The sequence below is a fragment of the Mesorhizobium delmotii genome (assembly GCF_900149755.1).
Classification (GTDB): domain Bacteria; phylum Pseudomonadota; class Alphaproteobacteria; order Rhizobiales; family Rhizobiaceae; genus Mesorhizobium; species Mesorhizobium delmotii.
In genome coordinates, this window is sequence record NZ_FUIG01000024.1 from 66566 (window position 1) to 123214 (window position 56649).

The following is a 56649-nucleotide window of genomic DNA, read 5'->3' on the forward strand; positions in this document are numbered from 1 at the left end:
GTATATCGGCCTCGTTACCGAAGTGCCGATGACCATCGTCGGCCGCAAGGACCTCGAGCCGACCGATCTGAAGGGGCTGGTCGACTACGCCAAGGCCAACAAGGATACCGTCACCGTCGCCAATGCCGGCATAGGCGCGGCCTCGCATCTGTGCGGCATGCTGTTCATGAGCGCCATCGGCACGCCGCTGGTCACCGTGCCCTACAAGGGCACCGCCCCGGCCATGACCGACCTTCTCGGCGGTCAGGTCGACATCATGTGCGATCAGACGACCAATACCACCAAGCAGATCCAGGGCGGCACGATCAAAGCCTACGCCGTCACCTTGCCTGAACGCCTCGATGTTCTGCCGGACGTCCCGACGACGACGGAAGCCGGTCTTCCGGAGGTGCAGGTCGGCATCTGGCACGGCCTCTACGCGCCCAAGGGGACGCCGGCCGAGGTCACCGAGCGCCTGTCGAAGTCGCTTCAGGTCGCGCTGAAGGACCAGAATGTCGCCGCCCGCTTCGCCGAGCTCGGCACCAAGCCGTCGTCCGAAGCAGACGCGACTCCGGCCGCGCTAAAGGCCAAGCTGGAAGGCGAGATCGCGCGCTGGAAGCCGATCATCGAAGCCGCCGGCCAGTACGCCGACTGAGGTTTTGAACGGGGCGCCACCAGCGCCCCGTTTCGCTTTGGCCCTGTTTTCGCATTGCACCGGCGCGCCCGCGGCACGGGCCTGGGAGGACGTCATGAAACCTTTCACAATCGACACGACCAACGGCATATGCGCCGCGCTGTTCATCTTTCTCGGTGGATTTTTCGCGCTGCAGTCGCTCGACCTCGAAATCGGCACCGCCTTCCGCATGGGACCGGGCTATTTCCCCCTGGTCCTGGCAATCGTCCTGATCCTGCTTGGCGCCGTCATCCTCGTCGAAGCGGTGCGCTTCGAGAGCGAGCCGATCGGCCATGTAGCCTGGCGCGGCATGCTGTTCATCCTCCCTGCCCCGATCTTCTTTGGCCTGACCGTGCGCGGCCTCGGCTTCCTCCCCTCGATCTTCCTGACGGCGCTGATCGCATCCTTTGCCAGCGGCCGCATGAGGCCGCTGACCGCGCTCGTGCTCTCCGCATGCCTGACGCTGTTTGCGTTCCTCGTCTTCAGTTACGCGCTCGGCCTGCCGTTCCGGCGCTTCGGCCCGTGGCTGCAGTTTTGAGGAGATGAACATGGAACTCCTCGACAACCTCGCGCTCGGCTTTTCGACGGCCACGTCGCTGGCAAATCTCGGTTTCTGCCTGATCGGCGTTCTTCTCGGCACGCTGATCGGCGTCCTGCCCGGCATCGGCGCCACCGCCACCATCGCCATGCTGTTGCCGATCACTTTCCAGATCGGCGACCCGGTTTCCTCCCTCATCATGCTCGCCGGCATCTATTACGGCGCGCAATATGGCGGCTCGACCACCGCCATCCTCATCAACATGCCCGGCGAATCCTCGTCAGCCGTCACCGCAATCGACGGCTACCAGATGGCCAAGAACGGCCGCGCCGGGGCGGCACTCGCGATCGCGGCGATAGGCTCGTTCTTCGCCGGCACGGTGTCGACCTTCCTCGTCGCCATCTTTGCCCCGCCGCTGACGGCGATCGCGCTGCAATTCGGCGCTGCCGAGTATTTTTCGCTGATGATCGTCGGCCTTGTCTCGTCCGTCGCGCTCGCCCACGGCTCGATTGTCAAGGCGCTGGCGATGGTCGTGCTCGGCCTGCTGCTCGGCATTGTCGGCACCGACATCTACACCGGCACGCCGCGCTTCACGCTTGGCATCAGCGAATATGCCGACGGGCTGAATTTCGTCGCGGTGGCGGTCGGCGTCTTCGGCGTCGCCGAGATACTGCGCAACCTCGAAAACGAACACGAGCGCTCCGTGATGATCCGAAGGGTCTCCGGCCTTATGCCGACCCGCGAGGACTTTCGGCGCATGGCGGTGCCCATCGTACGCGGAACGATCATCGGTTCGGCGCTCGGCATCCTGCCGGGAGGCGGCGCGATCCTTGCAGCCTTTGCCTCCTACACGGTCGAAAAGCGCGTATCGAAAAACCCCGGGGAATTCGGCAAGGGCGCCGTCGAAGGCGTCGCCGGACCGGAATCGGCCAACAATGCCGGCGCGCAGACCTCCTTCATCCCGATGCTGACGCTCGGCATTCCGGCCAACCCGGTCATGGCGCTGATGATCGGCGCGATGATCATCCAGGGCATCGTGCCCGGCCCCAATGTCGCGATCGAACAGCCGGCGCTGTTTTGGGGCATCATAGCCTCGATGTGGATCGGCAATCTGATGCTGATCATCTTGAACCTGCCGCTGATCGGGCTTTGGGTAAAACTCCTGACGATCCCCTATTACGTGCTCTTCCCGATCATCATGGCGTTCTGCTCGATCGGCGTTTACAGCGTCAACACCAACATCTACGACCTCTACGCCGTCGCCTTCTTCGGCTTGCTTGGCTACCTCCTGACCAAGCTGCGCTGCGAACCCGCGCCGCTGCTGCTCGGCTTCGTGCTCGGGCCGCTGCTCGAGGAAAACCTGCGCCGCGCCATGATTCTCGCGCGCGGCGACCCGACCACCTTCGTGACGAGGCCGATCAGCGCCGGCCTGCTTTTCATCGCGTTCGCCGTCCTCGTCATCGTCTTCCTGCCGGCGGTCAAGAAGAAGCGCGAAGAGGTGTTTGTGGAGGAGAATTAGCGAAAGTCACGCGGCCGCCTGTCGACCGGCGCGGCCGCCGATGCGGGCCCCGGTTTCCGAATCGAACAGGAAGACGGCGGCGTCCTGGAAGGTGATGCCGATCGGCTCATCCATGTCGTAATGCGCCGATTTGTCGGCCTTGACGGTCACGGTGGCGCCACCGAACTGGCAGGTGATCAAGGTATGATCGCCGATCAGTTCCACAGCGTAGACCCGCGCCGCGATCTTGCCCTCCGATGGGCCGGTGACCCGGCAATCCTCGGGCCGGAGGCCGGCAGTGACCTTTTTCCGGCTTTCGGCGACGCTGGTCGCAAATCGTCCTTCCGCGCAGGCGAAGGTCCCCTCGAGCAGCTCGCCCTGGAGAAAATTCATCGGCGGCGAGCCGATGAAGCCGGCGACGAACAGGTTCGCCGGATCGTCGTAGATCTGTCGGGGCGTCGCGATCTGCTGCACGACGCCGCGGTTCATGATCGCAACACGGTGAGCCAGGGTCATGGCCTCGATCTGGTCGTGGGTGACGTAGATCGTCGTCACGCCCAGATCGGCCTGCAGGCGTTTCAGCTCCGAGCGCATGTGGCCGCGCAGCTTGGCGTCTAGATTGGAGAGCGGCTCGTCCATCAGGAAGACGCTCGGCCGCCGCACCATGGCGCGGGCGAGCGCGATGCGCTGCCGCTGACCGCCGGAAAGCTGCCGTGGATAGCGGTCGAGGAACTCCTCAAGGTGGACCTTGACGGCGGCGCTGCGGACGGAGGCGTCGCGCTCAGTGCGCGGCACGCCCCGCAGCTTCAGCGGATATGCGATGTTCTCCGCTACCGTCATGTGCGGATAGAGCGCGTAGGACTGGAATACCATCGCCACGTCGCGATATTTGGGCAGCACGTGGGTGACGTCGCGGTCGCCGATGAGGACGCGGCCGGAACTCACCGATTCAAGCCCGGCCACCATGCGCAGTGCCGTCGTCTTGCCGCAGCCCGAAGGGCCGAGCAGCACCAGGAACTCGCCGTCCTCTATCTCCAGGTCGAGCCCTTTGACCACCTCGACCGCGCCGAAGGACTTGTAGATATCGGACAGGGTGACCCGCATATCGACTAGCCCTTCACTGCGCCGACCAGCAGCCCGCGCGCGATGTGCTTCTGCAGGATGCTGGAGATGACGATCACGGGGGCGATCATTACGGTGATCAAGACCGACATGTTCCACCATTGCGGCCCGCGCGTCGTGTTCTGTGCCGATACCAGCACCGGCATGGTCTGCGCGTCGACATTGGAAAGGAAGAGGGCCAGCAGATACTCGTTCCAGGCAAGGATCAGCACCAGCAGGAAGGTCGCGACCAAGCCGGAACGCACCAGCGGCAGCGCGATGGTGAAGAATACGCGGAACTTGGAGGCCCCGTCTATCTGTGCGCTCTCCTCAAGGTCGAGCGGGATGCCGGCGAAGAAATCGCGAGTCAGCCACACGACGATCGGCAGGTTGATGGCGGTGTAGGTGGCGATCAGCGCCACCTGAGTGTCAAGCAGGCGCATCTGCTGGAACATCACATAGATCGGCAATACGGCGACGATCGGCGGCATGATGCGGTTCGAGATGATCCAGAACTCAATGTCGTTGTTGCCGATCGCAAGCTTCGTGCGTCCAACGAGCGTGAACAGCGCAATGATGAAGAGAGCTGCCGCCACCGCAACGGCGATCTCCCACTGCACGCCGAAAGTGGCCACCGCCACGATGATTGCGGTGAGCAGGATCAGGAAGATTGCGACGGCGGCGAGCTTCACCTGGAAGCGGATACGCACGAGCGCGTAGGCCGCCAGCGAGCCGATCAGGACTGCGAGGAGCGTGCTGGCCACCGCGACCACGACCGAATTCATATAAGGGCGCAGCGTGTAGTTCTGCACGAGCATGAAATCCCATGCCTGCAGCGAAGGGGCAAAGTCGACGAACGGGAGATAGAACGGCCCATTGTCGACCTCGCCAGGCCCCTTGAAGGAGGTGATCAACACCCAGTAGAGCGGAATCACCACAACCAGCGCCCACAGGAACAGCAGCGCATAGGTCACGACCCTGGCGACCGGCGCCTGGCTGTCGATCGAAGCCGGCTCGAACAGCCGGCGCGCCAGTGAGCGCGGCTCGGCGCTCATGCTTCGAACCGGCGCGCCGGCCGGACCACGAAGTTGAAGAACGAGACGCATACGATGGTCGAGATGAAGAGCAGCATGTAGCCGACAGCGGCCGAGCCGCCGAGATCCTGGGTGCGCCAGGAAATGAAGGAATGGAGCGTCATTGATTCCGTTGCCAGGCCAGGGCCGCCGCCGGTGAGCACGTTCGGCAGGTCGATGATCTTGAAAGCCTCGATAAGCCGGATCAGCACGACGGTAGCGGCAATCGGCGCGATCGCTGGCCAAGTAATGTCGCGAAAAATCTGGAAGCCGTTGGCTCCGTCGAGCCGCGCCGCCTCGACCTGATCGCGCGGCTGGTTCTCAATGGCCGCCAGCAGCACGATGAACATGAACGGCGTCCACTGCCAGGTGTCGCCGACCAACACCATGAGTCGTGCCGACCAGGCCTCTGTGGCCCACGACCACTCGCTGATGCCGAAAGCGCGCACGAGCGGGGCGAAGGGTCCCTTCTGCATGTCGGCGAGCATGCGAAACGTGTAGGCGATGCCGACCGGGGTTACCATCAGCGGGATGAAGAAGAGGACGCGAAAGAAATTCCGGCCGCGGATAGGTTGGCCGCAGAGGAGTGCGAGGCCCAGCCCCAGTGCAAACTGCACGGATACGCCGACGAACACGTAGAGAAGCGTGTTGACGACAGTCCCTGGCACCCCGCCCGGCGCCATGGTGGCCAGCGCAAGGATCGCCAGCCCCATTGCCATTGCCGTCGCGAGAAGGCGACCAACCGTGCCGACAATGGTCGGCCTGCCACGCCAGAGATAGCGGGCGAGAAGAAACAGCAGCCCTGCCGCGATCAACGCCAGCACTGCGGATTGGACAAAGCCGAACGTGCCGAATTTGCCGAGCAGGTGATACTGCTGCGAGCCGACCAGCAGCTTGCGGAAGTTCACAAGTCCGATGAATTTCAGCGTGAATCCGCCCGGCGCGAGCGCAAAGCGCGAAAGCGCGAGATAGGCCGAGATGATGAGCGGAAAAATCGCGAAGCAGAGAAGCACGACGACGGCTGGCAGCACCATGATCCTGCCCGAGTGACCGTCCAGCCATTCGGTCCAGCTGCGGCGGTCGGCAGCTTCTGGCATAGTGTCGGTTGCGGTCATCATAACCCGGGAAAGTGGGGCAGGCATGAGACCCGGCGCGGATCGATGCCACGCCGGGTCGATTGCTTGGCTGCCTATTTGGCGCCGATGGTCGCCTTGTAAAGTTCGAGCTGCTTGTCTTTGCCAATCTCTTCGTTCAGCTCATTCCAGCCTTCCTCGACCGCCGCGACGGTCGCTTCCTTGTCGATTTCGCCGGCGAGGAAGCGCGAGACCGCTTCGTCGAGCACGACCTGCTGGTATTTCTGATTTTGTGGGATGCGCAGGTCGAGGATCATGTTCGGGCTGCTCATGCTGTCATTGATCGCGCCCAGGTACACTTTAGCCTCATCCTCGCTCATATTGGCCTTCTTCCAAAGGTCGCTATAGCTGAGCTGTGAGATGCGATACGGGTTGAAGCCGGTGCCGCCGACGGTCACATCGGCGTTCGACTGTGCCGGCTGCGTCATGAACGAGAAATAGGCGTAGGCGGCGTCCTTTACCTTAGGATCGGCCGCCGCGTTGATGCCGCCGCCCCAGCCACCAAAGGCGGCGAATGGTGCATGGTTCACGCCGTCGATCGCGTGCGGGCAGTTTTCTGCCGTGCAGGCCTCGAGCTTGCCGGTGTCCCAGTTCAGGACCTCCTTGGATCCGGGCATGATCGCCGCGCCCCATTTGCCCATCACCTTGGACTGCTTCGGATCGATCGAGATCGTGCCGACATCACCCCAGTCGAGGTTCAGCGCGCAGCGGCCGGAAGCGAAGAGCGGCCTTGTATCGCTGACGTCGAGGTTCAGCTCGTCCGGCGGGCCGTACTTGGTCGATTCAGCCAGGAAGTCGAGCGCCTTGCGGAAGGCGTCGTTGTTGACGAGCGGCGTCATGTCCTTGGTGTTGAAGAAAGTGCCCTGGCTGGTTCCCTTGGACTGGGTCATCGAGCCGACCACATCGGTGACGAACCAATAGCTCTGCGCGTTGCGCTTCTTGGCGATGCACGAGCCGAAATCCGGCGTGCCATCGCCGCTCATGTCCTTGCCATGCGTGGCCTTGGCGACCTCGAGATATTCGTCCCAGGTTTTCGGCACCGCCAGGCCGGCCGCTTCCAGCACGTCCTTGCGGTAGTACATCATATGGAAGTCGCCATCGAGCGTGATCATGTAGGTCTTGCCGCTGTACTTCTCGGAGAAGTCCCGGAAGAACGCGCCCACATCCTCCTGCTGGATGTCCTTGTCGGCCTCGACCCGCGGCGTCAGGTCCTCGAGGTAGCCGCCGGCAATGTAGTCGACCATCCATTGCGGGGCGAACACGCCGGCGTCGACCGAGTTGGTGCCGCTCGCCCAGTCCGTGAGAATCTTTTGATAGAGATCCGAGAAGGGCACCGCGATGACATTGATCTTGGCGCCGGTGAGCGCTTCGAATTCGGGCGCGCGCCTCTGTAGCGGCTCCTGAATCGCACCGGTCTGCGTAATGACGTTCACGGTAACTCCCGCAAACGGCTTGTCCTGGGCAAAGGCAGGCGCGCCAACCAGTGCGGCAAAAGCCGAAAAGCCGGCCAGAAAGACCCCAATTCTCATCAGACTTCCTCCCGTGTTGACCGGGACTTGTTCCTGCGAAAACCAAGCCGCCGGTATCTCCCCGTCGGCTGCCGTCGCCAGAGTACGGCACCAACGCTCCTCAAGCACAATATCGGCATCGCGCAGCGAGTCCAGTGCCTTGCCGCTAGGGAAGCTGAGGTGCCCAGCGGGCTTTCCGGCTGATGCATGTCGCCCAAAGCACGCAGCGGTTTTAGCGCCACCGCATCGACAATCCCGTCACCGGTGCTCACCACCGTCGGCATGGGCGTCACTGCAAGTTGGTGTGGCGCTGCAACATCAGTCTGTGCGCGTCGGGGAGCTGCTTCGCCAGGCCGAGCACAACGCTGTCGAGCAGGATGAGGCAGGATTGCTCGAACAGGCTGCCGCCAAACTGTTTCGATTCCCCGACAGGGACATGCAGCGTGACGTCGGCAATGCCGGCCAGGGTCCCGGCCGGCTTGTGCGTCAGCGTAACGACCTTGGCGCCCTCCGCCTTGGCGATGCGGGCAAAGCCTGTGCTGACCGGCGTTTCCCCGGAGCCGGAGACGATCAGCAGCGCATCGCCCCTGCGGATCGATGGCGCCGATGCCTCACCGACGAAATGCACCGTTCGGCCAAGATGCATAAAGCGCATCGCACCCATTTGCGCGACAAGGCCGGAGCGTCCCTGCCCGGAAAAGAACCATCGCTGATCGGGGTCATCGAACGCCTGCACCAGCCTTGCGAAGGCGTCAGCGTCGATCCGGCCAAGGAGGTCGGCTATCTCCTGTCCCACGGCCAGCCACGGCCTGGATTGGGCAATCTGTCGCGAATCCATCGTGCTACCTCTTTCGGGCTTGCGGATTCTGTGATGGCGCTGCCAACCACGAGGATTTCGGGCTCGACCGCGATCACCGCTTCCAGCGTGTCGGGGCCGATCCCTCCGGCGAGCGAAACCAGAAAGCCGCGGTCGTGCATCTTCCTCACGGCGTCGATATGTGACGTGGAAATGGTGCCTGCCAGCCGCGCATCGGTTGGCGAGTGGACCGCGATGTAACCGAAGCTTTCGGGGAAGACAGCATTCAAGGGAAGCAATTCTGCCTTGTCCGCCTCGGTGATGGTGTCGACGATGACCGTCGCGCCGAAGACGGCGGCACGTCTTCCCACCGTCTCATGCGTGGCGGACGAAGCACACGACAGCACCGTCATGAACGCGGCACCGGCGCCGAATACCATATCAGCCTCAAGCTGGCCGCCGTCGACGGTTTTGGTATCAGCCAACACCATGACTTCAGGGCAGAGTTCGCGCGCCGTGGTGATGGCAGAGAGGCCGAGGCGTTTCAGCAACGGCGTGCCGATCTCGATAATGTCGGCAAATTCCTTCATCTGCGCGAGCAGAGCCAGGTGTTCAGGCTTGTCGAAGGCGACTTGGAGGAGCAAGGCGGTTCTCTCGGATTGCTTAAGACAGCGGATGCGGCATGACGATAACGGCCAACCTACTGTCGTGTGCTTCTGGGACCAGCTCACAGTAGATTTGACAGGTCGAGCCAATCAACAGCGAACGTCGACAATTCCGTTCAGTGGCAGACCGCAAAGCTCTAGGATTGGCCGAACCGCCCCTCGCTTCGACCGCAGCACGAGCTCGAAAAAACCCAGACGTAACCTCGGCTCTGGCAGTTAAATTCCCAGGCTGGTTTAATGACTGCTGCACTACTAGTCTCCCGTTTAGGGCGAAACTGCCAATGCTTAAATCCTTTTTCGACATTCCCAATTGTAAGTCCAGAATTAAGAGAATAATCTTTTTTCCACTTGCTTCCCCTACCTTGCCGACCGGCTCCTACGAAAACAGTACGCATTCATCCGGTTTTCTTGGATTTACCTTTATGAGCACAGTGTCTCCGACATGTTTATTGGTCGTCTTTTTTCCATAAAAATTCCTAGCTACTGAGTCGTATTTCTTGCCATCGAACAAGTAACTCACTTTTATATCATAAGTTACAGGATCAACAGCGGCAGTCAATCTATCTACAACTCTGGACTCAACCACCGGCCAAGCCATCGCCTTCGCTGCAAATCTATTCTCCTGAATAGTTGCAAGAACAAAAACAAAGACCACAATTCCAAAGCACACGAAGACAAAAATAAAACCAGCATGATAATTATCCATTCTTCCTCACGCCGACCTTTTCTAGAAGATATTAACATTACCTAGAAAGACGTTTATGAACATTCATCTTCTCATGATATCCTGCCCTGCGGCGCCCGCTGTCTCGTCCTGGTCCGGCAACCATGCCTCGGTTGCACGCCACAACGCCATCATTTCGGTGACTTGGAATTACGGTGACAGTGTACCATTTTCTTCTTCCGCCTGCCGCGCTTCCCTATTTCATGGCTTTCCGGTTTGCTCCGGAAGTTCTTCGCTGTCTTCCGGACCGCCTAGGTGCCGACATCGGCGACACTTACTGCAAGTCGAGCCATGCGCTCGATCTACACACAGCCACAGCCGGGCAAACATGGGAAAAAGTGCACTGTCACCGTAATCCCAGGGTAGGGAAGGGAGAACGTACCAACGCTGATCGAATAGCTCTTATCCATCTACTTTTCTCCAGCCCTCATGACCTTGCCCGAAACAAACGATATACCTGTCTGGTGGAAATCCATCCAATCTACGTTCTACACAACCAGAAAGATTGCCTCCATCAGATTTAGTTTTTATTTTTACATCGTGAGGCAATGTAAGTTCAATATTTTTTCTAGTAAAAATAGGAACCTCCAAATTTTTACGAAATTCGCAAACTTTATACTTTGAAAGGAAAGCCTTTAGCTCGGAAATGCTAAATATGAATTTACCGCCATTACCCTGTATCGCGCTCACTACTTCTTCGCCAGTGCAAGCCGAATCCTGACTGGAGACAGACTGCCCGCTACGTCCGCTGCCACAGGCTTGGATCGAGAGACATACGCCGAAAAGAAGAAGCCATGCATAGAAACCTACTCTCTTTGGCCGCATATGCGTGGAATCCAGTTTTCAGGAAAAATTAGGCGCACAGCGCCCCACTCCGGTGGAGGCCACAATATTACGCTGCAAAAACCGACAAAAAAGGAAATACGGTGACAGGAAATACGGTGACAGTGCACCATTTTTTCTTTCCGCCTGCCGGGTTTCCCAATTTCATGGCTTTTCCGGTTTGCTCGGCGCCTGGCCGGAAGTGCTTCGCTGTCCACCGGCCGCCCAGGTGCCGACATCGGCGATGCTTCCTGCAAGTCGAGCTATGCGCTCAATCTACACGCAGCCAAAGCCGGGCAAACATGGGAAAAAGTGCACTGTCACCGTAATCCTTTAACCCGGAGCTATAGCTCACGCATCCAAATCCAGGGACCCCAAAAACTGCCCCCGTCCCTATCTGAGTCTGTCCGTAGAACCGCCCAGTAAATTCATCTTCACCTCCCGTTTAGACAAACATCAATTGTGACAGCTACGCATAGAAGCGCAAGAAATATGGAAACAACAGCTTGAGCGCGTCGAATAGCATCTCGGGTCATAATATTATAGCCTAAGCTTGTGTATTTCGCATTTTGCCTGTCAACGTTGAGCATGGCGTGAAAGTTCGCCAAGGTCAAAAAGGCAGCAAGAAACAAGATAGCAATTACTGAGTCGCGTCCGCTCCCATATCTAGTTATATAACCATATATATATCTGTTCATATCGTACAATTCGCAAGAAACGAACAGAGTTAGAGCCGTAGAAAAACTAATAACACAAACTATTGCTGGTATCTTCACCCACAGATTTTTAAATAACCACTCCATTCAACGAGTCCTTCTGATGTTTTGGCCGCCGGCTGCGCTGCGCCTCCTGCGCATAACGCAAGATGCCGCTTTGAATGCTTTGTTTTCATTTTGTGGGTCGGAGATTGCCGCGCACTTCTTGACCAGACTACAACCTCGGAGACCAAGCGCAAGCTGCCCGCCGCCGCCCAAGACACAATATTTTTGCCGCAAAGTGCCTTGCTTTCAGAGCCTTCAATGGTGGCCGACTCATCGCTCATGGAACGCCTCATCCGTCATCTCCATCAGCGGGTCGAGGAGAAACTCGATCACGCGGCGGTTGCCGGTCCTGATCTCCGCCGTCACCGACATGCCGGGTGTCAGAACGACATCATTGCCCTCGACTCGGATCAAGGTTTCGCTGAGCGTAATGCGCACCGGAAACACCAGCGGCCCGGCTGCACTGCGCGCAGCTTCTTCCCTGCCCGTTGCTGCCTCCGGCGCGCCGGCCGGGATGGCGTCATTGGACACGGTCAGAACCTTGCCATTCAAAGTGCCGTATTTGGTGAAGGGGAAAGCTTCGAGCTTGACCCGCACATCCTGCCCTTCGTGCACAAAACCCTTGTCGCGGTTTAGCAGCATCGCCTCGATCTCGAGTGCCGTGCCATCCGGCACGATCACCATCAGCCGCTGGCCGGTCTGCACCACTTCGCCGAGCGTGTTGACCTCCAGTTGCTGCACGCGCCCCGCTACCGGCGATTTGAGCAGGCTGGCGCGCTCGAACAGTTCGGCCTTGGTCAGATCCTGCCGCAGCAGGCCGATCGAGCGGTCGATCTCGATCAGCTCGGTGCCGACCTTGTCGAGATAGGCCTCGCGGCGGGCGCGCTTCTGCGCGGCAAGCGTCCTCACGGTCGCGTCAAGCTCGGCTATATGGCCTTCGTCGGCCACCACCGCCATCACCTGGCTCTGCTCGCCCTGACGGGCGTCGATGGTGTTGGTCTTGATACCGACCTTCCGCTTTTCCAGTTCCTCAAAGACATCCAGCCGGTCGCCGGCCAGGCTGACCAGCTTACGGCGCTCGATCAGCGACTTGTTGCCGCTGGCGAAGGCTTGGCTATCTTGGCCTTAAGCTTCAGCCGTTTTGCCGCCCGCACAACATCAATGCGATCGGCGGTCCGTTCGCCCAAACCCAGGTCATGGCGAATGGCGTCGGGATCAGCCGGCTGGCGCAAATACTGCGTCATCAGCGCCAAGCAAACGACGCCGCTGTCCAGCCCCATTACTATAGGCGTGGCCGCTCCCACATGCCTTCCCCGCAAAACCCAATTGCCTTATCAACCTCCACCTGTGTCACAAGCAAGGGCTGAAAAGAAGAAGTGTTGCATAAATGCCAGAGAAGAGCTTATATTACTACATTTTAAATCACGAATATACAATATTCTTCGGCTTGAACAATCCACCGACAGTGGCCGCTCCGGCCTTCATGTGCAAAAGGCGCCACGCGACTGAGTAGCCGGCGGCTAGAGCAGGGCCAGGTGTTCATGCTTGTCGAAGGCGACTTGGAGGAGCAAGGCGGTTCTCTCGGATTGCTTAAGACAGCGGGTGCGGCATGCCGCCCAACCCACTGTCGTGTGCTTCGTGGTCGAAATCTGCCATAATCCAGCAACCTCCAGGCTGGTCTGCATAGGGAGAGCAAATCGTACCCTGCAAAGCAAGTGTGGTTATTGTTGAAATCAGGAGGTGCGGGCCAGATCAGCGCCGATGCCACATGCAATGCAATATGAGGCAGTCCTTTGACGAGATTGTTTGAGCCCATTGGATGCAAGGTCGACCTGTCGACCGGTGCGATGGCAAATGCAACCGGCAGCTACCAGAAGCGCTTCCGCGATCTGGACGGGCTCTACGCCGACGCCGCGGCGTTCGAAGCCATGCGCGCGGCGTGGGGCGAGCGCATCGCCTACGAAGTCTCCGAGTTCCGGCCGACCGAGCAGTCGGGCGATCTGATTTTCGGCGTCACGCGCATGGCGCCCGGCAAAGTCGGCGACGAGTATTTCATGACGCGCGGTCATATCCACAATCAGGCCGACCGGCCCGAGATCTACTACGGCCAGAAGGGGCACGGCCTGATGCTGATGGAATCGCCGGAGGGCGAGGTCCGGATCGTGCCGGTCGACACGCAGACCGTCTGTTACGTCCCTCCGTTCTGGATCCACCGCTCGATCAATGTCGGAGACGACGATCTGGTGATGCTGTTCTGCTACCCCGCCGATTCAGGGCAGGACTACGAGATCATCGCGAGATCGGGAGGCATGCGCTCGCGCGTGGTCGCCGGTGATGGAGGCTGGAAGGAAGTCGACAACCCGGATTGGCGACCGCGTGACGCGAAGCTGATCTCCGCCCTCTATGGGCAATCCGGCACGGTGCCGGCATGAAGGCTCGCTTCGAGATCGCTGCTTTACTTCGCGGTGCTGCACTGCGCGCGGAGAAAATCCGGGAGAATGGCGAATGAGCCGCTATCGCCCGGCTACCCAGCCGACATTCTATTTTGTCGGCGTCACGACGACGAGCAGTTCGATCATGCGGGTTTTCCCCGCATGGGCGCGCCACCTCCGGCTGAAGGATGCGGTTCTCAAGGGCATCGACTTTCCGCTCCATGCCGATCCGGAGGCCTACCGTGACGTCGTCTCCTTCATAAAGTCCGACCCGCTGTCGCTCGGCGCGCTCGTCACCACGCACAAGATCGATCTCTTCAACGCGGCGCGCGACATCTTCGACGTGATCGATCCTCATGCTCGCCTGATGCACGAGACCAGCTGCCTGTCGAAGCTGGGCGGCAAGCTCATCTGCCATGCCAAGGATCCGATCTCTTCCGGCCTAGCGATAGACGGTTTCATCCCGGCGGGATACTTCGCGGAGACCGGCGCGGAAGTCCTGTCGATGGGCGCCGGCGGATCGACGATTGCGATCACCTGGCACCTGATGCACAAGGAACGTGGCGCCGACGCACCTTCGCGCATCATTGTCACCGACCGTTCGCAGCCGCGTCTCGACCAAATCGAGCGCATCCACAAAGACATGACGTCGACGGTCGAGATCAAGTATGTCCTGGCAGACCGGCCCGAGCTCAATGATGAGACGTTGGCGGCGCTGAAACCCGGCTCGCTGGTGATCAACGCGACCGGACTTGGCAAGGACGCCCCTGGCTCGCCGATCACCGATCGCGGCGTGTTCCCCAAGCGCGGCATCGCCTGGGATCTCAATTATCGCGGCGACCTGATCTTCCTCGACCAGGCAAGGCGGCAGCAGGCCCGACAGCAGTTGCAGATCGAGGACGGTTGGACGTATTTCCTGCATGGCTGGACGCAGGTGATCGCAGAGGTCTTCGACATCGCGATCCCGGTGTCGGGGCCGGATTTCGACGACATGTCGCGCATCGCCATCGAAGCGGCGAAAGGCTGATACCGTGGGACGCATTCTCGTCACGCCGCGCTGGCTCTGACCAATAGACAGAGGGTCACATGCTTGCCCATCTCAGGACTCTCCCGAAATGAGCGGCGAGCTTTTCCTCGCCATCGATGTCGGCACCGGCAGCGTCCGCGCCGCACTGATCGATGTCACCGGCAAGATCCTTGAACTTGCGTCGCGAGAGCACGACCAGATCGTGCCGGAATTCGGCTGGGCAGAACAGCGGCCGGTCGACTGGTGGGAGGGTGCACGAGCGAGCGTCAAGACGGTGCTGGACCGCGTCGATGGCGCCCGCGAACACATCTCCGCCATCTGCGTCTGCGGGCAGATGCACGGGCTGGTCCTGCTCGACGCGCACGGAGCGCTGACGCGCGACACAGCACCGCTCTGGAACGACAAGCGCACCATCGATCTCGTACGTCGCTTCGAGGAAGCGAACGAGCCGGACAGCTACCTGCCCGAAAGCGGCAACACGCCGACCCCGGCATGGCCGGGCTTCAAACTGCAATGGGCTCGAGACAACGATCCCGCCGCATACGCCAGCAGCGCAGTCGCCATTATGCCGAAGGATTACATCAACTACCGGCTGACCGGCGAGATTGCTATGGATACAGGCGACGCGTCCTGCAGCTTCCTCATGAACCCGGAGCGGCTCGACTGGTCGCCGGTGATGATCGAGCGCATGGGTCTGGACGCCGCCAGGCTGCCGCCGATCCGCAATCCGCTGGATATCCTGGGCCAGGTCACCGAACAGGCGGCGCGCGACACCGGCCTGCGCTCTGGAACCCCAGTGCTGGTCGGCGGCGCCGATTATCCGGTGGCACTGCTCGGTTCGGGCGCTTGTCGCCCGGGAATGGGTTCCGACAGCACCGGCACGGGCGCCATCATCACTGTTATCGCGGAGAAGCCGCTGCTTGACCCGGAAATCTCGAACGTTGCGACGATCGAAGGCAACTGGGCGCAATTCGTGCTGCTGGAGACCGGCGGCGACGGCATGCGCTGGGCACGCCGCGCGTTCCACGACAACGCGCTGTCCTATGACGAGATCGTCGCCCGCGCCGCCGAGGCACCTGCCGGTTGCGACGCACTGCTCTTCATGCCCTTTCTCACCGGCGAGCGCCTGGGGCGCCATCGCAACGCCCGCGCACAGTTCTTCGGACTGGGCGCCGCGCATGGCATGGAGCATCTGCATCGCTCGATCCTGGAAGGCATCGCCTTTGCCATGACGCGCCACATCCGCATCATGGAACAGGCGTCGAACAAGCCGCTGGAGCGCGTCATCGCCGCCGGCGGCGGGGCGCGCGCCGAACTCTGGCTGAAGATCAAAGCAAGCGCCTTCAACATTCCGATCCTGGTCCCGCGGGAGCCCGAATGCGGCATTGTCGGCTGTGCCGCGATGGCCGCGACGGCGACGGGCCGCTTCTCGCGCGTCGAACAGGCGGCCAAGCGCTTCGTGAGCTACGGCGCCGAAATCCTGCCGGACCCCAGATGGGCCGAGACCTACAGGCGCACCCAACCCGTTTTCGACAAGCTCTACTATCACAGCCAGGCGCTCTACGACGACATCGACGCCCTGGCGGCCGCCACGCGGCCGACGCAGCCGTGACGCCTGCGATCGGCTTGGCGATCGCACAGGTTTTGGGCGCCTCGGAGGCTCGGTCGTGGCGCTCGGCAGTTCCGAGGAAAGCTCAAGGCCGCCGTGCCTCATGGCGTTGGTCGGCGGCCTCGACAGCCAGATGGGACTTGGGAGGGCCGCCTCAGACGACCTGATACTCCTGCGACTTGAAGGACAGGTGCTTCATGCCTTCCGGCGCATCCGAGATTTTCCGGATATTCGCCCAGGTCTGCTTGTAGTTCGGAATGATGAACTCGTTCACCCCTGGCGACACGACGTTGCCCTGCACCCCAGTGGGAAACGCGAACAGCATGAATGTCTCTTTCCGCTTTGCCGTGGGTGTCGGATACACGGCCGCCTGGGTCGCGCCGTTGTCATTGTAGACTTCAACCAGATCCCCCTGGTTCAGCGATAGTTCTGCCATGTCGGCAGGATTCATCTCGATGAAGGGATAGGGCCAGCGGTCCATGACCAGCTCGTTCTGCTGGTCGAGGTAGGCACTCTGCCAGACGTGGTTGGTGCGGCCATTGTTGATGAGGAAGCTGAACTTGTCCTTCTCCTCCTGCTTGCCAGCAGCTTGGAGGCCCCTCCACTGCGTCTCGGCAAAAACGGCCTTGCCGTCCTCCTTGTTAAATTTGCCGTCGGCGTAAAGGCGCTTGGTTCCGATGATGCGCTCGGTCCCCGCAGCCGGTTCGGGGGGCGATCCCGCATTGGTCGGCGCTGCCTTCTGCACAGGCTCCTTGCCGCGCGCGCCCTCGATGGCCGGGCCGCCGAGGACCTCACCGGGTTCACCCGTCGAAGTTCCAGCTGCCAGCGGCTCGGTCTCCCCAAGGCCGGTTGCCGGCTCCTGGAAACCGTTGGTCCCCATCGCGCGCAGCCGGGCGTAGGTGACGAATTCTCCCCCCTTTTCGTGCTGGTGGTAGCCGTCCATGAAGGCGTCTTCTTCGGTCTGCCAGTCGAATCCCTTGAACTGGTCCGCGACAGCGTTGTCGCCTGCTTCGCGGAAAACCCGTTCCAGGTGGTTGGCCAAGCGCGCGGCGATCAGACAGTCGGGCATCGACTGGCCGGGCGGGTCCATGTAGCGCTCCGTCAGCCGCATGCGCCGTTCGCCGTTCATCGATGTGAGGTTCATCTCGCCGGATGTCGCGGCAGGCAGCCAGACATGGCTCGCCTGACCGATCTTGGTCGGGATGATGTCGACATCGACCGAGAACAGGCCGCCTTTGCCAACCGCACCGACAATCGCATCGACAGTCGCCTGCCGCTCGCCGTAGGGGACGGAGGACATGGCGTCCTTCACCATATCGGTGCGCTCCTTGTACCGCCGCTTGAACTGGTGTGCGTTGAGCGTGGTCTTGTAGTGATCGCATCCCCAGATGTGATGTACGCCACCCTTGCCCTCGATCAGCAACTGGTCGACGTAAGCCGCTGGTCGACCAACATGAGCGTCCGACGGCCGGGAATAGCCCTCCTGGTGGCCGCCCAGGCGGACACAGCCGCCGCCGGGGCGGCCAATGTTTCCGGTCGCCAGCGCGAGGTTCACGAGCGAGCCATTGGTTCGGTAGTTGTCGTTGCCCCAGATCAGGCCTTTTTCGTAGGCGAACATGGTGCGTCGACGCTTGCCGTCTTTCGGCTCGGCGATCCAGGCCGCCGCCTGCTTGATCTGGTCGACGGTGAGGCCGGTGATCTCAGCGGCTTGTTCCAGCGTCGTCCGGTTCGCGGCCAGCGCCTTGTCGAAGCCATTGGTTGACGCCGCGATGAAATCCTTGTCCGTCCAGCCCTGATCGGCGATGTGGGTCACCAGGGCGTTGAACAGCGCCAAATCCGTACCGGAGTTGATCGCCAAGTGCAGGACGCGCTCCTTGCCCGCCTCGACTTCGCACGCGTTCACGGTCACCGTTCGCCGCGGATCGACGATGATGACGCGAACTGGCTCGTGCGGCTCGCCCGGCAACTCCTTGTTCTTCTTTTCCGTGGAGGTCCCGCGCAGGTTCGGAATCCAATGGTTCAGGAAATAGTTTGTCTGCGTCTCCAGGGGATTTGCGCCGACCACCATGATCGTGTCGGCAAGCTCCGCATCCTCATAGCAGTTATTGAGTTCGCCGACGCCCATGTCGCGTGTGGCGTGGACCTCGGAATTGTAGGCCGGACGGTTATGGATCCGGATGTTCTTGACCTTCATGGCACCGAAATAGAGCTTCCCCGTACCCCAGGTGTTCTCGTAACCGCCCCCGGCGCCGCCGTGGTCGAAGGCCGAGACGAATACGCCGTCGTCGCCCTGTTCCTTGATCACTGCCGCAGTGACGCGGGCCACCAAGTCCAGCGCATCGTCCCAGGAGGTCGGCTGCATCTGGCCGTAGCGCCAAACCATGGGGTCGGTCAGGCGCTGAAGCTGCGTGTTGCGTTGCCGACTGAAGCTCATTTCGGCCATGCGGGCGCCGCGGATCGAGCCGAGCCCGGAATTCACGACGCAGTCTCTGTCCGGTTTTATGACGATATGGACGTCTTTGCCGTCCTGCTTGACGATGTTGTACATCGAAGGGGAATACCAGGCTGGCGTCTCCGCCTCCTGCTGCTGGGATAGGTCCACGCCAAAGACGTTTTGGTCGGGCGCTGTGCCGCCCTGGTGATTCGTGTCCCAAGTATAGGCGTGATAGCCGCAGCCGACGATGCAGTAGTGGCAGACGACGTTGTGAACCTTCGCGTCCGCCGGGACAATCGGCAGGCGGCCGATTTGACGTTTGTAGGCCATGACAGGTCTCCTCTAGAGCACGTTCGACAGGCGGCCGTAGATGAGCTCATCGAGCCCCTCCGCGAACACGTCGCCTTTGTCATCCACGCGAAGCAGGTACTGCGGCAGGTTCTGCGTCGCCTGCCCCCAGATTTGCTGGCCTCCCGCCTCACAGTCGAAGCGGGAATAATGCCCCGGACAGTTCAGCGTGCGGTCCTCGGCGTTGTAGTTCAGCGGAAAGCCCTTGTGCGGGCAGATGGTGGAGAAGCCGACGATGTCGCCGTCAGGGCCGGCGCCACCTTCCACTTTCATTCCAAGTTTCAGCAGCACACCGGGCGCGTTCTCATCGGGGTAGCCGACATCGAAAGGCTCGTTCGGCTTCAAATCGGCTATATTGGCCAACTTGTTCGACGGGTATTCGACCAGTGCCAGACCGGGTGCAGCCTTGGTCTGAGCTTGCGCCGGCAGCGCCACTGCTGTGGCCACGCCGGCGGCGGCGAACGCCCCTCCCCTTAGAAACTGACGGCGGCCGACGTCGACCAGTCTGTTGCAGCGATCCATGCATTCCTCCCATTGGCGAAATCGTCGCAAGCGGCCCTGCAACGCCTGTGCCAACCGGAGAAGCCGTCGATTTCATTCGAGAAACTGCTGGAAAGCCAGCGCCGAGGGGGCCTGCACGTTCGGAAATCCGAACATGCTGCAGTGCCGAAGGTTCAGGTTTCCGAACGCACTCGCTCGGCAAGACCGAAGCGCGTCATCTTCTCCCACAGGGTCGTTCTCGAAATGGATAGAAGCGCTGCTGCCTTTGCGATCTGGCCTCCAGTTTCTTCAAGCGCGCGCTCAATCTGGCGACGTTCGGCAGCATCGCGGACGTCGGCGAGCGGCACGAATGCGGCACCGCCAGGCTTGGATGCGTGTTCTGGAAACAGATCACCGGGCATGATCCATTCGTTGGTCGCCAGCGCCACCGCCCGGTCGACGCGGTTTCTGAGTTCCCGAACGTTCCCTGGCCAAGGGTGGACGAGTGCTGCTTCCCTGGCCAGCGCGCTAAATCCACGGATGCAGGTGTCCGAGCGGGCGGCGGCATTCTGAAGAAACCGATCCATCAGCCAGTCGATGTCTTCAGAACGTTCTCTGAGCGGCGGAATATGGATCGGCAGGACAGCCAGTCGGAAGTAGAGGTCCTCTCGGAAACCTGTGGGGCCGCCGCGTTGGGCAAGATCACGATGCGTCGCGGTCACAATGCGCGCACGGAAGACGACGGGCGTTTCACCACCGACGCGATGAAAACTCCCATCCTCGATCAGCCTGAGAAGTTTCGCCTGGAGGGGCAAAGGCATGTCACCGATCTCGTCGAGAAACAGTGTCCCCTTGCCTGCACGTTCAGCGTAGCCGAGATGGCGAGCTTGAGCGCCCGTGAATGCACCCTTCTCATGTCCGAATATCTCGCTCTCGAGGAGCTCTGCAGGAATCGCTGCGCAATTGACCGCGATGAACGGCTCGGTGCCACGCGACGAAATCTGGTGGAGCAGCCGGGCCGCCACCTCCTTGCCGGACCCGGTTTCCCCGGTGATCAGCACCGGCAGGTCATGCGCGGCGTAACGATGGAGGAGATCTTCGGCACGTTGAATGCCGGCAGACTCTCCGAGACAGTAACCGTTCAGCCGGAGTTGGCTTTGCATCGTCCGTCGCCCGGCATCGATGCGGCGAAGGAACTCGTCCATCGCGAAGGGCTTGGTCATGAAGTCGACCGCGCCTGACCGCATTAGGCGGACCGCCTGATCGATTTCGCCATGGCCAGTGACGAACATGAAGGGCGGAATGTTCGGCAGTTTGGCGAGTTCGTTGAATACCACCTCTCCAGAGACATCGGGGAGGCAGACGTCGCAAATAACAAGATCGAGCGAGTCAGACTCGCCAGCGATTTCAGAAATCGCCTCACAGCCTGACTGCCACCAAGTCACTCGCCAGCCCTCGAGCTCAAGGCGCTGGACAATCGAGCCTCCCATGACAAGATCGTCCTCGACGAGGCCTATCCGGGCGCGGTCAGGCAGCATGGGCTTTGGCGTCCTCCCTGTCGAACGGAATTGTCAGCGTGACCGCCGTCCCTCCCCCTCTTTTGGCTGCGATACTGGCACGTCCGCCGAGATCGTCAACCACGCGGCGGACCATCCAGAGACCGAGACCACGCCCCACGCGTACGGCCGGACCGGGGTCCTGGTCGATGAGAATCCCCGCGATGTCGGCCGGCATTCCGGCGCCCTGGTCGCCAATTTCGATGTGCAACCGGTCTTCCCAGCTCATCGCCGTCAGCGAAACCGTCCCGTCTTCCGGGGTGACCGCGCTCGCATTGAGGAGGAGATTGAGGACCGCCTGACGGACCGGACCGCCTCGGATGGGCAACTCTCGCGCACCGTTCCATGCGACGCTCCAATCCAGCCGCTGCCGCTTCCGGCGCAATTCCGGCTTGAGCAACAGACGGACATCATCCAGATCGGCAGCAGTCATGGGGCGCTGCGATCGTTCTGGCCGATAAGTCGCAAGCGCGGCCTCCACTACGTCCCGAATGCCCGCAAGGCCGCGCTCGATCAGACTGATCGACGTGTCGCGAACACCGAGGGTTTCGCCATGGGTCTTCAACGTGTCCAAAGCGTTGAACAGGCCGCCAAGTGGATTGTTGATCTCATGCGCCATGCCGGAAGCGAGACGCCCGAGGCTCGATAGCTTCTCTTCCTCGGCGAGCTGCATGGCGAGATTCGCGCGCTCACGCTCGGCATGAACGAGGGCATTGTAGCCGCGGAACAGGCCTGCGACTTCGGAATCCCCGGCCGGGATTTCCCGAGGTGAGATCGGCTCGGCCGCGCCATGCGCTGCGGAGCGCATGTGATCCTCCAGCACCCGCATCGGGCCGATCATTTGTCTCACCAGCACGAAGCCGCCCAGCGCGAACAAGGCCGCAAGGACGCCGTTTGTAACGAGCAGGGTGACGAGAATCTCACGCCGCTCGGCAAAGAGATGTGAAACATCGAATGTGGCGTGGATCGTCCCGATCGGCTGACCCTGATAGACGAGATCGCGGTGGGCGAACCCGGTCAACCTGGACTTGTCGATGGTGACGACGTCCGGACCGTAGCGATTGAGGTAATCGGCCGACAATTCGGAATAAGTCGCGATCCGGTTCGGATCGCTCGCTGCGAGTACCTTGCCGTCAGGGCCGGTCACCACGGTTTCGATCGGAGCGAGGGATTTATAGGACGCCGAGGACCTGTCGAGCGCGTCGAACACCTCCCAGACGTCCGCCCGCAATACGGCCGGCACGACCGCCGACGAAAGGCCGTCCAGATAGGTTTCGGCAAGGCCGTTGAGGAAGCTTTCCTGTGTCCGCGACAGCCGGTCGAGCACTCGCTCGGAAATGGCTGCACTGATGACCACCATGAGCAAAGCCACTAAGACCGGCACGCGGTAGGAGACGGGAATCGATCGGAAACGCCGGAGCAGTTTCATCCAAACTGCCTCACGGTTTCCACCTTGGCCGCAATCGCGTCGAAGAGCGACGGATCGGTTGCCACGAACCCGTCCAGACGAAGCAGGGCAAGGACCTTCCGACCCTCGGCATCATCGTCCATGGAAATCAAGGCCTGCCGCAACGCCTTGACGCGTCGATCGTTGGAGACGGACTTCGGCGACGCTATTGGCGGAAAGCCCAGCCATTCCGACCTGCGGACGATCCTGGTCTGCTTCACCAGATCCGGCTCGGTCTCACGCATGACCTCGTAGACGTAGCCGTCCACGCTGCCCGACTGAGCGAGGCCGGAGGCGACGGCCCTGATGACGTTTCGGTGCCCATAGGTGAAAAAGCTTCGCGCGAAGAACCTGCCTGGAAGCTGGCGTTTCTCGGCGAGAAGTGCCCGCGTCACCAGAAAACCCGAATTCGAATCAGGATCCGAAAACGCATGGACGTCGCTTTTCAATCCGGTCCAGTCATCCACTTTACGATCGGCCGAAGCGATCAGGTACGACTGGTAGAGCGGCTCGCCGTGCCAGACCGGGGTTGCGACAAGGTCGAGATCGGCCTTGAACTGCACATAGGGATAGCCGCAAATCCATGCCGACTGGATCTGGCCGGAAACCAGCAGCGCCGTGATTTCCTGATACGTGCGGCGCGTGACGAGTTCCACCTGGCCACCGATCTTGGCGCCGAGATAGCTGCGCAGATGGTCCAGCAATTCAAGATCGTTCGAGAGGAAGACCGGCGTCAGGCCGAACTTGAAACTCTCATCTTCAGCACGAAGGGCAACAGGGGCGAATAGGGTCGCCGCACCCGAAACAGCGGCCGCAATCAGATCACGCCGCGTGATCGGAACGCCGTCGGTGGCCCTGTGCGGGTTGCCTAGGTTCCTCAAGAGTCGCCTCCCGACCGGAGCGAGAGGGTGTCCGGTCGACCCGATCATATCCGAAAATGTAGAAGTCTAGGAACTGCAAAAGCGGAACCGGATTTTGGAGCGATCCGACGCATCCGGTCTGGGATGCATCGGGCGATTGACTCAGTTGTGGCGGATTTCCGTCCCCAGCACCTTCAGGCACTCGCGGATGAACGCGGCAAGTGCGGTCCAGCCCTTTGCCGAGACCATCGTTCCGTCGACATAGGCCTCAGTCGGGGACAGGTCGATATAGGTTCCGCCGGCCAGCGTCACTTCCGGCTCGCAGGCAGCCAGCGCACCTACTTTCTTGCCACGCACGACGCCGTCGACCGCGATCAGGATCTGGACGCCATGGCAGATCGTAAAGATCGGCTTCTTGTTTTCGTGGAAATGGCGGACCATCGCCTGCACGCGCTTGTCGGTGCGGATGTACTCGGGGCCACGGCCGCCCGCGCAATAGACGGCATGATACTGGTCGAGCTGTCTTTCCGCCTCCGAAAAGGTCTTGTTCAGCAAAGCATAGTGGCCGGGTTTTTCGGTGTAGGTCTGGTCACCCTCGAAATCGTGAAGCGACGTCTTGATCAGGTCTCCGGCGTTCTTGTCAGGACAGACAACGTGGACGATGTCGCCGACGGCCTCCATCGCCTGCTGATAGACGAAGATCTCGTATTCTTCGGTAAACTCACCGGTCAACATCAGTATTTTCTTGCCTGGCATGGTCGGTTCCTCGTTTTGTGGGTGGAACAGTTTTGTGAATGGAAGGGTTTTTGTGAATGGAAGGGGGGCGGGCATTGCACTCGTCCGGCGGCGCGGGTCTCAGAAAAGGGGATCCGGGATGTCCCGGTGCATTTGCTTGCCAGATCGCCGGTGCGTCCAACTTGACGGCGCCGCTGCCGACGGTGACGGACATCGTGGACAGTCTCAATCGAACGCCGGCAGCAAACGATCACGAGAATGCTCGATATGACGGCGCATCGCCTGTTCCGCCGCAGCGGGATCGGAGGCAGCGAAGGCGGCCAGGATGGCCTCATGCTCGTCGAGCGCTTCCTCGGTGACGCGCGCATGGAACATCAGGCGGAAGATGTGGAAGTGCGTATGCTGGAACGCGAGAGTCTGGCGCACGAGATCATTGTTTGCAAATTCCATGATCCTGTCGTGGAAAACGGCGTCCTGCCGCGCAAAGTTGGAGTAACGCAGGCGTTCATCCTTGCCTTCGCGGCGCGCCATGCCGCCTGCGGACTCCCGAAGCACCGCAAGTTTCGTCTCATCCATCGATGCGGCTGCTTTGGCCGCCCCATGCGGCTCGAGCAGCAGGCGAAGCTCATAGAGTTCGTCAAATCGGCGCCTGGTTATCTGCGGCGCGGCGCGGTAGCCGATCAAATGTGTCTTCAGCACAAGGCCTTCGCCTTCGAGGCGGCCAAGCGCTTCACGGATTGGCGTGTGGGATACATCCAGTTCCTTGACCAGACTGTCGACGGTGATCCGTGAGCCAGGCGCGATCTTCAGCGACATGAGTTGCGCGAAAATTGCTTCATACACGTCCTCCACCAGGCTGTTGGATCGCTGGATGCGTCCGCTAGCGGGGCCGACTTCTCGGGCATTGCTTACGTTCGTGACCTGCATCTTTGCCCCTTGACAGGATCACTGGCTAACACGATGCTTCGTTCAATACAATCCTATATCCTATACGATTTAATAGAGGATATTTTAGGGCCGCAACAAGCTTTCGCTTTCCACTCCCAACCTCATCGAGAGACGCTGAACATGAGCCTTTTCGCTGCCATAAGGTTGCCGCGTGAAATCCTCTTCGGGAAGGGCCAGCGCCATGTCATTCCAACCGTTGCGGCCAGGCTGGGCCGTCGCGCTCTTGTCTGTACGGACGAGCGCTTTGCCGCAACCGTCGCCTTCGCAGAGATCATGGCGGCGCTCGACGGCGCATCGATCGATGTGCTGGTGCAGGACCGTGTGCTGCCCGATGTGCCACGAGACACGGTTGCCGCCTGCGTAGAGGTGGCGCGACAGTTTGCGCCGGACATGGTGATCGGCATCGGCGGCGGCAGTTGTCTCGACATGGCCAAATGCGCCGCGTTGCTCATCAGTCACGGCGGCCAGCTCCAGGACTACTACGGCGAGTTCAAGGTGCCTGGTCCGACGCTGCCGTTGATCGCGGTGCCAACGACAGCCGGCACCGGCTCGGAAGTGACCCCTGTCGCGGTGATTTCCGATCCGGATCGCACCATGAAGGTAGGCATCTCCAGCCCGTATCTGATCGCGGCAGCCGCCATCTGCGACCCGGAACTGACGATGACATGTCCCCCGGGACTGACGGCGATTGCGGGCGCAGACGCGCTGACACATGCGATCGAGGCTTTTACCGCCGTCAGGCGCGGCACTGACCCCAGCCTGCCGCAACAGCATGTCTTCATCGGCAAGAGCGCGCTGACCGATCATTTTGCGCTGCTCGCGATCAAGCTGCTTGGCCGCAGTCTCGAGAAGGCATACCGCGACCCCGCCGACGAGGACGCTCGGGCCGATGTGATGATGGGCGCGCTTGCAGCCGGCTGCGCGTTCGGTACGGCCGGAACTGCGGCGGCGCACGCGGTGCAATATCCGGTCGGCGCCCTTACCCACACCGCTCACGGGCTGGGTGTCGCCACCATGTTGCCGTATGTCATGAAGTACAACCGGGCCGCCGCGGCCGCCGAGATGACCGAGATCGGCCTTGCCCTTGGTCTCGACGGGAGGGACCGGAGTACCGGTGAGATGGCCGACGCGGCGATCGACGAGATCGGCCGGCTGTTTGGAGCGATCGGGATCACGCCTACGCTGGCCAAGCTCGGGCTTCCCGCCGACAAGCTCGATTGGACGGCCGAACAGGCGCTCGGCATTGACCGTCTCATCAAGAACAATCCGCGTCCATTCGATCTGGCAGCCATGCGGGGCCTGATCCAGGCCGCCTATGATGGCGACCTCGCCGCCTGTGTCATGTGAGCAATCGAGGAGCAGGCCATGAACATATCTCATCAGGTGCTGGAGGACGAGCAGGACACTGCCGGCTTCCATAGATTCTCCCACGGCTTGTATATCGGCGGCCAATGGCGGCAATCCGCCGACGGCAGGGAAATCCAGGTCGTGGATCCTTCCACGGAAGCGGTGATCGCCGCCGTTCCCGATGCGACGATCGAAGATGCCGCGGCCGCCGTGGAGGCTGCGGCCAGGGCCGCCGATGGCTGGCGCACAACGGCACCCCGCAAGCGTTCCGAAATCCTCAGAAATTGCTTCGAGCTGATGACGCAACGTTCCGAGACGCTGGCAACCCTGATCTCGCTGGAAAACGGCAAGGCACTCCGGGACGCGCGTGGCGAGATCGCCTATGCTGCGGAATTCTTCCGCTGGAATGCCGAGGAAGCCGTTCGCATCACCGGTGAATTCGGGGTTGCGCCTTCCGGCACGAACCGGATCGTGGTCGACTACGAGCCCATCGGCATCTGCGTCCTTGTCACACCCTGGAACTTCCCTGCCGCCATGGCGACGCGCAAGATCGCGCCCGCCTTGGCTGCCGGGTGCACGGTAATTTTGAAGCCAGCCAGCGAGACCCCGCTCACGGCCTACGCGCTTGCCGCGCTGTACCAGGAAGCAGGTGTTCCGCCAGGTGTGGTGAACGTTCTGACAACCTCCAATCCCGGCCCTGTGACGGCTGCGATGCTGGCCGATCCGCGGGTGCGGAAACTCTCCTTTACCGGCTCGACTTGTGTCGGGCGCGTTCTGCTGGCCGAGGCTGCAAAGCACGTGGTTTCGTGTTCGATGGAACTTGGCGGCAACGCGCCATTCCTTGTGTTCGATGACGCGGACCTCGACGCGGCGGTCGATGGGGCGATGGTGGCGAAGATGCGCAACGCCGGCGAGGCCTGCACGGCTGCAAACCGCATCTATGTCCAGTCCGGCGTTTACGATGCCTTTTGCGAAAGCCTCGCCAGGCGGATGTCGGCACTCAAGATCGGCGCCGGCACGGACGCGGCCACGGAGTGCGGGCCGATGATCACCAGGAAGGCCGTCGACAAGATCGACCGTCTGGTCAACGATGCTGTCGTCCGTGGCGCGCGGGTGCTGTGCGGAGGCAAGGCAGGCTCGGGAACGGGATACTACTATCCGCCGACCGTGCTCTGCGACGTCCCGGCCGAGGCGGAGATGGCGCACGAGGAAATTTTTGGGCCGGTGGCGCCGATCTCGAGATTCGAAACGGAGGCCGAAATCATCGCGCGCGCCAACGACACCGAATACGGTCTTGCCGCCTACATCTACACGCGCGATCTTGCGCGTGGAATGCGGGTGGCATCCAGGATCGAAGCCGGGATGATCGCTCTCAACCGCGGCTTGATGTCCGATCCGGCAGCACCTTTCGGCGGGGTAAAGCAGAGCGGCCTCGGCCGCGAGGGCGGCCAGCATCACGGCATTGCCGAGTTCATGGAGGCGAAATACCTCGCCATCAGCATCTGAGCGGAGGAAGAGTGCAAAGCGATCCGTTCCGCATCCGCGACCACGTCGCGGATTTTGACAAAATCGTCCAGGACATCGTTCACCGCAGCGAGGCCGTTCGCGCAACCATTCCAATGACTGCGGACGTTGCCTATGGGCAGGATCAGACCGAAACCATCGACCTGTTCTTTCCTCCGGCAAAAGAAGCGGCCTGCCGGTGCACATGTTTATCCATGGCGGCTACTGGAGAATGTTCTCCAAGCGCGACTACTCATACGTCGCGGCGACGATTACCCAGGCCGGTGCGATTGCCGTCATCGTCGACTATGCTCTGATGCCCAAGGTCAGAATGGCTACGATCGTCGACCAGGTGCGCCGCGCCAAGCAGTGGGTTCTGGCCCATATCGCCGACCATGGCGGAAACCCGGCAGAACTGACGGTCAGCGGCCATTCGGCCGGAGCTCATCTTTCAACGTTCCTGTTCAACAGCGAGCATACCCCCTCGAATGTGCGGGCAGCCCTTCTGCTCGGCGGGCTCTACGATTTGAAACCGCTCCAGAACTCCTTTCTCGCCAACGAGATTGCAATCACCGATGAGGAAGTCGTCAGGTTTACACCGCTTGCCTATCGGCATGATCCTCAAACCAGGGCGATGGTTCTGGTCGGAGCCAACGAGACGCCGCCTTTCCATCAGCAAGCAGATCGATTCAAAGAGCACCTGCTGCAGCAGGGTTCGCCGGTAACGTCGCTAGTTCTCACGAACCGCAACCACATGGACAGTGTCAGAGATCTCGGCGTGCCTGAGAGCCAGGCGGGGGATTGCCTGACGAAACTGATTGCCAAAGACAGCCGCTAACCCTCCCCGCAGACATGCCGGCCATGGCGGCTTAACCGCAATGCCGTCTGCATCCACTCGGGCAGTAGCTGGAGACGGACGCGCCCTCTTTGGCTCATCATGATATGAAAATATGTCGCTGGTCGGAATTGCTCCGCCAGTGACACCCGTCAGACCGCCCTGAGATACTCGACCCATTGCGGGGTCTGCATCACCGAGCGCGCGCGCATATATTTCCACGCCCCGTATTTGTAGAAATCGAAATCGAGCGCCGATACGACGTTTTGCACCATCGCCCAGGTTCCCCACTTCACATCGGCGAGCACCTTGTGCACGACCAGGCGAGCTTTCAACCGTGGATCGAACCTGCCGAAATATTCCTCGATGACTTCGGCCTCGACCGCATCGGAGAAGAACATTTCTCCGCACCAGATGCCGAGTTCGTAACAGCGGTCGTTGTTTGCCGCATACTCGTAATCGATCAGCATCATCGACCGGTCGGGCGCGATCATGAAGTTCCCGGGCATCGGATCGTTGAAGCACGGCACCAGGTCGATGCCCGAAGCCTCGAGCGCCGCCCGCGCCAGCCGGTACTGGCGATGCAGCCAGACAAAATCCGCGGGCAGTGCGCCTCCGAGCTCACGCACCTGGTCGACATGCTCGTCGATCATGTCGAAGACGGTCTTGGTCAGCGACAGCAGGCCCGAATCGTTGAAGCGCCGGTAGAGACCCAGCACCGAGCGGCGCACATCCGGGTCGAGGAAATCGCGGTTGGTACAGGAGCGCCGTCCCTCCATGAAATCGGCGATCTCGATGCCGCGTTCGTCCAGATAGCCGTAGACCGCGGGTCCGATACCGAGCGAGTGCGCGCGCCGGCTCGCCTCCGCCGCCGCTTTTCGATCAATGAACATCTCGGTGCCCCGGCCCGGAACCTTCACGAAATAGCTCCCTGGCTGTCCCGCAATGCGAACGCGCCAGTTGGAATTGCTGATGCCGCCATGCACCGGCCCGTAGCGGAGATCGCGGCCGCTCCATGGTTCGACGGCACAGATGACGGCCTCGATCTCCCGCTCGGCTTCGCTCACCGCCTCGCCCGGCCGCTTCTCAACCATGTACAGCCTCCTTGCAGCCGCTCAAAGCCGTCTCAACTTCAGTTCGAAGCCCGGATGGCGAAGGGCCATCCGGCAGCGCAGCAGGCGCCACTGCGCGTATTTCAGAAACTCGATGTCGCCGCGCGGCGATATCGAGTTCATAAGCATCCCCCAGAGCCCCCACATCAGATCGTCCGCAACCGCATAGGCACGGCAGCGGTCGAGGGAAGCCTGACGGAAAGAGCCCTCGAACACCTCAAGCGCCGGCCGCATCTCTTCTTCGAACGGAAAGGCCTCGTTGAGTAGAATGCCGATCTCGTAGAGGGGGTCGACATTGCGGGCTTCGTCGAAATCGACGAGCTGAACCGCCCCGTCCTGACTTATCATGATGTTGGAGGCGAGGCCGTCGGCGTGGCTCGGCCGGGCATCGTAACCCGCAGCGGTGATTGCGCGCTCGATCTCCTCGACGCCGTCGAGCATCCACCAAAGATCGTCCGGGCGGTCGACGCCAGCGGCTTTGCGGGCGTCGTCCAGCTCCCGGATCCTATCGAATACCGTCCAAGACAAAGCGAATGGCCGCGACCCGTGAATCGCCTTTTTGAGCGCGATGACCTGTTCCATCACGTCCGCCCGTCGCAGATCGTCCATGCGCGCTGTTTTCCAAACGGGCGGCAAGAGATCGAAGACGATCGCGTCGGCGTCTCGTGCAAGATGCCGCGGACTTGGCGTGCAGCCCAGTCCGGCCGCGATGGAGGCGGCTTCAAATACGGCCTCCAGATCGATGAACGCCTTCTGGTCGGAGTTCACGATCTTCAGGAAATAGGCCGGAGACGACTGGTCGACCGCCACTAGCCATGCTTCGCTGTCGACGCCGCGATGCGAGGGCGATGCGATACCCGGAGAGGCGGGCGCAAAACCGATCTGTTTTCCCGTCCAGTCGGCAACAGCGGTGAGCGCCGCCTCGGCACGAACTTCCGCGGGGGTGGAGGCTTCGCCGATCGTCTTCATCGTCTGGCCCTTCAGCTCTTCAGGATGTTGCCGTCGACGCAGAACCGCCACAGCATCCCCGCGAGCAGTTCCGTCCCCAGGAGCCGGTCCTCGGGCGTGGTAAACTCCGTCGGATGGTGGATGACACCGCCGACGCTCGGCACCCCGATGACGATCGCCGGCGTCACCGCCGACATGCTGACGGCGTCGTGCCCACCGATCGTATCGAGCCGCAGCACCGTCTGCCCGAGCGATTTGGCGGTTTGTTCGGCCAGATCGATCAGCCCCGCGTCGAATTCTCCTGCTCGCCTCCGGTCTATGGATCGGACTTCGAAAGACGTGTTGGCGCGCTTGGCGCAGGCTGCGATCTTTTGCTTGAGCTCCGCTTCGGCCGACGCCAGAAACTCGGCGCTTCCCGACCGCAGTTCGATGAACATCACCGCCTCTGCCGGCACCACGTTCGGCGAATTGGGATGGACTTCCAGCCGCGCCGCCGAGGTGTGCAGATCCGGACCGGCCTTGTCGGCCATGTCCCTGAGTTCGGTGATCAGATAGGCGGCGGCGAGCAGCGCATCCTGCCGCTCGGCCATCGGAGTCGGGCCGGTGTGGGCCTGGCGGCCGAGATAGGCGAGGCGATATTTGACGGCGCCCCAGAAACGGGTGAATGCCCCGATCCGCAGGCCGGCCTTCTCGAGATGGGCTGAACCTTCGATGTGGATCTCGATCAGGGCGTCCGGCACCACGCGAGCGGCCTTGCCGGCATAGCCGATTTCCGCCAGCGCCTCGGCCACCGACACGCCGGAGCCGTCCCGGCGCGCCAGCGCGAAATCGAGGTCGATCTCGCCGGAATTGACGCTGCTGCCAAGCAGGCTCGGCTGGAATCGCGCACCTTCCTCGTTGGTCCAGTTGACGATGACGAAATTGCATTTCGGTTTGATGCCGGCTTCGGCCACCCGGCGCCGGATCGCCTCTATCGCGCTGCAGGCAGCGATCACCCCATAGGCGCCGTCGAAACGGCCACCATTCGGCTGGCTGTCGAGATGCGACCCGCACATGATGCAGGGCGCATCCCTGCCGGCCCAGTCGAGAAATCCGTACATGTTGCCGATCGCGTCGACCTCAAGGCGCAGACCTTCCTGCGCGAACCATGCAGCCAACCAGTCGCGTGCGAGTCCATCCTCGCGGGACAGTGTCAGTCGCATCATCGAGCCGTCTGGACCACCGCCGAAGGCGGAAACCTCATCCATCATCCGATGGAGGGCTTCGGCGTCGATGCCGGGGAAGGCCGACGGGTCCTTTCGAATTTCAAGCATAGAGCACCTTTACCTGCGCCTGATCCATTTGCGCGGCAAAGTCCGCCTTGAGCGGAGCGTCGGTGATCAGGATGTCGACGTCCCGGAATTCGTATGTACAGATGGAGCCCTGCCGGCCGAACTTGCTGCTGTCCGCCAGCATGACGCACTGTTTGGAGTGCTTTCGCAGCGCACGGCGAATGTTCGCCTCGTCCGGTCCGAGGTCCATGAAGCCGAACCTGCTGTCGACGGTTGCAATGCTGACGAAGGCGATGTCGAACAGGTGCCGCGTGACGAGATCGACCGGATCCTGACCCATGAAGGCCCGGTAGCTCGCCCTGACGTCGCCGCCGACCGCCACGAGATTGGGATGTCCGGCATCGGCGAGCAGCGCGACGATGTCGAGCGAGTTGGTGTAGACGGTGATATACGGCCAGTTCCTCAGATGCTTGGCGAAGGCCAGCGTCGTCGTGCCGGTGTCGACGAAGATCTTGATATGGTCTCTGAGCAGGGTCGCCGCGCATTCGGCGATGCGCGCCTTCTCGCGCGCGTTCAGCCGCATCCGGTCGGCGATGGGCTCGTCGGCGTCCGGGCGCGGCTTGACGCCACCGCCATAGATGCATCGCAGGTGCCCCTCGAGTTCCAGTTGCTTCAGGTCGCGACGCACCGTTTCCCGGCTGACATGGAAATGCTCGGCGAGTGCCTGCACCGATACGCGCCCGTGCTTCTCGAGTTCGGCAAGTGCGTATTGCAAGCGATCTTCAGGATCGCTCATGCGGATTTCGCTTCCATCGGTATGTTCCTCCCCGTTTTTCTTGTCATGCGGCGGCGCGGGCCCCCTGTCTTTCAACGAGCAAGCAGGCCGCCAACTCGCCGTGATTTCGCACCGTCAGCGTCGGGCTCTCGGCATGGCACCTGTCGAAGGCATGCGGACAGCGGCTGGCGAAACTGCAACCCGGCGGCAGGTCGATCGGGCTCGGCGGCTCTCCTTCGAGCAGGCAGTCCTCCGGCTTGTAGCGGCGCTCCTCCAGCGTCGGAACCGCGCTCAACAGCGCCTTCGTGTACGGATGCCCGGGATCGAAGAAAAGACGCTCATTGTGGGCGATCTCGACCACCTCGCCGAGATACATCACGGCAACCCGGTTGCAGACGCGGCGGACCATTGCAAGGTCATGCGAAATGAACACGTAGGTCAGGCCGTGCTGGGCCTGCAGTTTTTCGAACAGCGCCAGCAAGCGGAACTGCTCGGTCTGGTCAAGCGACGACAGCGTCTCGTCCATGATGAGCACTTTTGGCTCGAGCACCATGGCGCGGGCGACATTGACGCGTTGGCGTTGGCCGGCGCTGAGCCCAAGCGGCAACTCATCGTAGAAGTTCCCGGGAAGCTCGACCTCGGCCATGACCGCCAGGACGCGTTCGCGTATCTCCTTCGCATTGCGCATGCCGTGCACACGCAGCGGATCCTCCAGGATCGCGCCGATCGATGTCCGCGGCGGCAGCGAGTTGAACGGATCCTGCAGCACCAGCTGAAAATCGCGCCGGAACTTCAGCAGCGTCTTGCCCCTCAGTTTCGAAAGATCCTCGCCATTGCAGATGACGCTGCCGCTGTCAGGAAACTCCAAGCGGCTGAGAAGCCTCATCAGGGTGGACTTACCGCAGCCGGACTCGCCGACCACGCCGAAATTCTCGCCCGGCATAACGTCGAAGGTGACGTTGCGCACGGCGCGAACCTCGCTGTGGGCCGCGAAGGTTCCCCGTTTGCGGACACGGTAGGTGCGGGTGGCGTCACGTATGCTGATCGTTGGCCCAGCCGCGGTTGTTGTACGCGGAACGGCGACCGCTTCGCTCGTCCAGATTTTCGGTATCTGGCTGATCAACTGCAGCGTATAGGGATGCTGCGGCGCGTCGATGAGCCGCTGCGGGGTGTTGCGCTCGACAATCTTGCCTTCAGACAGCACCAGAACCTGATCGGCCGCCTCCTTGACCGTCGGCAGCGAAGAGGAAACGAACACCACCGCGGTGTCGAAACGCTCCGTCAACTCGCGCATCAGACGCAGGACCTGCGCTGCGACTGTCACGTCGAGCGGCTGGGTGACGTTGTCGGCAACGAGAAAAGCTGGATTGCTGATCAAAGCGTCGACGATCAGCGCGCGCTGCATCATGCCGCCGCTGAACTGCGAGGGGTACTCGTCGAAACGTAGTCGTGGCGAGGGAATGCGGACCGCTCCAAGAAGATCGATGACCCGCTTGCGGGCTTCCGAGGGATCGATGCCGGGCACTACGGCGCTCAGCTTCTCGACGATCTGGCGGCCGACCGGCAAAGTCGGATCCAGCGCTCCCATAGGGTTGGCACCGACATAGGCGATCTCCCTGCGCAGCAGGCGCATCCGTCCGCCGGCCAGGTCGAGGATGTTCTGCGACTTGTACTCGACCGAGCCGGACGAGATGTGCAGCGGCGGGTCGATCCAATTGACCAGGGCTCGCGCCAGAACGGTCTTACCCGAACCGCTGGCCCCGATGATGCCGACGATTTCGCGCGGCGCGAGATCGAAACTCACATCGGAGAGGACCGGCCGGGCGCCAGCGCCCGTGCCCACTTCCACGCCGAGATTTTTGACCGACAGGACCGGGCTGCTGTTCACGACACGCCTCCGTAGATCCGGTTGCGGGCCCGCTCGAGCGAAGCGCCCATGAGGTTGATGCTGGTCAGGGTAAGGCACAGGAACACCCCCGGCATGGTGGCGATCCACCATGCATTGAGCAGGTATTTCCTGCCATCGGCGATGATGTTTCCGAAGGTGGGCGTCGGAGGCTGCACGCCGAGGCCTATGAAGCCAAGGATCGACTCGAAGATCATCATGCGCGCCACGTCGAGCACCGACACGAAGATGATCGGCGGCAGCACCAGCGGCGCGAGCAGCCAGACCATGATGCGAAAATCCGAAGCGCCGCTGACCTGGGCGGCGCGCACATATTCGCTCTTGCGTTCGGTCATCACGACGCTGCGCGTGACGCGGGCATAGACCGGCCAGCTCGAAAGGCCGAGCACAAGGATGATGGCCGGGATCGTCGGCCGCGATACCCCCAGAACGGTGATTGCGAGGATGATCATCGGGATGGAGAGCTGCGCGTCGGTGATCCGCATGATCACCATGTCGATCCTGCCGCCATAGTAGCCGGCGAGCGAGCCGAGCGAGCAGCCGATGATCAGCATCACCACCACGGTGGACAGGCCGATCAGCAGGGAATAGCGCAAGCCCACCAGACTGCGCACGAGCATGTCGCGACCGATCTGATCGGTGCCAAGCGGTGCCGCCCAGTTCCATTTGTCGCCGAGGAAGGGCGGCGACTGCAAACGGCCGGCGACGTTCATCTTGGTGGGGTCGATCCCGCTCAAGGCCGGGTAGAGCAGCGCCGCGAGACCGAGTACGGCGAAGATCGCGACGCCGACCCGGAACTCGTTCGACGCCAGCGCCGCCTTCCATATCCGCCGGGACAGGGAAGCGCCGCGCTGCGCTTCCGGCGCGGATACCTTCAGGCTCAGATTGGTTTGCGCGAAGCTCATTAGTATTCCAGTCTCGGATCGATCAGCGTCGCGATCAGATCGACCGCGATGTTGATCAGGACGAAGATGGCGCTGGTGACGATCGCGATGCCCTGAATCAGCGGAAAGTCGCGCTGCAGCACGGCGTTGATGGTCAGAAGGCCCAGTCCGGGATAGTCGAAGATGAATTCGATGACGAGCACGCCGCCGAGCAGGCCGCTGATCTGGATGCCGAGGAGATTGAGCAGCGGAACCGAGGCGTTGCGCAGCGCATGCGCGAAGATAATCCGACGCTGGCTGAGCCCGCGCACGCGGCCGACTGCAATGAACGGCATCATCATTGCCGAGGAAATCGAGCCGGTCAGCGTCCGGACAAGAACCGGCGAAAGTTCGACAGCCAGCACGATTGCCGGCAGGATAGTGTAGGCAAAGCCCTTGTAGCCGATCGCCGGCAGCCAGCCGAGCTTCACGGACAGCAGCAGCGCAAGCACGATGCCGAGCCAAAAACCCGGCAGGGATATAAAGATCGACGACACGTAAAAAGCGACCCTGTCCGGCCATCGCCCAGGAGACAATCCGGCCGGGATGCCGACCAGGAACGAAAAGAGCATCGCGAACACGATCGCCAGAAAGGCGAGTTGCAGCGTCATCGGCAGGGTCTCGCCGATAAGGGTGAGCACGTCGGCGCGCTCGCCGCGCGTGGCATCCCCGAAACTAGATCCGCCGGTCGAAGCGCCGCTGGCCGGCCGAACGAACGACTGGCCGAGGTCGCCCCTGACGACACCGCTCATGTAGCGCCCGAATTGAACCAGCACCGGGTCGCGAAGCCCCATCTCCTCGGCGATCTGCTCGATCAGCGCCTCGGGCGCCATTCCGCCCGCCATCAGCCGGACGGGATCGCCCGGAACGACGCGAAGCAGGGTGAAAATCAGCAGCGTTACAAGAAAAATGATCAGCGCACCCTGGGCCAGGCGGCGGACAAGAAAGCTAATGATGAACATTCCATCTCCTGCGGCGAACGAAGCCCGAGGACTGGTTGCCGGCAGCCGAGTTCGTGTGTTCCACCCGGCCGTCGACGACTGTCACGGCCCGGGTTGTTTCTCCCGGGCCGCGGCTGGCGCCAATCAGGCGAACGCCCCCTTCGACGCGTCCATGGAGCCGTCCGGATAGATGAAAAGCCCCGTGAGAGACTTGTCCATCGCGTGGATCATGACGGAGGTGAACAGGGAGAACGACGGCACCTTCGCGGCAATCATCGGCATGGTCTCGGTCTGGAGGATCTGCTTGCGCTCCTCGAGCGACGCCGCGCTGCGCTCCTTGTCGAGTGAGGCGTCCAGTTCGGGATCGACGATGCCGGTAATGCGCTTGGATGAGGAATGGAAATGCGTACGCAGCACGAGGTCCGGCTCCGGCGAACCGGTCGACCAGCCGCAGTCGACCATATGGCCCGGACCACCGCCGGGACGGTCGTAGAGACGCTCATTCCACGCCGCGATCTCCAGCACCGACAGCGTGACGGGGAACCCCTGCTCCTGCAGCATGGCAGTGATCACTTCGCCATACTCCTTGGTCTTGGGATAGAACCCGACCGAGGTGATGTATTCGAGTTCGGGCAGACCCTGCCCCTTTGGGAAGCCTGATTCTGCGAGCAGGGCCTGGCATTTCTCCGGGCTGTATTCGGGATAATTGGGCAGGTCGATATAGCCGAACTTCACCGGCGAGACATAATTCGCCGAGGCATGGCCGGCTTCGCCGAGGATTTCCAGCAGCATGGACCGGTCGATCGCGTGGCAGGCCGCCATGCGCACGCGCGGATCGTCGAAGGGCGGCTTGGAGCAGCGGAACCACAGATATTTGTTCTCGACCGAGACCACGCTGCTGATCGCCACCTTCTCGTTACCTTGCAGGGTCGCCACCTGCTCCGGTTCGAGCCGCTCCACGATGGACGCCTGGCCGTTCATCAACGACAGCATGCGGGTGGTCGAATCGCCAACGAAATTGAAGCTGATGCCGGGGATGGTCGGCGCCCCGAGGAAGTAGTCCGAGTAGGCTTCCAACACCGTGTCGTTGCCTCGCTGCTCGACGAACTTGTAAGGCCCGGTGCCGTTCAAGCGCTGCGAAAGCGGCCCGCTCGGCCCGGCAGCGATGTCGGTTGCCGAAAGCATCGGCAGGTAGGAGGCGAGGAAGATGAACAGGTGCGCCGGGTAGCCGCCCTTCGATGTGTCGACAATCACCGTGTAGTCGTCCGGCGTTGTGATCGTCAGCGTCTCGGTAGGGCCCGGATACCATTGCGCCGGCCGGTCGGGCTGCGAGCCGTATTCGAAGGTCGCCTTGACGTCTTCCGCCTTGAATGGCTTTCCGTCGTGGAACTTCACCCCTTCACGCAGTTTGATCTCAAGCTTGGTCGGCTCAAGCAAGGTGATCTTTGTGGCGAGTTCGTAGATGACCTCGTCGGGTTTTTCGACGCGCATCGGCGTGCGCGTCAGGAACCCCATGACGAAACCCTCGATGTTCTTCTGCGACAGCGTCGTGTGCGCGGTCGGATCCCAGTTGCCGGTGATGTTCTCGGCCGACAGGAAGACCAGTTGCTTGCTCGCCTGCGCAGCCGCGCCCGAGACCAGGAATTCCGGGTTGATCACCATAAGCCCGGCGCCCGCTCCGAACGCCGCCATGCCTTTCATGAAATCGCGCCTGCTTGACTCGCTCATCTGTCGTTCCCCTTTTTCATTATGTGGTTTTGTGGTTTTCCTTACGTTAGCCAAAACTCTCCGCTTGGCAACACAGATTCTTGCTGCGTGCTGCGGATACTGCGCAAGGAGAGACGAACTCGCCCTACTCTGTTGATATTTTGGGCATATTGGCGCAAAAACGTTCTGCTGGAGAAGGCGAGACGGCCCGCATTGCCCAACAAGGCGGCACGAAATTGGGTTTTTGGATTGGTGTGGTTTCCTCCAAAACGTCGCAAAGCCAAACAGTGTGCGAAATGTCTCGCGGGAAGAAATCAGCAGTTCACCGGAACATGCAGCTGCAATTTGCGGATGTCGGCGGAGCACGGCGCTGAAGGCATTGCTTTATCAGCAGCACGCCTCAGTGAGGGAAAAGAACCTCACCCATTCCAAGCACCGCGTTGTCACCGCCATATTTCTGCGGCGCGTTGCCCAGCAGCGGCCGTTTCAAAATACCCTCGGCGATCAGATGGCGATCGATGACGGCGGCGAAAACGCTCTCTGGCGCACCGCATTCGACGAAACTCGGCGACAGGCTTTTCGGCGCGCGATCGAGGAGGATCGAACCGCGACGCATCAGATAGCCGGGCAACTCGCCGGTGCCGCCGGCCACCACCAGCGTGCCGGCGATCATGCGGCTGCCGGCATTGTCGCCTGAGCCTTTCAGCACCGCGATCAGGCCGCGCCGCATCCGGTCGGCGGCAAAGGCGCCCGCTTTGCCTCTGACGATCAGCACGCCGCCATTCATGCCGGCCAGTTCCCCGGCGAGCGGCGCACCAAGGTGATCACCGGCGTTGCCTGTTATTTCAAGCCTGCCGCCGCGCATGCCGGAGCCGGCGTGCGGGCCTGCATTGCCTTCGATCGTGAGCGTGCCGCCGCGCATGGCGCGCCCGGCCTGGGCGCCGGCATTACCGACGACGCGAACCGAACCGCCCCGCATGCCTTCCGCCACGCGGTCGAGGCGCGCGCTCCCACCTTCGAACACGATGTCCAGCGGATCGTTGCCGGCGACGCGAAAGATATCGCCGACCTTCGATCCATGCTTCGACATGCCGATCTGGATTTTTTCGATATCGCGCCTTTCGATCCCGGCAAGCCGCTCCGGCGTCAGCGGCGACAGGTCAAGGCGCTCGGGCGGCTCGGCGACAAGGGTGAAGGTCAGCGCTTTCACGGCAGCATATCCTTCAGCGAATAGATGAACTTGCCGAGCTTGCCGCCGTAATTGCCGGCGCTTATGCGAACCGCGCCTCGCTTCGGCCCAAGCTCGATGACGGCCTTGATGCCGGCCTTCATCGCGGCGGCAACGGCATCGTTGGTCTCGCCATCGATGACGATTTCCAGGACGGCGTTGATGTCGGAACCGAGCTCACTCCTGACAACACCGCGCAGTGTCGGCGCGTAGGCTTCGTTGGCCGAGGCGATCATGCCCTTGTATTTACCACCGATCTTGGAACCCGAACGGGCGATGCCGCCCGGAAACGGCACGATCGCGCCCGGCACCAGGCCGATCGCGGCAACCGCGGCCTCGGCGGCAACCAAGGCCTTGGCGCTGCTTTCAGCCATGACGAAGAAATTGCCGCCGCCGACGGCACCTTTCGTCAGCCCGGTCGTCGCTTCGCACAGGAATTCGCCATCCATGACGGGAACGCGCCAAAAATGCCTGCCGCCGATTTTCTTGGAGATCTGCCAGCCGTCGCCAAAATAACGCAGCGCCGAACCGAGCTTCAACTCGGCGCTGCCCTCCAGTCCGGCGAAGCAGGCGGAACCCGGCGAGGTCAAGACACACTGGCCGACGCGATTGAGCAGTTGTTTCTGCAACTCGTCTGTTCCCATCGCAAAGATCATCACGCGGCAGCCAGGCCGGCCATCCGGTGTGGCCGATGGCGGCAGTTCGACATCGATTGCCGCTTCGCAGCCGCAGCCGATCACCGAAGTGGCAAAGCCGGTCATGGTGATCGCCGCCTGGCGGGCCCATTTCCGGTTCGGCGCGGTGATGATGATGGCGGTCGCACGCATGCCGAAGGCCTCGGCAAAAGTATCGTCGATCACTATGCCATTTGCGCTCACGTTCGGCATGCAACCTCGCCGAATGGCTGTTCGCGCGCGATCGCGGAATCTGGGAAATTGAACCAGTCCAGCGACAGGCCGTAGCGCTGCTGGTGATAATCCTCCAGGCGCCGCACCATCGCCTTGTCCGGCGACGGATTGAGCCTGAGCGCCTTGCCCCAGCGGTAATGGGTGATCTCCCCATCCTGCACGACGAGATCGCCATCCTTGAAGACGTACGCCGCCTGCCCCAGCATTTTCGCTATGTTCCCGTCCCTGCGGTAGACAGCGATGTCGGCTGTGGCGCCGGCGCCGAGATGGCCTCGATCCGTCAGCCCGAGCAGCTTGGCTGGAGCCGCGCGCGTCATGACGGCGATTTCCTCGAACGTGTATTCGCGGTCGATTGCGGCCAGGGTGGAGAGCGCCATGGCGGATTTTGGAAGTCCGGCAATCATTTCGGCGCGCGCTTCCCGGCTCATCAGCAGCTCGAACAGAGCCGGATAGGCGGTAAAGGGCGCGCCATTGGGATGATCGGTGGTGAAGAAGACACGCCAGGGATCGTCGACAAGGAGAAAAAGCTCGAGCCCGATCGCCCACTGCATCGCACCATAGAAATCCTTGCCATAGCTGTAGGGCACGATGCCGCCGCCATTGCCGTCGCCGTCATGAATGACGGATTTCTTCGGCTGCGCACTGCCACGCGCCGAAAACTGCCGCATGACGTCGGAGGAGACGGTGACCGTCTGGCCGAACATCACCTGGCCGATATCGATGGTGACTTCCGGCGTCGCATTGACCAGTTCGGCAAGACGCGCCGCGGCCGACGAAAACTTGCGCTTGCCTTCCGTGCCGTAGCCGTAGAACTGGAGATGGGCGAGGTGCAGCGGCAATCCTTCCGCCGCCGCGATCGTCGCGGCCGCCGTGTCCGCCGATCCGGGGCTGCCCAGATTGTTGCAATGGACATGCAGAGGATGCGGGACGCCAAGGCTGTCGACGGCCGCCTGTAGCGTCTTGACGATCTTGCGCGAGCTGACGCCATAGGAAGGCACCACATCGTCCAGCGAGAAGGTGCGGACGTTTTCCTTGAAGGCGGCCGCCGCACCGGCGTTGATCACCTTGACCCCAAGCGCCCGTGTCGAGGCAATCGTCCAGGCGACATAGTCCTCGATCATTTGAGACGAAGCGTCGTCGCGGATCATCGACAGCAGGAAATCGTCGTTGCCGAGAATGGCGAGCGTCGCCTTGTCGATGATCGGGATGTCGGCCAGTTCGAGATGGGTGTGAAGTGCGGCTCCCGGCGACATCGCCGGCTCGACGACCGTAGTGAAACCCATCTTGGCGTAGAGGCAGCCGGTCTGGAAGGTCGACCAGCCGGCGTTGGAGAGCGGCGTCGTCGCCGGCCGCGCCTGGTGCGCGGCATGCTGTTCGGGCAGGAGCAGCCGTGCCGTATTCACGTTGCCGCCACCGATGTGGGAATGGATGTCAATGGCGCCCGCCATGACAATGCAGCCGGCAGCGTCGATGGTCCGCTCGGCAGCGCCACCCGCCGGCGCCGCAACGATCTTGTCGTCCCTGATCCAGAGGTCGCCCTTGCCGAGACGGCCGTTGACGGGATCGATGATGTCGCCGCCGGCAATTTTCGTCAGCATGGCAACGCGGCCTCGGCGGAGACATGACTGGCGACCAGGCGGATAACAGTCGCAGCGGAGGGCAGTTCGGACGCCGCTCGCGCATCGATCGACCGCAGCGAACCGGTGCGGCTGGAATAGACCACCGCCTCGTGATCGACGCCCGCTTCGCCAATGGCGATGGTGACCGCAGCACCCGCGATCGGCTCCTCCGTTTTCGCCAGCGCAATCAGCGCCATGCGGTTCTTTTTCTTCTGCGGCTGGACAATTGAGGAAGATATCCGCAGGTGCAGGTCGGCTTCGCCGGCAGCGATCATGCGCGCGACATCGTAACGCCAGGGATCGAATTCCGGGACGCCGCGCGCAAAGCCGGTGCGCAGCGGAAAACCCGTCATCCAGGTCGAGGCGAGCGCGCTACCCCATCCGTTTTCGCTTGCCGGCAGATGAAGGCCGGATGCGCGCGATTTGCGGTTGAGATCAGTGATCAGTCCTTGCAGCATCTCAAGCGCCAGCCCTTCGGTTGCGTCGCCTGAAAACAGGAAAACGGGAAAATGCGCAGCCTCCAGGGCTTTGGTGAAATCGTCGAAATTCGACACCGGCTGCGATGTCCGGCGGCCCTTCCACTGCGCCCTCAGAGCCGCCAGCGTCGCGCCGAGGCTTGCCTCGCCGCAGGACAGGAGCGTCGCCGTCCGCCCGTTGTTCAACGGCGGCGCCGACGTCCCGTTCGACCCGACCAGAAAGATCTCGCGTTGATTCTTGGCCGAGAGATCGGGAACCGTGGCTGAGAGTTCGCCGACAAATTCATGATGGATTTGCGGGAGTTCGCCGACAATCACCACGACATCGGCGCGCCGGCGCGTCTCGCCGGGCGCAACGGTCATCGCGCCTTTGTCGGTAAAGAGCGCGGTCTCCCGGGAAACTGCCGCGCCATCGGCATGATCGTATGCCGCGCCAACCCGCTCAGCCAGCGCGATCGCCGCCCTGGTGCCGTGTATATCCGTATCCAGGCTGAAAACCGGGCACCGGCTTGACCCCAACAGCGCGGCGGCATGTGCAGCCGCGCGCTCGACCAGCGTTTCCCGGTTGCCGATCCAAGCAACCGCCATTCACTACGCCACTTTCTGGTGCCGGCCCGATCCTAGACGAAACTGGAATGGCCGTGAACCCCGCCTGTCAGCAGATTAGCGAATGTTTTCTTAAGCCATCAACAAATTCCGACCGCGCTTAATCATATTTGATGTAGGCGAAGCGCTGATCGGTCGGCGGAGTGCCTTCCAGCGCGCCGCCTTCCCTGGCCGGCTGCCACTGGACGACATCCTCGATCTTTTTGGCCAGCGCGAAGTCTTTGTCGGTGATGCCCTTCGCTGCGTGGTTCATCAGGCGCACTTCGACCCAGGCATAGGACGCCGTGATGTCGGGATGGTGCCACGCCGCCTCGGCGAGATGGCCGACCGTGTTGATGACCATCAGTGTCGATTTCCAGCTATGGGTCTTGTATTTGCGCCGGATCCAGCCGTTCTCGTAATACCATTTCGGCAGTTCCTTCTCGAGCCGGTCGGCAATCTCGGCTTCTGAATAGACTTTTTCCTTAGGCGTCTCGTTCATCTCGACCTCCGCGACTTGCCCGGTCCGTTTTCGCGCCGGGGCCAAAAGAAGATAAAACGAATGCACTCTCTCCGGCTTGCCCCTTCGACGAAAACAGCTATCATGGCGACGGGCACCTAAACTTCCATGATGCGTCTATGATGCACCCATCGGGGGGTAGATGTCGAATTCTGTTACCATACGAGTGCCCGCCCGCCTGCATCTTGGCTTCCTGGATCTCAATGGCGATGCCGGGCGTCGATTTGGCAGCGTCGGGTTACCCCTGAGCGAACCCGAAACCATCGTCACCCTGTCGCGGTCCAGCGAGACCATCGTCCAAGGCACCGAGAGCCGGCGCGCCGGCGAACATTTGTCGACGCTCTGCAGCCATCTCGGGATTCGTGGCCAGCACCGTCTGGTGGTCGAACAGTCGATCCCGAGCCATGCCGGCCTGGGTTCCGGCACGCAGATCGCCCTAGCCGTCGCCGCGGCGCTGCGCACGCTCCACAAATTGCCTCTCGATATCGGCGGCGACGCGACCCTGCTCGATCGCGGCGGCCGATCCGGCATCGGCATCGCCAGTTTCGAAAGCGGTGGTGTCATTGTCGATGCCGGCAAGGACGACAGCGGCAGGCCGCCGCCGGTCGTGGCGCGACTACAGTTTCCAGAAGAGTGGCGCGTCATCCTGATCCTCGACCATGGCGGGCATGGACTGCATGGCGATGCCGAGATCGCGGCGTTTCGTTCACTGCCGCCGTTCCCGGCGTCCGGCAGCGGCGAGATCTGCCGGCGGGTGCTGATGGGCATCATGCCGGCTATGGTCGAGCACGACCTTCCAGCCTTCGGCGCCGCCGTCACCGCGATCCAGATGCTGATCGGCACCCATTTCGCACCGGCGCAAGGCGGCGTGTTCACCTCGAAGCGGGTCGAGAGGGTGGCCCACGGTCTCAATGAAGCAGGCGCTGTCGGCATCGGCCAGAGCTCGTGGGGACCGACAGGGTTTGCCTTCGCCCCATCGCAAGACGCCGCAGTCAGCTTCGTCAGCGCGGTTCAGCAGACAGTTGAAGACGGCATCAAGATCAGGATCGTCAAGGGCAGGAATTCCGGCGCGAAGATCAGTTCGACCAAACTTGATCTCGTCGGCAGCTGACGGCTGGGCAACACGATCAGGTTCAAGAAGAAAGGCGAGAAATGGCCCGCAAGCACATCCTGCACATGCTGACGCCGTTGAAGCATATGAGCCCTTTCGACGTGAACATGGCTCTCGATGCAGGTTTCGACGCCGTCGTCCCCTATGTCGATGTAAGCCTGGGAGAGGTGACAGGCCTCGTGCAGGACGCGATCTTCTCGCGCCCGCCCGATGCGGGCGTCGATACCGGCATTTTTATCGCCGGCAAGGATGCCTCGCTGGCGCTCGACATGTTCGACGCAGCGCGAAAAGCGATGGTGCCGCCTTTCCAGGTTTCGGTATTCGCCGATCCGGCCGGCTCGTTCACCACGGCCGCGGCGATGGTGGCCAAGGTCGAAAAAGCGCTGGAGAAGAAATTCGAGCGCGGGCTGAGGGACACGAGGATCGCTGTTTTCGGCGCCACCGGCGTCGTCGGCTTCTGCACTGCCGTCATCGCGGCCAGGGAAGGCGCCCGGGTCACGCTTGTCGGTCATGACGGCATCGAAAGGGTCGAGCAGATCGCGGCCGAGATCAAAAGCCGTTTCAACATCGCCGTGGATGCGGCCGACGGGTCGAGCGACGACCGCAAGACGAAGCTGGTCGAGGCGAGCGAGGTGATCCTGGCCTGCGCCAAGGCCGGCGTCCAGGTGGTCTCGAAAGCGCAGTTGAAAGGCGACGGCCTGCTTATTGCCGCCGACGTCAACGCGGTCCCGCCGGCCGGCATCGAAGGCGTGGCCGTCAATGCCAATAGCGATCCGCTCGAAGCGGCAAAAGCTGTCGGCATTGGTCCGCTTGCCATCGGCAACGTGAAATACAAGGTCGAATTCGGCCTCTTCAAAAGAATGATCGAAGCCGAAAAAACCATCACGCTCGATTTCCAGGAAGCATTTTCCCTTGCACGCGAAACCGCCAAATAACGCCGGATCTCTATTGATCGCGGCGATTTCAGGCCGGGCGCTGGCTGCCGCTGCGCGCCGCGCCGGCTATCGTCCGCTGGTCGCCGATTTCTTTTGCGACACGGACACGGTCGCGCTTGCCGAACGCGCGACGATGCTGCCGGGCGACCTGCAACGCGGCATCGACGGCGAGCGCATCATGGAGACGCTTCAGCAATTGGCAGGAGACGACCAGCCGGTCGCCATCGTCCTGGGTTCGGGCTTCGAGCGGATGACGGAGACCGTCGATGAGATTGCGCGCCATTTTCCGCTCGCCGGCAATGGCGGCGGCGCGATCCGCAGGATCAAGGACCCGCAATTGCTGGCCGCCGATTGCGCCGAACTCGGCATTCCGCATCCGCAATTCCGATGGGACCGGCCGCCCGATCCGGAGAACTGGGTGGTCAAGACAGCGGGCGGCGCCGGCGGCACGCATATCAGACGGGCCGCCGGAGAAACCGTGGCCACCGGCCGCTATTTCCAGCGTTTCGTTGCCGGCCGCAGCATCTCGGCCCTGTTCGTCGGCGACGGCCAAACCGCTGATATCGTCGGCTTCAGCCAACAATGGGCGTCCCCCGCCCCGGCAGCGCCCTATCGCTATGGCGGCGCCGTGCGGTTGAGACGCTTCGATCGCAGGCAGGCGGCGATGATCCGCGGCTGGCTTTCAGGTCTGGCGGGCCGCGCCGGCCTGGCTGGATTGTGCAGCGCCGATCTCATTCGCGGACCGGATGGCTACAAGCTCATCGAGATCAATCCGAGGCCAGGCGCCACCCTCGACATTTTCGACGATGCCGACGCGCCACTGATCGAAGCGCATCTGCGCGCCGCGGCAGGCAGGGCCTACCGTCTGCCGCGCTTCGTCGATTCGATGGCGTCGATGGTGACCTATGCCGCGGCGCCGATCGCCCAGTTTCCATCGATTGCCTGGCCTGAATGGACTGCCGACCATCAGTCGCCCGGCACCCGTCTGATTGCTGGCGATCCTGTCTGCACCATCTTCGCGCGCGGTCCGAGCGCCGATCTGACCAGGCGGCTCATCAAGGGACAAGCCAGCCGATTGCAACACCAATGGGAAGGAGACCGGACATGAAAGACGGTTCGGCATTCCTGAACGACAATGCGCAGCGCATCATAGACGGCATGATCGGCAACGCCGAACGCCTGCGTATCGCCGTTGCCAGGGGGCCATTGGGCGAGTGCCTGATCGATGCCGGCGCCAAGGCCGCCGGCGGCGTCGAGGCCGGGCTGCACATGGCGGAAGCCGCGATGGGCGGGCTCGGCAGCGTTTCGGTCTGCATGGACCGCGCGTCGCGGAAATGGCCGCTCACCGTCGAAGTACGGTCTTCGCAGCCGGTGCTTGCCTGCCTGGGCAGCCAGTATGCGGGCTGGAACCTGTCGAGCCAAGGCTATTTCGCCATGGGATCGGGACCGGCGCGGGCGCTCGCCCGCGTCGAACCGCTGTTCGAAGCACTTTCCTATCGCGACACTGCGTCATCTGCCGTGCTTATCCTGGAGACCGCCGAACCGCCGCCCCAGCCGATCGTTGAGAAGGTCGGCAAGGCAACTGGATTGCCAACTGAAAAGCTCACCTTCCTCTATGCGCCGACACAAAGCCTTGCGGGCAGCGTGCAGATCGTTGCGCGCGCGCTCGAGGTCGCCTTGCACAAGAGCAACGATCTCAAGTTTCCGCTTGAGAATATCGTCGATGGAATCGGTACCGCCCCTATCCCCGCCCCCCATCCGGATTTCCTGACCGCCATGGGCAGAACCAACGACGCCATCATCTATGGCGGCAGCGTCCAGCTCTTCGTCAAAGGCCCGTCGAAAGACGCCAGGGAACTCGCGGAGCGACTGCCGAGCCGCGCCTCGCGGGACCACGGCCACCCCTTCGCCGAGGTCTTCAAGCGGTTCAAGGGTGATTTCTATGCCATTGATCCGCTGCTGTTCAGCCCGGCCGAAGTGATCGTCACGGCGATCGAGACCGGCGATACGTTTCGCGCTGGCGAGCGTGATCTGCGGATGCTCGAACGGAGCCTCGGTTAGACGATGGCGGTGCAATGGACTCATCTATCATCCGCCTGCCGGGCCGCCCGCCCGCGCCTTCGGTATACCGGTATCCGAGGCGCGACATGATCCCCCGCATCCTGATCGTCAGCGACGTCTCGGACACCCGCGCCAAGGGCCTGGCGGCAAGGCTGGAGCGGCGCGGTGCCGTGGTCGCAACCGTGCCGCTGGCGGCGATAGCGTTCGACACCGGCAGCCCGTGCGGACTGTCAATCCCCGGCTTCGATGGCGCGCTGCCCGACGCCGTGCTGGTCCGTTCGATCGCTGCCGGATCGTTCGAAGCGGTCACCCGGCGCCTCGGCGTGCTGCACGCATTCGGCAAGCTTTCCATTCCGGTGTGGAATTCCGCACAGGCGATAGAACGCTGCGTCGACAAGTCGATGACGACCTTCCTGCTGAAGCATGCCGGTCTGCCGACGCCGCCGACATTCGCGGTGGAAGGACGTGCCATGGCCGAAGCGATTGCCGAACGCGAACTGCCGTTCACGCCGCTGGTGCTGAAGCCGCTTTTCGGCGCCCAGGGCCGCGGCATCAGGCTGATCGAAACACTGTCCGATCTCCCCGCCGAGGACGAGGTAAACAGCGTCTATTACCTCCAGCACTATGTGCCGCGCCCCGGCCCTCCTTTCCGCGATTTTCGCGTTTTCGTCTGCGCCGGCGAAGTCTTGGCGATGATGAGCCGCCGCGGCGACGACTGGATCACCAACGTCAATCGTGGGGCGGTGCCCGAGCTGGTTTCGGGACATGGCGAAACCGAATTAGCGGCGCTGGCAAGAGCCGCCGCCGCCGCTATCGGCACGGATTTCGCCGGTGTCGATATCGTGCCGGCGGCCGACGGCAAACTGTTCGTGCTGGAGGTCAACAGCATGCCCGCCTGGTCCGGGCTTCAATCGGTCGTCGCGGTGAACATCGCCGATGCGATTGCCGACGCCCTGCTGAAATTCCTGGCCGATCGTACCGAGGCGGCGGCAGCGCGACCCTACCGCCTCACTGCGCCGGCGAATTCGTGACCAACGGCATGGCGCTTTCGCGAGAACGCCTCCGGGCTGCCTATAAGGACGCCTGCCGGATGGAGATCGAGGCGCTGAAACCGGGCAATGTCCATCTGTTCGCCGACGGGCACGGCATGTCCGCTGCCCAGTTCATGACGAGCGCCGAGGTCTCGTCCGGGCCGCTGACCGATCCTCGCCTGCCGGTCGGACAGCGCATGCTGGAAGCGGTCCGCGCGACACGTCTGGCGGTCGCGACCAATACCAATCTCGGTATCATTCTTCTGGCAGGGCCTCTGCTATGCGCCGCCGAAATGGCGGGCGCCCGACTGCACGACAATCGACTCCACGACAATGTCGACGCGGTGCTGCGCGCGATGAGCATGGACGATACCAGGGCAGTGTTCGAGGCGATCGTCGCGGCCGCGCCGGGTGGGCTTGGAGAGGCCGCGAACGATGTGCGGCAAGAGCCGAAGGTTCATCTGCTCGAAGCCATGCGGGAGGCGGCCGACCGCGACATGATCGCCCGCCAGTATGTTACCTGTTTCGGCGACGTATTCGGCGTCGGGCTTGCGGCTCTGGAAGCGGCGTTGGCACGCGGCGAAGGCGGCATGTGGCCGACGGTATTCGCCTATATGGCGTTTCTCGCCGGCTTCCCCGACAGTCATGTGGTGCGCAACCATGGAACTGACGTCGCAGATCAGACGCGGCAAGAAGCCCTTGCCGTTCAGGCGGCGCTGCATGCCAACGATGACGAGACGTCACGCATTCGTCTGCTGATGGCGCTCGACCGCCGGCTGAAAGCGGACAACGTCAACCCCGGCACTTCGGCCGACCTGACCGTGGCTACTCTTTTAGTCCACCTCCTCGGCGTTCAGCTTGCATAATCGCAACGTTGGTGGTTGACTTTCAGGAGCGGAAGCTGGGCTTCCGCGGCTATCCAGCCAACCGGTCCGGATGTCCGGGCGCTGCCAACAAGGATAGCTGTCCATCGAGCGCTCGCTCGGTTTGCGGCGTCTTTGGACACCATAACTGTGTCTTGGAGGAAATTGGCATGGCAAAAATCTCGAAAGTAATGGTCGGTGAATCGCTGGTAGGAGACGGCAACGAAGTGGCGCATGTTGACCTGCTCATCGGCCCACGGGGGAGCGCAGTCGAAACAGCATTTTGCAACGCGCTTACCAACAACAAGGACGGTTTTACCTCCCTTTTGGCGGTGATCGCACCCAATCTTCAGTGCAAGCCCAACACCGTGATGTTCAACAAGGTCACGATCAAGGGCGCTAAACAGGCCGTGCAGATGTTCGGCCCGGCCCAGCATGCGGTTGCAAAGGCCGTGCAGGACAGCGTCGCCGAGGGGGTCATTCCTGCCAGTGAGGCGGACGATCTGTTCATCTGCGTCGGCGTTTTCATCCACTGGGACGCGGCGGACGACGCCAAGATCCAGAAGTACAATTACGAAGCGACAAAGGAAGCCATCCAACGCGCGGTCGCGGGAACACCGACCGCCGCCGAAGCCACGGATAAGCGGGACCAGGTGAAGCATCCGTTCGCGGCTTAGACAAGAGACAGCCCCGCACAGGCAAAACCCTCCGCTGAGCCGGATGGTCTGTTGCGCCGCCTGAAAAAACTTCTGGGCCTTTAGAGCATCGGACCCCAAAACCTGCCCTCGGAATTGACCCGAGGGTTGGGAACCGGTTTTGGGAAATCCGATGCTCCAGCAAAGAGATAGAGCGGCGAGACGATCGACTTGAGAGTTCGCCGCTCTAATCCAAGGCAGTTTCCGAGGCCGAAGTTCGAGATCACGCGATGTCAGGTGCCAAGCGTTGCGAGGTGCCCCGGGGTGAGCGTGCCGTCATGCAGCGAGGTCGCGACCAGCGCCGCGGCGATACCGAGTGACGAAAGGGCGCGAATGTCAGCCTCGTTGCGCACCCCGCCGGCCGCGATCACGAAGCGGCTTCCAGCCTTCGCCTTGATCGCCTCGAGCCGCGTGAAATCGGGACCGGAGGCGGAACCGACCTTGGCCAATGTCATGACAATCACCTTTTGCGGCCAAAACGCCGGCTCGTCGAGAAATGCTGCCGGACCGCGCAACCCGTCGTCGAAGAAATCCAGCGACAGGATTAGGTCCGGATGATCGCAAAAACGCCGCAGCAGCGCGTCGTCCTGCTGCGATTCGGAACCCAGGACCGGGTAAAGCCAGGGCTCGGCAAGTGCTGCCGAAAGTGTTTTCTCGTCGGCGAAGCCGGCATCGACCCAAAGCTCCGGCGGCTCCGCCATCGCCTTCAGCCGGGCAAGCGCAGCACTGTTTGGCGTTCCGCCTTCGATGGCATCGAGATCGGCGATATAGAAGGTCGCAAAAGGGTAAAGCCGGCGCAGGCCCTCAGTGACCGCAACGACATCGGAACTTTGGCTGAGCGGCGTGACGATCGGCCTGTAGCGATCGCGTTTTCCTTGCTGGGCGCGGACCACCTCGCCGCCTTTCAGGTCAAGAACCGGAATGATACGCAACGCTCTTTTTCTCGCTGACCAACTGCCCCTGACCAACTGTGATGAAAGCTTGAACCGTGGAAAAAAGAAAGAGCATCGTTGCCGGCTTCGATATTGGCGGCGCGCATCTGAAGGTGACGCGTGCGCAAGACGGCCGCATCGTCGAGGCAGTAACGATCGCCACGCCGCTCTGGCAAGGGCTCCATACCCTGACCTCGGCATTCGAGGAAACCGCTCCGATCTATGCCGGCGCCGACCTCAACGCATTCACCATGACCGGCGAACTGGTGGATGTCTTTCCGTCCCGCGATGCCGGCGTCTCGGCTCTGCTGGATGAGATTGCAACCCGTGTCCCAGGCGAAAACTTGATCTATGCCGGGCCGTCCGGCTTTGTCGGGGTCGAGCAGGCAGCGCGGCTGAGCAGCGATGTCGCCTCCGCCAACTGGCACGCGACGGCGTCGTTGGTGGCAAAGCTCGCCGGCGATGCTCTGTTCGTCGACATGGGCTCGACCACCACCGACATTATCGCCATCAAAAATGGCTCCGTCGCCAATGACGGCTACACCGATGCCGGACGGCTGCTGAGCGGCGAACTGGTCTATACCGGCTTCACCAGGACGTTCCTGTTCGGCGTCGCCTCGTCGGCTCCTGTCCGCGGCAGGCTGACACCGCTGATGAACGAGTATTTTGCCTCGATCGCCGACGCGCACCGGATCCTGGGGGTGCTCGACGAGAAGGACGACAGGCACGCTTCCGCCGATGGCAAGGAAAAAACCGTCGACGGTTCGATCGCGCGGCTGGCGCGCATGATCGGGCGCGACGCGGCCGAGCTGACATTGCCGGAATGGCGCGAAGTCGCACGCTGGTTTAGCGAACAGCAATTGCGCAAGATCCACGACGCAGCGTCCCTGGTTGCCGGGCCCATGGCGCGGGATGTGCCGATCGTCGGCGCCGGAACCGGCCGCTGCCAGATCAGGCGGCTGGCCGAACGCATGGAACGCCGCTTCGTCGACTTCGCCGAGATCGTCCCCGCAGACGACGCCGTTCGTGGCGAAGCGAGCAGCGTGGCGCCTGCGTCAGCGGTGGCGCTGCTGGCGGGATCTCGATTGTAGGCGCTATATGATGGCCATCCGATCAATCGGATCGATGAGATACTCCCCCGGCTTGAAAGATCCCAACCCGTACCAGCGCGTCCAAAACCGGGCCGCGCGCAAGGTCGCAACAGGGTGGTTTTCTGCCATCCGTGTCGCCGATCGGAACGCACAGGCAGCGCCAAGAGCCGACCTTCGCGGTGCTTTTCCAAACTTGCCGTTCACGCTTCGACGTAAGGTGATCATCAACATTCCCCTCGTCAGGCGTTTTGAATGACGGCTCCGCGCCCCATGCGAAGTATTATTAAGCTGCGCTTAAAGACGCATACCGATATCGGCGTCTAATCAAGGAATACGGTTGCCCCTATCTTTCCAGCGATCTGGAAGATTGAGAAGGAGTGCCGTGTCTTGAGTTCACGGAATCGGTCCGCTGCATCATTGTTGGCTGCTGTGGCTATGCTTGCCTCAACAGCCGCAATGGCCGATCAGAATGGGAGTTCGGAGCCGCTGACGATCCAGGAGCAGGGTAGCTTCGCGGTCGGCGGGACGGTCGTCGAGACCCCTGGCACCTACAATAACAACAACCCGACGGCCGAAGGACAGACGTTCCACGGCGATCATCTCTCCGCCTTCTATCAAGTCCCACAGAACCCCAAGGCTCTGCCGATTGTCATGTTGCACGGCGCCTACCAGTCGGGGCGTAGCTGGGAAACCACTTCGGACGGACGTGAAGGCTTCCAGACGATCTTCCTGCGCCGGGGTTTCCCGGTCTATCTCATCGATCAGCCACGACGCGGCCGGGCAGGCAACAGCACCGTGGCAGCGGCGCTCGAACCCACGCCTTTTGATCAACTTTTCTTCGACCAGTTCCGGATTGGCAAGTGGCCGAACTATTTTGACAACGTCCAGTTCGACCGCAAGCCGGAGACGCTGAACCAGTTCTTCCGCTCCGTCACGCCGAACACCGGCCCCTACGATGCAGGCGTGATTTCGGATGCGATGGCGGCGCTGTTCGACAAGACAGGCCCCGGCGTCCTGTTCTCGCACTCGCAGGCTGGCGGACCGGGCTGGCTGACGGCAACCAAGAGCGAGAACGTCAAGGCGATCGTGGCTTTCGAGCCGGGCAGCGGGTTCATCTTGCCGGAAGGCGAACTTCCCGAGGAGATGCCGAGCGCAGCCGGCACGCTGAGGCCCGAGGCCGTGCCGTTGGCAGACTTCGAAAAGCTGACACGCATTCCGATCATCATCTATTACGGCGACAACTTCCCGACCGAGCCGACCTCGGAACGCGGACAGGACAACTGGCGCGTTCGTCTCGCCATGGCCAAGCTCTGGGTCGAGGCCATCAACAAGCGTGGCGGTGACGCCCGGCTGGTGCATCTTCCGGAAGTCGGAATTCGCGGCAACACGCACTTCCTGATGTCCGATCTGAACAATCTCGAGATTGCGGACCAGGTCTCGCAGTTCCTCGCCGAGAAGAAACTGGATTGACACGCATGTGCAGACGTTCGGCCTGCGCGTGCATCGCACTCCCTGAAAACCGAAGATTGGAGAGTTCGAAATGACTAACGAAGTCATCAACGAGAAAAGACGCGCGTTCCTTGGGGCTTCCGCGCTCGTTCTTACGGGTGCAATATTAGGAGTTCCAGCAATGACGACCACCACCGCTACCGCAGCCGACTACAAGCAGAATCCGTTTGGCCTGGTCTATGACGGAGCGATCACGGCGAACGAGCCGGGCAAGGTCAATATCCACCCGGTCAAATACAAGCTCCATGGCCTGGACATCGTCGCCAACGTCTACACCCCGGCGAACTACGATCCGAGCCAAAAATATCCGGCGATCGTCGTGGCGCACCCGAACGGCGGGATAAAGGAACAGGTTGCGGGCCTGTATGCCCAGCGTCTCGCGGAACAGGGCTACATCACGATCACGATGGACGCCGCATATCAGGGCGGAAGCGGCGGCGAGCCGCGCAGCGTGGACAAACCCCAATTCCGCATCGAGGACATTCACGGTGCAGCGGATTTCATCACCCGCTACGAAGGCGTAGATGCCGATCGTCTTGGCCTGCTCGGCATCTGTGGCGGCGGCGGATACGCGTTGTCCGCGGCGAAGGCCGACAAGCGCTTCAAGACGGTCGCGACGCTGAGCATGTTCAACTCCGGACGGGTTCGGCGCAACGGCTTCGCGGATTCGCAACTCGACACGATTCAGGAGCGCCTGAAGCAGGTTTCCGAGGCCCGCGCCCAGGAGATGGCCGGCGGGGAAATCCTCTACTCGGGCGACGCCAATCTGACGGACGAGCAGATCGCTGCGCTGCCGTTCGAGATGTATCGGCAGGGTTACGAGTACTACTGGAAGACGCACGCACACCCCAACTCAACCTTCAAGTACACCACGAGCAGCTTGCTGGACCTGATGCGCTGGGATGCCACCGACCAGATCGACCTGATCGACCAGCCGCTGCTGATGATCGCCGGCAGCAAGGCCGACAGCCTGTACATGACGGAGGATGCCTTCCCCAAGGCAACCGGGACGAAGGACAAGGAACTGTTCAAGATCGAGGGCGCGACCCAAATCGAAACCTACTGGGTCCCCGAATATGTTGATGCCGCTATGGGCAAGCTGACGCCGTTTTACGCCCGGACGCTCGTTTCCGACCGTTCGTAATCCGCCGACCCCTTAATTCACAGATGACGTCCAGCTCGGTTCCGGGATGTCATCTCCTTTACCAACCACAAGGAGTCATTCTTTGAAGAAGCTCACCCGAAACCTGTTCGTCGCAGCCAGCCTGCTTCTGTCCGGAGGGATTCCCACCATGGCTATCGCCCAAAGCGAGACCCCCACCGCGTCCGATACCCCTCCAGCGCAGCAGCAGTCGCGTGCGCAGCAGCTCTATGGCGACATCGCGCCGAAGATGGCCGAACTGACCGACGAGGTCCTGTATGGCGACATCTGGGAGCGTCCCGGGCTTTCCAAGCGGGATCGCAGCCTGGCGACCGTCAGCGCGCTCGTCGCCATGAATCGCCCCGACCAGCTTCGTTCGCACCTTTCCATCGCCAAGCGCAACGGCGTCACCGAGGAGGAACTGATCGAGACGATCACCCATCTCGCCTTCTATTCCGGCTGGCCTAACGCGGTATCCGCGATCGCCGTCGCCAAGGAAGTCTTCAAGAAATGACGCGGAACCAAAGGAAAGGAATGAAACTCGCCGCCATGACCGCCGCCTCGTTCGTCCTTGCCGCTTCGATCGCCTCGGCCCAGTCCGAGCAGGCGGTTACGGTGACGCGCTCCGGATCGCAGCCGTCCACGACGGGCGCGGCTGAGAATTTCATCGGCTCCGTCCGAGTCGACGACCGGTTCAAGGGAAGCGGCGACGCCCGGATCAGCGGCGCAACCGTCACCTTCGAGCCGGGAGCGCGGACCGCCTGGCACACGCATCCGCTCGGCCAGACCCTGATCGTCACGCAGGGTGTCGGTCTGGTGCAGCACGAAAATGGCCCCGTTCAGGAAATCCGCCCGGGCGACACCGTGTGGATTCCGCCGGACGTGAAGCACTGGCATGGCGCTAGCCAGACGGTCGGCATGAGCCACATCGCCTTCTCCGAAGCGCTCGACGGCAAGACCGTCGAATGGATGGAGCAGGTTTCCGACGAACAGTACGGCCGCTGATCGCCAATCCAAGTGAACCCGCAGTGGCGGCCCCACCCCTTTGAATCCTTGCGAGCTCGCCCTTGAAGAAACTTCTCGTTGCAACTGGCGCCTTGGCCGCCTGCGCCACCTCTCTGGTCGGCTGGCAGGTCCACGCTGAAACCAACCGCGTCCAGTTTCCCGAACTCGATGAACTGGTCCACTACACGACGGTCAGGCGCGGCAATGTGGTCGAGCACATCATGACCACGCCCGCGGCCATCGAGGCCGTCAAGAGCGGGCAGCCTATCCCGGCGGACACGCATTTCGTCCTTGTCGATCATCGCGACGGTGAACTCTATCGCTATTTCGTCATGCAGAAGGGCGAGGGCTTTGGCACCGAGTATGACGAGAGCCGCCGTACCGCCGACTGGCAATTCCAATGGTTCTGGCCGGACAGGTCGATCAACATGGACGAGAACACCGCACGCTGCCAGTCGTGCCATCGCAGCCAGGAGGGCAGCGATTACCTTTTCACGGGCTATCGCATTCCCCGATTCAACGGC

54 protein-coding genes and 1 pseudogene (2 of these 55 only partly in view) are annotated in these 56649 nt (G+C 61.9%); 24 read left to right on the plus strand and 31 right to left on the minus strand.

From position 1 onward, the window contains the following. The 3 genes from BQ8482_RS14225 to BQ8482_RS14235 form a co-directional block, all read left to right on the plus strand. On the plus strand, window positions 1-634 hold the 3' portion of the coding sequence (locus BQ8482_RS14225; protein ID WP_123148215.1) for a tripartite tricarboxylate transporter substrate-binding protein. It extends 338 nt beyond the left edge of the window; only the last 634 of its 972 coding nucleotides appear in the window; its start codon lies off the left edge, out of view; the stop codon is at window positions 632-634. Between the two features lie 94 nt (window positions 635-728). Then, the gene (locus tag BQ8482_RS14230; protein ID WP_123148509.1) at window positions 729-1190 is read left to right on the plus strand and encodes a tripartite tricarboxylate transporter TctB family protein; all 462 of its coding nucleotides are present in this window, start codon (window positions 729-731) and stop codon (window positions 1188-1190) included. 10 nt (window positions 1191-1200) lie between these two features. Next, the gene (locus BQ8482_RS14235) at window positions 1201-2709 is read left to right on the plus strand and encodes a tripartite tricarboxylate transporter permease (protein WP_123148510.1); all 1509 of its coding nucleotides are present in this window, start codon (window positions 1201-1203) and stop codon (window positions 2707-2709) included. 6 nt (window positions 2710-2715) lie between these two features. On the opposite strand, the gene BQ8482_RS14240 is transcribed toward BQ8482_RS14235, so the two are convergent. From BQ8482_RS14240 to BQ8482_RS14275, 10 genes are all read right to left on the minus strand, one after another. Beyond that, window positions 2716-3792 carry an ABC transporter ATP-binding protein gene (locus tag BQ8482_RS14240; RefSeq protein WP_123148216.1) on the minus strand — a complete coding sequence of 359 codons (1077 nt, stop codon included), beginning with the start codon at window positions 3790-3792 and terminating at the stop codon, window positions 2716-2718. A gap of 5 nt (window positions 3793-3797) precedes the next feature. Continuing rightward, complete coding sequence (locus tag BQ8482_RS14245; RefSeq protein ID WP_123148217.1) at window positions 3798-4844, minus strand: carbohydrate ABC transporter permease; 1047 nt, start codon at window positions 4842-4844, stop codon at window positions 3798-3800. Beyond that, the gene (locus BQ8482_RS14250; RefSeq protein ID WP_165848567.1) at window positions 4841-5959 is read right to left on the minus strand and encodes a carbohydrate ABC transporter permease; all 1119 of its coding nucleotides are present in this window, start codon (window positions 5957-5959) and stop codon (window positions 4841-4843) included. Before BQ8482_RS14250 ends, BQ8482_RS14245 begins: the two co-directional genes overlap by 4 nt. A gap of 92 nt (window positions 5960-6051) precedes the next feature. Then, on the minus strand, window positions 6052-7524 hold the full coding sequence (locus BQ8482_RS14255; RefSeq protein WP_123148219.1) for an ABC transporter substrate-binding protein: 1473 nt from the start codon (window positions 7522-7524) through the stop codon (window positions 6052-6054). A 268-nt stretch (window positions 7525-7792) separates the two neighbouring features. Further along, window positions 7793-8341: an SIS domain-containing protein gene (locus tag BQ8482_RS14260; RefSeq protein WP_123148220.1), complete on the minus strand. Its 549-nt coding sequence runs from the start codon at window positions 8339-8341 to the stop codon at window positions 7793-7795. Further along, a complete protein-coding gene (locus BQ8482_RS14265) occupies window positions 8284-8889 on the minus strand; it encodes an orotidine 5'-phosphate decarboxylase / HUMPS family protein (protein ID WP_244602803.1) in 606 nt (201 codons plus the stop codon). The genes BQ8482_RS14260 and BQ8482_RS14265 overlap by 58 nt, the downstream gene beginning before the upstream one ends. A gap of 451 nt (window positions 8890-9340) precedes the next feature. After that, entirely contained in the window at window positions 9341-9670 is a 330-nt protein-coding gene (locus BQ8482_RS14270; protein WP_123148222.1) for a DUF3592 domain-containing protein, read from the minus strand. Between the two features lie 420 nt (window positions 9671-10090). Beyond that, a complete protein-coding gene (locus BQ8482_RS37700) occupies window positions 10091-10378 on the minus strand; it encodes a hypothetical protein (protein ID WP_133254770.1) in 288 nt (95 codons plus the stop codon). Between the two features lie 904 nt (window positions 10379-11282). Then, window positions 11283-11552, minus strand: a complete 270-nt coding sequence (locus tag BQ8482_RS37705) for a hypothetical protein (RefSeq protein WP_133254771.1) — start codon at window positions 11550-11552, stop codon at window positions 11283-11285. After that, window positions 11542-12315: an HlyD family type I secretion periplasmic adaptor subunit gene (locus tag BQ8482_RS14275; RefSeq protein WP_425294105.1), complete on the minus strand. Its 774-nt coding sequence runs from the start codon at window positions 12313-12315 to the stop codon at window positions 11542-11544. Before BQ8482_RS14275 ends, BQ8482_RS37705 begins: the two co-directional genes overlap by 11 nt. Here BQ8482_RS14275 and BQ8482_RS40565 point away from each other — a divergent pair. The 4 genes from BQ8482_RS40565 to BQ8482_RS14295 all read left to right on the plus strand — a co-directional run bounded on the left by BQ8482_RS40565 (window position 12202) and on the right by BQ8482_RS14295 (window position 16342). Beyond that, window positions 12202-12780, plus strand: a complete 579-nt coding sequence (locus tag BQ8482_RS40565; RefSeq protein WP_425294102.1) for a hypothetical protein — start codon at window positions 12202-12204, stop codon at window positions 12778-12780. The two genes, BQ8482_RS14275 and BQ8482_RS40565, sit on opposite strands and share 114 nt — an antisense overlap. Before the next feature lie 284 nt (window positions 12781-13064). Next, window positions 13065-13703, plus strand: coding sequence for a glucose-6-phosphate isomerase (locus BQ8482_RS14285; protein ID WP_123148225.1), 639 nt, complete (start codon window positions 13065-13067; stop codon window positions 13701-13703). A gap of 73 nt (window positions 13704-13776) precedes the next feature. Further along, complete coding sequence (locus tag BQ8482_RS14290; protein WP_123148226.1) at window positions 13777-14730, plus strand: shikimate dehydrogenase; 954 nt, start codon at window positions 13777-13779, stop codon at window positions 14728-14730. An 88-nt stretch (window positions 14731-14818) separates the two neighbouring features. Beyond that, complete coding sequence (locus BQ8482_RS14295; protein ID WP_123148227.1) at window positions 14819-16342, plus strand: xylulokinase; 1524 nt, start codon at window positions 14819-14821, stop codon at window positions 16340-16342. A gap of 151 nt (window positions 16343-16493) precedes the next feature. On the opposite strand, the gene BQ8482_RS14300 is transcribed toward BQ8482_RS14295, so the two are convergent. The 7 genes from BQ8482_RS14300 to BQ8482_RS14330 all read right to left on the minus strand — a co-directional run bounded on the left by BQ8482_RS14300 (window position 16494) and on the right by BQ8482_RS14330 (window position 25126). Continuing rightward, window positions 16494-19103 carry an arsenate reductase (azurin) large subunit gene (locus BQ8482_RS14300; RefSeq protein ID WP_123148228.1) on the minus strand — a complete coding sequence of 870 codons (2610 nt, stop codon included), beginning with the start codon at window positions 19101-19103 and terminating at the stop codon, window positions 16494-16496. 12 nt (window positions 19104-19115) lie between these two features. Continuing rightward, entirely contained in the window at window positions 19116-19643 is a 528-nt protein-coding gene (locus tag BQ8482_RS14305; protein WP_123148229.1) for an arsenate reductase (azurin) small subunit, read from the minus strand. A gap of 152 nt (window positions 19644-19795) precedes the next feature. Then, window positions 19796-21139: a sigma-54-dependent transcriptional regulator gene (locus tag BQ8482_RS14310; RefSeq protein WP_123148230.1), complete on the minus strand. Its 1344-nt coding sequence runs from the start codon at window positions 21137-21139 to the stop codon at window positions 19796-19798. Beyond that, window positions 21129-22586, minus strand: a complete 1458-nt coding sequence (locus BQ8482_RS14315; RefSeq protein WP_123148231.1) for a sensor histidine kinase — start codon at window positions 22584-22586, stop codon at window positions 21129-21131. Before BQ8482_RS14315 ends, BQ8482_RS14310 begins: the two co-directional genes overlap by 11 nt. After that, complete coding sequence (locus tag BQ8482_RS14320) at window positions 22583-23485, minus strand: substrate-binding domain-containing protein (RefSeq protein ID WP_244602804.1); 903 nt, start codon at window positions 23483-23485, stop codon at window positions 22583-22585. Before BQ8482_RS14320 ends, BQ8482_RS14315 begins: the two co-directional genes overlap by 4 nt. Window positions 23486-23626: 141 nt before the next feature. Next, complete coding sequence (locus BQ8482_RS14325; protein ID WP_123148233.1) at window positions 23627-24220, minus strand: DJ-1/PfpI family protein; 594 nt, start codon at window positions 24218-24220, stop codon at window positions 23627-23629. Window positions 24221-24424: 204 nt separating this feature from the next. After that, window positions 24425-25126, minus strand: a complete 702-nt coding sequence (locus BQ8482_RS14330) for a GntR family transcriptional regulator (RefSeq protein WP_123148234.1) — start codon at window positions 25124-25126, stop codon at window positions 24425-24427. A 141-nt stretch (window positions 25127-25267) separates the two neighbouring features. On the opposite strand from BQ8482_RS14330, the gene BQ8482_RS14335 reads away from it, so the two are divergent. The 3 genes and pseudogenes from BQ8482_RS14335 to BQ8482_RS14345 all read left to right on the plus strand — a co-directional run bounded on the left by BQ8482_RS14335 (window position 25268) and on the right by BQ8482_RS14345 (window position 28835). Continuing rightward, complete coding sequence (locus tag BQ8482_RS14335; protein WP_123148235.1) at window positions 25268-26494, plus strand: iron-containing alcohol dehydrogenase; 1227 nt, start codon at window positions 25268-25270, stop codon at window positions 26492-26494. A gap of 18 nt (window positions 26495-26512) precedes the next feature. Beyond that, entirely contained in the window at window positions 26513-28000 is a 1488-nt protein-coding gene (locus tag BQ8482_RS14340) for an NAD-dependent succinate-semialdehyde dehydrogenase (RefSeq protein ID WP_123148236.1), read from the plus strand. Window positions 28001-28011: 11 nt separating this feature from the next. Beyond that, window positions 28012-28835, plus strand: a pseudogene (locus BQ8482_RS14345) (alpha/beta hydrolase). 149 nt (window positions 28836-28984) lie between these two features. On the opposite strand, the gene BQ8482_RS14350 reads toward BQ8482_RS14345, so the two are convergent. The 8 genes from BQ8482_RS14350 to BQ8482_RS14385 all read right to left on the minus strand — a co-directional run bounded on the left by BQ8482_RS14350 (window position 28985) and on the right by BQ8482_RS14385 (window position 38436). Continuing rightward, complete coding sequence (locus BQ8482_RS14350) at window positions 28985-29926, minus strand: choline/ethanolamine kinase family protein (RefSeq protein ID WP_123148237.1); 942 nt, start codon at window positions 29924-29926, stop codon at window positions 28985-28987. A 21-nt stretch (window positions 29927-29947) separates the two neighbouring features. After that, on the minus strand, window positions 29948-30913 hold the full coding sequence (locus tag BQ8482_RS14355; RefSeq protein ID WP_123148511.1) for a phosphotransferase: 966 nt from the start codon (window positions 30911-30913) through the stop codon (window positions 29948-29950). An 11-nt stretch (window positions 30914-30924) separates the two neighbouring features. Continuing rightward, window positions 30925-32205 carry a Zn-dependent hydrolase gene (locus tag BQ8482_RS14360; RefSeq protein WP_123148238.1) on the minus strand — a complete coding sequence of 427 codons (1281 nt, stop codon included), beginning with the start codon at window positions 32203-32205 and terminating at the stop codon, window positions 30925-30927. After that, window positions 32198-32959 carry a DeoR/GlpR family DNA-binding transcription regulator gene (locus BQ8482_RS14365; protein ID WP_123148512.1) on the minus strand — a complete coding sequence of 254 codons (762 nt, stop codon included), beginning with the start codon at window positions 32957-32959 and terminating at the stop codon, window positions 32198-32200. Before BQ8482_RS14365 ends, BQ8482_RS14360 begins: the two co-directional genes overlap by 8 nt. A gap of 43 nt (window positions 32960-33002) precedes the next feature. Beyond that, entirely contained in the window at window positions 33003-34826 is a 1824-nt protein-coding gene (locus BQ8482_RS14370) for an ABC transporter ATP-binding protein (protein ID WP_244602805.1), read from the minus strand. After that, entirely contained in the window at window positions 34823-35749 is a 927-nt protein-coding gene (locus BQ8482_RS14375) for an ABC transporter permease (protein ID WP_123148240.1), read from the minus strand. Before BQ8482_RS14375 ends, BQ8482_RS14370 begins: the two co-directional genes overlap by 4 nt. Next, window positions 35749-36729 carry an ABC transporter permease gene (locus BQ8482_RS14380; protein ID WP_123148241.1) on the minus strand — a complete coding sequence of 327 codons (981 nt, stop codon included), beginning with the start codon at window positions 36727-36729 and terminating at the stop codon, window positions 35749-35751. Before BQ8482_RS14380 ends, BQ8482_RS14375 begins: the two co-directional genes overlap by 1 nt. A gap of 123 nt (window positions 36730-36852) precedes the next feature. After that, window positions 36853-38436: an ABC transporter substrate-binding protein gene (locus BQ8482_RS14385; RefSeq protein WP_123148242.1), complete on the minus strand. Its 1584-nt coding sequence runs from the start codon at window positions 38434-38436 to the stop codon at window positions 36853-36855. Window positions 38437-38516: 80 nt separating this feature from the next. Here BQ8482_RS14385 and BQ8482_RS37710 point away from each other — a divergent pair, with 80 nt between their 5' ends. Next, window positions 38517-38789, plus strand: a complete 273-nt coding sequence (locus BQ8482_RS37710; RefSeq protein WP_133254772.1) for a hypothetical protein — start codon at window positions 38517-38519, stop codon at window positions 38787-38789. 26 nt (window positions 38790-38815) lie between these two features. On the opposite strand, the gene BQ8482_RS14390 is transcribed toward BQ8482_RS37710, so the two are convergent. From BQ8482_RS14390 to BQ8482_RS14410, 5 genes are all read right to left on the minus strand, one after another. Beyond that, the gene (locus tag BQ8482_RS14390; RefSeq protein ID WP_123148243.1) at window positions 38816-39625 is read right to left on the minus strand and encodes a formylmethanofuran dehydrogenase subunit C; all 810 of its coding nucleotides are present in this window, start codon (window positions 39623-39625) and stop codon (window positions 38816-38818) included. After that, the gene (gene fhcD, locus BQ8482_RS14395) at window positions 39622-40530 is read right to left on the minus strand and encodes a formylmethanofuran--tetrahydromethanopterin N-formyltransferase (RefSeq protein WP_123148244.1); all 909 of its coding nucleotides are present in this window, start codon (window positions 40528-40530) and stop codon (window positions 39622-39624) included. The genes BQ8482_RS14390 and fhcD overlap by 4 nt, the downstream gene beginning before the upstream one ends. After that, a complete protein-coding gene (locus BQ8482_RS14400) occupies window positions 40518-42149 on the minus strand; it encodes a formylmethanofuran dehydrogenase subunit A (protein WP_123148245.1) in 1632 nt (543 codons plus the stop codon). Before BQ8482_RS14400 ends, fhcD begins: the two co-directional genes overlap by 13 nt. Next, window positions 42143-43234 (minus strand): molybdopterin-binding domain-containing protein, encoded by a 1092-nt coding sequence (locus BQ8482_RS14405; protein ID WP_123148246.1) that lies wholly within the window; start codon window positions 43232-43234, stop codon window positions 42143-42145. Before BQ8482_RS14405 ends, BQ8482_RS14400 begins: the two co-directional genes overlap by 7 nt. 118 nt (window positions 43235-43352) lie before the next feature. Continuing rightward, complete coding sequence (locus BQ8482_RS14410) at window positions 43353-43733, minus strand: 4a-hydroxytetrahydrobiopterin dehydratase (protein ID WP_123148513.1); 381 nt, start codon at window positions 43731-43733, stop codon at window positions 43353-43355. 160 nt (window positions 43734-43893) lie between these two features. Here BQ8482_RS14410 and BQ8482_RS14415 point away from each other — a divergent pair, with 160 nt between their 5' ends. The 7 genes from BQ8482_RS14415 to fae all read left to right on the plus strand — a co-directional run bounded on the left by BQ8482_RS14415 (window position 43894) and on the right by fae (window position 50429). Beyond that, window positions 43894-44862: a beta-ribofuranosylaminobenzene 5'-phosphate synthase family protein gene (locus BQ8482_RS14415; protein WP_123148247.1), complete on the plus strand. Its 969-nt coding sequence runs from the start codon at window positions 43894-43896 to the stop codon at window positions 44860-44862. A gap of 41 nt (window positions 44863-44903) precedes the next feature. Continuing rightward, a complete protein-coding gene (locus tag BQ8482_RS14420; protein WP_123148248.1) occupies window positions 44904-45797 on the plus strand; it encodes an NAD(P)-dependent methylenetetrahydromethanopterin dehydrogenase in 894 nt (297 codons plus the stop codon). A gap of 13 nt (window positions 45798-45810) precedes the next feature. After that, window positions 45811-46905, plus strand: a complete 1095-nt coding sequence (locus BQ8482_RS14425) for an ATP-grasp domain-containing protein (RefSeq protein ID WP_123148249.1) — start codon at window positions 45811-45813, stop codon at window positions 46903-46905. Beyond that, window positions 46902-47858, plus strand: a complete 957-nt coding sequence (gene mch, locus BQ8482_RS14430) for a methenyltetrahydromethanopterin cyclohydrolase (protein ID WP_123148250.1) — start codon at window positions 46902-46904, stop codon at window positions 47856-47858. The genes BQ8482_RS14425 and mch overlap by 4 nt, the downstream gene beginning before the upstream one ends. An 86-nt stretch (window positions 47859-47944) precedes the next feature. Further along, window positions 47945-48889: an ATP-grasp domain-containing protein gene (locus BQ8482_RS14435; protein ID WP_123148514.1), complete on the plus strand. Its 945-nt coding sequence runs from the start codon at window positions 47945-47947 to the stop codon at window positions 48887-48889. Beyond that, complete coding sequence (locus tag BQ8482_RS14440; protein WP_342210956.1) at window positions 48886-49755, plus strand: triphosphoribosyl-dephospho-CoA synthase; 870 nt, start codon at window positions 48886-48888, stop codon at window positions 49753-49755. The genes BQ8482_RS14435 and BQ8482_RS14440 overlap by 4 nt, the downstream gene beginning before the upstream one ends. 167 nt (window positions 49756-49922) lie before the next feature. After that, complete coding sequence (gene fae, locus BQ8482_RS14445) at window positions 49923-50429, plus strand: formaldehyde-activating enzyme (RefSeq protein ID WP_123148516.1); 507 nt, start codon at window positions 49923-49925, stop codon at window positions 50427-50429. A gap of 251 nt (window positions 50430-50680) precedes the next feature. Here fae and BQ8482_RS14450 read toward each other — a convergent pair whose 3' ends face one another. Next, window positions 50681-51379, minus strand: coding sequence for a HisA/HisF-related TIM barrel protein (locus BQ8482_RS14450; RefSeq protein ID WP_123148251.1), 699 nt, complete (start codon window positions 51377-51379; stop codon window positions 50681-50683). Between the two features lie 56 nt (window positions 51380-51435). Between BQ8482_RS14450 and BQ8482_RS14455 the strand changes: the two genes are divergently transcribed. From BQ8482_RS14455 to BQ8482_RS14480, 6 genes are all read left to right on the plus strand, one after another. Beyond that, window positions 51436-52470, plus strand: coding sequence for a hydantoinase/oxoprolinase family protein (locus BQ8482_RS14455; RefSeq protein WP_123148252.1), 1035 nt, complete (start codon window positions 51436-51438; stop codon window positions 52468-52470). Window positions 52471-52926: 456 nt separating this feature from the next. After that, on the plus strand, window positions 52927-53940 hold the full coding sequence (locus BQ8482_RS14460) for an alpha/beta hydrolase (RefSeq protein ID WP_244602806.1): 1014 nt from the start codon (window positions 52927-52929) through the stop codon (window positions 53938-53940). 70 nt (window positions 53941-54010) lie between these two features. Beyond that, on the plus strand, window positions 54011-55123 hold the full coding sequence (locus BQ8482_RS14465; RefSeq protein WP_123148254.1) for an alpha/beta hydrolase: 1113 nt from the start codon (window positions 54011-54013) through the stop codon (window positions 55121-55123). 82 nt (window positions 55124-55205) lie between these two features. Further along, a complete protein-coding gene (locus BQ8482_RS14470) occupies window positions 55206-55634 on the plus strand; it encodes a carboxymuconolactone decarboxylase family protein (protein ID WP_123148255.1) in 429 nt (142 codons plus the stop codon). Between the two features lie 20 nt (window positions 55635-55654). Then, window positions 55655-56125 carry a (R)-mandelonitrile lyase gene (locus BQ8482_RS14475; RefSeq protein WP_123148256.1) on the plus strand — a complete coding sequence of 157 codons (471 nt, stop codon included), beginning with the start codon at window positions 55655-55657 and terminating at the stop codon, window positions 56123-56125. Window positions 56126-56187: 62 nt separating this feature from the next. Further along, on the plus strand, window positions 56188-56649 hold the 5' portion of the coding sequence (locus BQ8482_RS14480) for a cytochrome P460 family protein (protein ID WP_123148257.1). The gene runs 15 nt beyond the window's last position; the window shows 462 of its 477 coding nt (coding positions 1-462); its start codon is at window positions 56188-56190; the stop codon falls past the right edge of the window.

What these genes read in the sequence shown, in the direction of transcription:
- BQ8482_RS14230 (WP_123148509.1), top strand. Translation starts at nt 729, where the DNA reads ATGAAACCTTTCACAATCGACACGACCAACGGCATATGCGCCGCGCTG.
- BQ8482_RS14235 (WP_123148510.1), top strand. Translation starts at nt 1,201, where the DNA reads ATGGAACTCCTCGACAACCTCGCGCTCGGCTTTTCGACGGCCACGTCG.
- BQ8482_RS14240 (WP_123148216.1), bottom strand. Translation starts at nt 3,792, where the DNA reads ATGCGGGTCACCCTGTCCGATATCTACAAGTCCTTCGGCGCGGTCGAG.
- BQ8482_RS14245 (WP_123148217.1), bottom strand. Translation starts at nt 4,844, where the DNA reads ATGAGCGCCGAGCCGCGCTCACTGGCGCGCCGGCTGTTCGAGCCGGCT.
- BQ8482_RS14250 (WP_165848567.1), bottom strand. Translation starts at nt 5,959, where the DNA reads ATGCCAGAAGCTGCCGACCGCCGCAGCTGGACCGAATGGCTGGACGGT.
- BQ8482_RS14255 (WP_123148219.1), bottom strand. Translation starts at nt 7,524, where the DNA reads ATGAGAATTGGGGTCTTTCTGGCCGGCTTTTCGGCTTTTGCCGCACTG.
- BQ8482_RS14260 (WP_123148220.1), bottom strand. Translation starts at nt 8,341, where the DNA reads ATGGATTCGCGACAGATTGCCCAATCCAGGCCGTGGCTGGCCGTGGGA.
- BQ8482_RS14265 (WP_244602803.1), bottom strand. Translation starts at nt 8,889, where the DNA reads ATGAAGGAATTTGCCGACATTATCGAGATCGGCACGCCGTTGCTGAAA.
- BQ8482_RS14270 (WP_123148222.1), bottom strand. Translation starts at nt 9,670, where the DNA reads ATGGATAATTATCATGCTGGTTTTATTTTTGTCTTCGTGTGCTTTGGA.
- BQ8482_RS37705 (WP_133254771.1), bottom strand. Translation starts at nt 11,552, where the DNA reads ATGAGCGATGAGTCGGCCACCATTGAAGGCTCTGAAAGCAAGGCACTT.
- BQ8482_RS40565 (WP_425294102.1), top strand. Translation starts at nt 12,202, where the DNA reads ATGGCCTTCGTCGGCCACCACCGCCATCACCTGGCTCTGCTCGCCCTG.
- BQ8482_RS14290 (WP_123148226.1), top strand. Translation starts at nt 13,777, where the DNA reads ATGAGCCGCTATCGCCCGGCTACCCAGCCGACATTCTATTTTGTCGGC.
- BQ8482_RS14295 (WP_123148227.1), top strand. Translation starts at nt 14,819, where the DNA reads ATGAGCGGCGAGCTTTTCCTCGCCATCGATGTCGGCACCGGCAGCGTC.
- BQ8482_RS14300 (WP_123148228.1), bottom strand. Translation starts at nt 19,103, where the DNA reads ATGGCCTACAAACGTCAAATCGGCCGCCTGCCGATTGTCCCGGCGGAC.
- BQ8482_RS14305 (WP_123148229.1), bottom strand. Translation starts at nt 19,643, where the DNA reads ATGGATCGCTGCAACAGACTGGTCGACGTCGGCCGCCGTCAGTTTCTA.
- BQ8482_RS14310 (WP_123148230.1), bottom strand. Translation starts at nt 21,139, where the DNA reads ATGCTGCCTGACCGCGCCCGGATAGGCCTCGTCGAGGACGATCTTGTC.
- BQ8482_RS14315 (WP_123148231.1), bottom strand. Translation starts at nt 22,586, where the DNA reads ATGAAACTGCTCCGGCGTTTCCGATCGATTCCCGTCTCCTACCGCGTG.
- BQ8482_RS14325 (WP_123148233.1), bottom strand. Translation starts at nt 24,220, where the DNA reads ATGCCAGGCAAGAAAATACTGATGTTGACCGGTGAGTTTACCGAAGAA.
- BQ8482_RS14330 (WP_123148234.1), bottom strand. Translation starts at nt 25,126, where the DNA reads ATGCAGGTCACGAACGTAAGCAATGCCCGAGAAGTCGGCCCCGCTAGC.
- BQ8482_RS14335 (WP_123148235.1), top strand. Translation starts at nt 25,268, where the DNA reads ATGAGCCTTTTCGCTGCCATAAGGTTGCCGCGTGAAATCCTCTTCGGG.
- BQ8482_RS14340 (WP_123148236.1), top strand. Translation starts at nt 26,513, where the DNA reads ATGAACATATCTCATCAGGTGCTGGAGGACGAGCAGGACACTGCCGGC.
- BQ8482_RS14350 (WP_123148237.1), bottom strand. Translation starts at nt 29,926, where the DNA reads ATGGTTGAGAAGCGGCCGGGCGAGGCGGTGAGCGAAGCCGAGCGGGAG.
- BQ8482_RS14355 (WP_123148511.1), bottom strand. Translation starts at nt 30,913, where the DNA reads ATGAAGACGATCGGCGAAGCCTCCACCCCCGCGGAAGTTCGTGCCGAG.
- BQ8482_RS14360 (WP_123148238.1), bottom strand. Translation starts at nt 32,205, where the DNA reads ATGCTTGAAATTCGAAAGGACCCGTCGGCCTTCCCCGGCATCGACGCC.
- BQ8482_RS14365 (WP_123148512.1), bottom strand. Translation starts at nt 32,959, where the DNA reads ATGAGCGATCCTGAAGATCGCTTGCAATACGCACTTGCCGAACTCGAG.
- BQ8482_RS14375 (WP_123148240.1), bottom strand. Translation starts at nt 35,749, where the DNA reads ATGAGCTTCGCGCAAACCAATCTGAGCCTGAAGGTATCCGCGCCGGAA.
- BQ8482_RS14380 (WP_123148241.1), bottom strand. Translation starts at nt 36,729, where the DNA reads ATGTTCATCATTAGCTTTCTTGTCCGCCGCCTGGCCCAGGGTGCGCTG.
- BQ8482_RS14385 (WP_123148242.1), bottom strand. Translation starts at nt 38,436, where the DNA reads ATGAGCGAGTCAAGCAGGCGCGATTTCATGAAAGGCATGGCGGCGTTC.
- fhcD (WP_123148244.1), bottom strand. Translation starts at nt 40,530, where the DNA reads ATGCCGAACGTGAGCGCAAATGGCATAGTGATCGACGATACTTTTGCC.
- BQ8482_RS14400 (WP_123148245.1), bottom strand. Translation starts at nt 42,149, where the DNA reads ATGCTGACGAAAATTGCCGGCGGCGACATCATCGATCCCGTCAACGGC.
- BQ8482_RS14405 (WP_123148246.1), bottom strand. Translation starts at nt 43,234, where the DNA reads ATGGCGGTTGCTTGGATCGGCAACCGGGAAACGCTGGTCGAGCGCGCG.
- BQ8482_RS14410 (WP_123148513.1), bottom strand. Translation starts at nt 43,733, where the DNA reads ATGAACGAGACGCCTAAGGAAAAAGTCTATTCAGAAGCCGAGATTGCC.
- BQ8482_RS14415 (WP_123148247.1), top strand. Translation starts at nt 43,894, where the DNA reads ATGTCGAATTCTGTTACCATACGAGTGCCCGCCCGCCTGCATCTTGGC.
- BQ8482_RS14420 (WP_123148248.1), top strand. Translation starts at nt 44,904, where the DNA reads ATGGCCCGCAAGCACATCCTGCACATGCTGACGCCGTTGAAGCATATG.
- mch (WP_123148250.1), top strand. Translation starts at nt 46,902, where the DNA reads ATGAAAGACGGTTCGGCATTCCTGAACGACAATGCGCAGCGCATCATA.
- BQ8482_RS14435 (WP_123148514.1), top strand. Translation starts at nt 47,945, where the DNA reads ATGATCCCCCGCATCCTGATCGTCAGCGACGTCTCGGACACCCGCGCC.
- fae (WP_123148516.1), top strand. Translation starts at nt 49,923, where the DNA reads ATGGCAAAAATCTCGAAAGTAATGGTCGGTGAATCGCTGGTAGGAGAC.
- BQ8482_RS14460 (WP_244602806.1), top strand. Translation starts at nt 52,927, where the DNA reads ATGGCCGATCAGAATGGGAGTTCGGAGCCGCTGACGATCCAGGAGCAG.
- BQ8482_RS14465 (WP_123148254.1), top strand. Translation starts at nt 54,011, where the DNA reads ATGACTAACGAAGTCATCAACGAGAAAAGACGCGCGTTCCTTGGGGCT.
- BQ8482_RS14475 (WP_123148256.1), top strand. Translation starts at nt 55,655, where the DNA reads ATGAAACTCGCCGCCATGACCGCCGCCTCGTTCGTCCTTGCCGCTTCG.